66 protein-coding genes and 3 tRNA genes (2 of these 69 cut by a window edge) are annotated in these 53,049 nt (G+C 59.3%); 37 read left to right on the forward strand and 32 right to left on the reverse strand.

Annotated features, from left to right (window positions below; all coding sequences use genetic code 11):
* The 3 genes in view from larC to DXY29_RS07005 are tightly spaced (each overlapping or abutting the next) and all read right to left on the reverse strand, a layout consistent with a single transcriptional unit that may run on beyond the window.
* Positions 1 to 716 carry the 5' portion of a nickel pincer cofactor biosynthesis protein LarC gene (larC, locus tag DXY29_RS06995; protein WP_115024005.1) on the reverse strand. Its footprint begins 493 nt before the window's first position, so only the first 716 of its 1,209 coding nucleotides appear in the window; the start codon lies at positions 714 to 716; its stop codon lies off the left edge, out of view.
* Positions 713 to 1,360, reverse strand: coding sequence for a hypothetical protein (locus DXY29_RS07000; protein WP_115024007.1), 648 nt, complete (start codon positions 1,358 to 1,360; stop codon positions 713 to 715). Before DXY29_RS07000 ends, larC begins: the two co-directional genes overlap by 4 nt.
* Positions 1,360 to 1,980, reverse strand: coding sequence for a hypothetical protein (locus tag DXY29_RS07005; RefSeq protein ID WP_115024008.1), 621 nt, complete (start codon positions 1,978 to 1,980; stop codon positions 1,360 to 1,362). Before DXY29_RS07005 ends, DXY29_RS07000 begins: the two co-directional genes overlap by 1 nt.
* A gap of 93 nt (positions 1,981 to 2,073) precedes the next feature.
* Here DXY29_RS07005 and DXY29_RS07010 point away from each other — a divergent pair, with 93 nt between their 5' ends.
* Positions 2,074 to 2,886 (forward strand): tetratricopeptide repeat protein, encoded by an 813-nt coding sequence (locus DXY29_RS07010; protein WP_244279337.1) that lies wholly within the window; start codon positions 2,074 to 2,076, stop codon positions 2,884 to 2,886.
* On the opposite strand, the gene DXY29_RS07015 is transcribed toward DXY29_RS07010, so the two are convergent.
* On the reverse strand, positions 2,852 to 3,136 hold the full coding sequence (locus DXY29_RS07015) for a hypothetical protein (protein ID WP_115024011.1): 285 nt from the start codon (positions 3,134 to 3,136) through the stop codon (positions 2,852 to 2,854). The genes DXY29_RS07010 and DXY29_RS07015 overlap by 35 nt on opposite strands.
* A 55-nt stretch (positions 3,137 to 3,191) precedes the next feature.
* On the opposite strand from DXY29_RS07015, the gene xth reads away from it, so the two are divergent.
* A complete protein-coding gene (gene xth / locus DXY29_RS07020) occupies positions 3,192 to 4,022 on the forward strand; it encodes an exodeoxyribonuclease III (protein WP_170952148.1) in 831 nt (276 codons plus the stop codon).
* A gap of 6 nt (positions 4,023 to 4,028) precedes the next feature.
* Here xth and DXY29_RS07025 read toward each other — a convergent pair whose 3' ends face one another.
* Positions 4,029 to 5,480 (reverse strand): FAD-linked oxidase C-terminal domain-containing protein, encoded by a 1,452-nt coding sequence (locus DXY29_RS07025; RefSeq protein ID WP_115024346.1) that lies wholly within the window; start codon positions 5,478 to 5,480, stop codon positions 4,029 to 4,031.
* Positions 5,481 to 5,616: 136 nt separating this feature from the next.
* On the opposite strand from DXY29_RS07025, the gene hemL reads away from it, so the two are divergent.
* Genes hemL through DXY29_RS07040 form a run of 3 tightly spaced genes read left to right on the forward strand, consistent with a single transcriptional unit; the run spans position 5,617 to position 7,790 of the window.
* Positions 5,617 to 6,918: a glutamate-1-semialdehyde 2,1-aminomutase gene (gene hemL / locus DXY29_RS07030; protein ID WP_115024014.1), complete on the forward strand. Its 1,302-nt coding sequence runs from the start codon at positions 5,617 to 5,619 to the stop codon at positions 6,916 to 6,918.
* Positions 6,919 to 6,928: 10 nt separating this feature from the next.
* Positions 6,929 to 7,393 carry a hypothetical protein gene (locus tag DXY29_RS07035; protein WP_244279338.1) on the forward strand — a complete coding sequence of 155 codons (465 nt, stop codon included), beginning with the start codon at positions 6,929 to 6,931 and terminating at the stop codon, positions 7,391 to 7,393.
* Positions 7,368 to 7,790 carry a cytidine deaminase gene (locus DXY29_RS07040; protein WP_115024016.1) on the forward strand — a complete coding sequence of 141 codons (423 nt, stop codon included), beginning with the start codon at positions 7,368 to 7,370 and terminating at the stop codon, positions 7,788 to 7,790. Before DXY29_RS07035 ends, DXY29_RS07040 begins: the two co-directional genes overlap by 26 nt.
* A gap of 237 nt (positions 7,791 to 8,027) precedes the next feature.
* Here the strand turns inward: DXY29_RS07040 and DXY29_RS07045 are convergent, their stop codons facing one another.
* Together DXY29_RS07045 and DXY29_RS07050 are read right to left on the reverse strand one after the other, a co-directional pair.
* Complete coding sequence (locus tag DXY29_RS07045) at positions 8,028 to 8,495, reverse strand: nucleoside 2-deoxyribosyltransferase (protein ID WP_115024017.1); 468 nt, start codon at positions 8,493 to 8,495, stop codon at positions 8,028 to 8,030.
* Entirely contained in the window at positions 8,495 to 8,752 is a 258-nt protein-coding gene (locus DXY29_RS07050; RefSeq protein WP_370631257.1) for a hypothetical protein, read from the reverse strand. Before DXY29_RS07050 ends, DXY29_RS07045 begins: the two co-directional genes overlap by 1 nt.
* Positions 8,753 to 8,922: 170 nt before the next feature.
* On the opposite strand from DXY29_RS07050, the gene DXY29_RS07055 reads away from it, so the two are divergent.
* Entirely contained in the window at positions 8,923 to 9,183 is a 261-nt protein-coding gene (locus DXY29_RS07055) for a hypothetical protein (RefSeq protein ID WP_115024021.1), read from the forward strand.
* Positions 9,184 to 9,256: 73 nt separating this feature from the next.
* Here DXY29_RS07055 and DXY29_RS07060 read toward each other — a convergent pair whose 3' ends face one another.
* Positions 9,257 to 10,252, reverse strand: coding sequence for a glycosyltransferase family 2 protein (locus tag DXY29_RS07060; RefSeq protein WP_115024022.1), 996 nt, complete (start codon positions 10,250 to 10,252; stop codon positions 9,257 to 9,259).
* 257 nt (positions 10,253 to 10,509) lie between these two features.
* Positions 10,510 to 11,007, reverse strand: coding sequence for a YajQ family cyclic di-GMP-binding protein (locus tag DXY29_RS07065; RefSeq protein WP_115024024.1), 498 nt, complete (start codon positions 11,005 to 11,007; stop codon positions 10,510 to 10,512).
* A 99-nt stretch (positions 11,008 to 11,106) separates the two neighbouring features.
* Here DXY29_RS07065 and DXY29_RS07070 point away from each other — a divergent pair, with 99 nt between their 5' ends.
* Positions 11,107 to 11,523: an MAPEG family protein gene (locus DXY29_RS07070; protein WP_115024025.1), complete on the forward strand. Its 417-nt coding sequence runs from the start codon at positions 11,107 to 11,109 to the stop codon at positions 11,521 to 11,523.
* Here DXY29_RS07070 and DXY29_RS07075 read toward each other — a convergent pair whose 3' ends face one another.
* The 3 genes from DXY29_RS07075 to ebsA are packed head-to-tail and all read right to left on the reverse strand — an operon-like array spanning position 11,524 to position 13,569.
* Complete coding sequence (locus tag DXY29_RS07075; protein WP_038556374.1) at positions 11,524 to 12,060, reverse strand: DNA recombination-mediator protein A; 537 nt, start codon at positions 12,058 to 12,060, stop codon at positions 11,524 to 11,526.
* Positions 12,061 to 12,076: 16 nt separating this feature from the next.
* A complete protein-coding gene (locus DXY29_RS07080; RefSeq protein WP_115024027.1) occupies positions 12,077 to 13,174 on the reverse strand; it encodes a phosphotransacetylase family protein in 1,098 nt (365 codons plus the stop codon).
* A 26-nt stretch (positions 13,175 to 13,200) separates the two neighbouring features.
* Positions 13,201 to 13,569 (reverse strand): type IV pilus biogenesis protein EbsA, encoded by a 369-nt coding sequence (gene ebsA, locus DXY29_RS07085; RefSeq protein WP_115024028.1) that lies wholly within the window; start codon positions 13,567 to 13,569, stop codon positions 13,201 to 13,203.
* A 36-nt stretch (positions 13,570 to 13,605) separates the two neighbouring features.
* On the opposite strand from ebsA, the gene DXY29_RS07090 reads away from it, so the two are divergent.
* Complete coding sequence (locus tag DXY29_RS07090) at positions 13,606 to 14,343, forward strand: SDR family oxidoreductase (RefSeq protein WP_115024030.1); 738 nt, start codon at positions 13,606 to 13,608, stop codon at positions 14,341 to 14,343.
* Here DXY29_RS07090 and map read toward each other — a convergent pair.
* The gene (gene map, locus DXY29_RS07095) at positions 14,324 to 15,169 is read right to left on the reverse strand and encodes a type I methionyl aminopeptidase (RefSeq protein WP_115024032.1); all 846 of its coding nucleotides are present in this window, start codon (positions 15,167 to 15,169) and stop codon (positions 14,324 to 14,326) included. The two genes, DXY29_RS07090 and map, sit on opposite strands and share 20 nt — an antisense overlap.
* Positions 15,170 to 15,222: 53 nt before the next feature.
* Here map and DXY29_RS07100 point away from each other — a divergent pair, with 53 nt between their 5' ends.
* From DXY29_RS07100 to gltX, 6 genes are all read left to right on the forward strand, one after another.
* Positions 15,223 to 15,510: a PepSY domain-containing protein gene (locus tag DXY29_RS07100; RefSeq protein WP_115024033.1), complete on the forward strand. Its 288-nt coding sequence runs from the start codon at positions 15,223 to 15,225 to the stop codon at positions 15,508 to 15,510.
* Between the two features lie 25 nt (positions 15,511 to 15,535).
* Entirely contained in the window at positions 15,536 to 16,012 is a 477-nt protein-coding gene (rplS, locus tag DXY29_RS07105) for a 50S ribosomal protein L19 (RefSeq protein ID WP_115024349.1), read from the forward strand.
* Between the two features lie 57 nt (positions 16,013 to 16,069).
* Positions 16,070 to 16,142 (forward strand) — tRNA-Trp (locus DXY29_RS07110).
* A 37-nt stretch (positions 16,143 to 16,179) separates the two neighbouring features.
* Positions 16,180 to 16,368 carry a hyperconserved protein Hcp gene (locus DXY29_RS07115; RefSeq protein WP_006043540.1) on the forward strand — a complete coding sequence of 63 codons (189 nt, stop codon included), beginning with the start codon at positions 16,180 to 16,182 and terminating at the stop codon, positions 16,366 to 16,368.
* Positions 16,369 to 16,585: 217 nt separating this feature from the next.
* Positions 16,586 to 16,659: transfer RNA gene (locus DXY29_RS07120), tRNA-Asp, on the forward strand.
* Between the two features lie 21 nt (positions 16,660 to 16,680).
* Positions 16,681 to 18,114: a glutamate--tRNA ligase gene (gene gltX / locus DXY29_RS07125; RefSeq protein ID WP_115024035.1), complete on the forward strand. Its 1,434-nt coding sequence runs from the start codon at positions 16,681 to 16,683 to the stop codon at positions 18,112 to 18,114.
* On the opposite strand, the gene DXY29_RS07130 is transcribed toward gltX, so the two are convergent.
* From DXY29_RS07130 to wecB, 4 genes are read right to left on the reverse strand one after another with little or no spacing between them, the layout of a single operon-like run.
* The gene (locus DXY29_RS07130; protein WP_115024036.1) at positions 18,058 to 19,323 is read right to left on the reverse strand and encodes a sodium:proton antiporter; all 1,266 of its coding nucleotides are present in this window, start codon (positions 19,321 to 19,323) and stop codon (positions 18,058 to 18,060) included. The genes gltX and DXY29_RS07130 overlap by 57 nt on opposite strands.
* The gene (locus tag DXY29_RS07135; protein WP_115024038.1) at positions 19,313 to 19,558 is read right to left on the reverse strand and encodes a hypothetical protein; all 246 of its coding nucleotides are present in this window, start codon (positions 19,556 to 19,558) and stop codon (positions 19,313 to 19,315) included. Before DXY29_RS07135 ends, DXY29_RS07130 begins: the two co-directional genes overlap by 11 nt.
* Positions 19,558 to 20,160, reverse strand: coding sequence for a DUF1643 domain-containing protein (locus tag DXY29_RS07140; RefSeq protein WP_170952149.1), 603 nt, complete (start codon positions 20,158 to 20,160; stop codon positions 19,558 to 19,560). The genes DXY29_RS07135 and DXY29_RS07140 overlap by 1 nt, the downstream gene beginning before the upstream one ends.
* Positions 20,129 to 21,241 carry a non-hydrolyzing UDP-N-acetylglucosamine 2-epimerase gene (gene wecB, locus DXY29_RS07145; protein ID WP_115024041.1) on the reverse strand — a complete coding sequence of 371 codons (1,113 nt, stop codon included), beginning with the start codon at positions 21,239 to 21,241 and terminating at the stop codon, positions 20,129 to 20,131. The genes DXY29_RS07140 and wecB overlap by 32 nt, the downstream gene beginning before the upstream one ends.
* Before the next feature lie 197 nt (positions 21,242 to 21,438).
* On the opposite strand from wecB, the gene DXY29_RS07150 reads away from it, so the two are divergent.
* On the forward strand, positions 21,439 to 22,545 hold the full coding sequence (locus tag DXY29_RS07150) for a type IV pilus twitching motility protein PilT (protein WP_371411069.1): 1,107 nt from the start codon (positions 21,439 to 21,441) through the stop codon (positions 22,543 to 22,545).
* On the opposite strand, the gene DXY29_RS07155 is transcribed toward DXY29_RS07150, so the two are convergent.
* The gene (locus DXY29_RS07155; protein ID WP_115024352.1) at positions 22,546 to 22,722 is read right to left on the reverse strand and encodes a chlorophyll a/b-binding protein; all 177 of its coding nucleotides are present in this window, start codon (positions 22,720 to 22,722) and stop codon (positions 22,546 to 22,548) included.
* Positions 22,723 to 22,764: 42 nt separating this feature from the next.
* Positions 22,765 to 23,838 (reverse strand): tRNA (adenosine(37)-N6)-threonylcarbamoyltransferase complex transferase subunit TsaD, encoded by a 1,074-nt coding sequence (gene tsaD, locus DXY29_RS07160; protein WP_115024043.1) that lies wholly within the window; start codon positions 23,836 to 23,838, stop codon positions 22,765 to 22,767.
* Between the two features lie 77 nt (positions 23,839 to 23,915).
* Between tsaD and DXY29_RS07165 the strand changes: the two genes are divergently transcribed.
* Both DXY29_RS07165 and psaJ read left to right on the forward strand, forming a co-directional pair.
* Positions 23,916 to 24,392: a Photosystem I reaction center subunit III gene (locus DXY29_RS07165; protein ID WP_115024045.1), complete on the forward strand. Its 477-nt coding sequence runs from the start codon at positions 23,916 to 23,918 to the stop codon at positions 24,390 to 24,392.
* A 32-nt stretch (positions 24,393 to 24,424) separates the two neighbouring features.
* Complete coding sequence (gene psaJ / locus DXY29_RS07170) at positions 24,425 to 24,541, forward strand: photosystem I reaction center subunit IX (protein ID WP_006850741.1); 117 nt, start codon at positions 24,425 to 24,427, stop codon at positions 24,539 to 24,541.
* Between the two features lie 99 nt (positions 24,542 to 24,640).
* On the opposite strand, the gene gmk is transcribed toward psaJ, so the two are convergent.
* Positions 24,641 to 25,198 (reverse strand): guanylate kinase, encoded by a 558-nt coding sequence (gene gmk, locus DXY29_RS07175; protein ID WP_115024046.1) that lies wholly within the window; start codon positions 25,196 to 25,198, stop codon positions 24,641 to 24,643.
* A gap of 86 nt (positions 25,199 to 25,284) precedes the next feature.
* Here gmk and DXY29_RS07180 point away from each other — a divergent pair, with 86 nt between their 5' ends.
* Positions 25,285 to 26,964, forward strand: a complete 1,680-nt coding sequence (locus tag DXY29_RS07180; protein WP_115024354.1) for an NFACT family protein — start codon at positions 25,285 to 25,287, stop codon at positions 26,962 to 26,964.
* Between the two features lie 125 nt (positions 26,965 to 27,089).
* The gene (tatC, locus tag DXY29_RS07185) at positions 27,090 to 27,794 is read left to right on the forward strand and encodes a twin-arginine translocase subunit TatC (protein ID WP_226398342.1); all 705 of its coding nucleotides are present in this window, start codon (positions 27,090 to 27,092) and stop codon (positions 27,792 to 27,794) included.
* Here the strand turns inward: tatC and DXY29_RS07190 are convergent.
* Positions 27,775 to 28,191 (reverse strand): DUF3067 family protein, encoded by a 417-nt coding sequence (locus DXY29_RS07190; protein ID WP_115024048.1) that lies wholly within the window; start codon positions 28,189 to 28,191, stop codon positions 27,775 to 27,777. The genes tatC and DXY29_RS07190 overlap by 20 nt on opposite strands.
* 47 nt (positions 28,192 to 28,238) lie before the next feature.
* Between DXY29_RS07190 and petC the strand changes: the two genes are divergently transcribed.
* The 6 genes from petC to DXY29_RS07220 all read left to right on the forward strand — a co-directional run bounded on the left by petC (position 28,239) and on the right by DXY29_RS07220 (position 32,380).
* Entirely contained in the window at positions 28,239 to 28,775 is a 537-nt protein-coding gene (gene petC, locus DXY29_RS07195; RefSeq protein WP_115024049.1) for a cytochrome b6-f complex iron-sulfur subunit, read from the forward strand.
* 38 nt (positions 28,776 to 28,813) lie between these two features.
* Positions 28,814 to 29,749 carry a cytochrome f gene (gene petA, locus DXY29_RS07200; protein ID WP_115024051.1) on the forward strand — a complete coding sequence of 312 codons (936 nt, stop codon included), beginning with the start codon at positions 28,814 to 28,816 and terminating at the stop codon, positions 29,747 to 29,749.
* 5 nt (positions 29,750 to 29,754) lie between these two features.
* A complete protein-coding gene (gene lgt / locus DXY29_RS07205; RefSeq protein ID WP_115024052.1) occupies positions 29,755 to 30,633 on the forward strand; it encodes a prolipoprotein diacylglyceryl transferase in 879 nt (292 codons plus the stop codon).
* Positions 30,630 to 31,391: a precorrin-4 C(11)-methyltransferase gene (cobM, locus tag DXY29_RS07210; RefSeq protein WP_115024054.1), complete on the forward strand. Its 762-nt coding sequence runs from the start codon at positions 30,630 to 30,632 to the stop codon at positions 31,389 to 31,391. Before lgt ends, cobM begins: the two co-directional genes overlap by 4 nt.
* Positions 31,392 to 31,416: 25 nt before the next feature.
* Positions 31,417 to 31,488, forward strand: a tRNA-Val gene (locus tag DXY29_RS07215).
* 100 nt (positions 31,489 to 31,588) lie between these two features.
* Complete coding sequence (locus DXY29_RS07220) at positions 31,589 to 32,380, forward strand: RodZ family helix-turn-helix domain-containing protein (protein WP_115024056.1); 792 nt, start codon at positions 31,589 to 31,591, stop codon at positions 32,378 to 32,380.
* Here the strand turns inward: DXY29_RS07220 and DXY29_RS07225 are convergent.
* The gene (locus tag DXY29_RS07225; RefSeq protein ID WP_244279340.1) at positions 32,364 to 34,052 is read right to left on the reverse strand and encodes a Ppx/GppA phosphatase family protein; all 1,689 of its coding nucleotides are present in this window, start codon (positions 34,050 to 34,052) and stop codon (positions 32,364 to 32,366) included. The genes DXY29_RS07220 and DXY29_RS07225 overlap by 17 nt on opposite strands.
* A gap of 36 nt (positions 34,053 to 34,088) precedes the next feature.
* On the opposite strand from DXY29_RS07225, the gene DXY29_RS07230 reads away from it, so the two are divergent.
* Entirely contained in the window at positions 34,089 to 34,982 is an 894-nt protein-coding gene (locus DXY29_RS07230) for a 4-hydroxybenzoate polyprenyltransferase (protein WP_115024362.1), read from the forward strand.
* Positions 34,982 to 35,866, forward strand: a complete 885-nt coding sequence (locus DXY29_RS07235) for an LD-carboxypeptidase (protein WP_115024364.1) — start codon at positions 34,982 to 34,984, stop codon at positions 35,864 to 35,866. Before DXY29_RS07230 ends, DXY29_RS07235 begins: the two co-directional genes overlap by 1 nt.
* Here the strand turns inward: DXY29_RS07235 and ispD are convergent.
* Entirely contained in the window at positions 35,850 to 36,530 is a 681-nt protein-coding gene (ispD, locus tag DXY29_RS07240; RefSeq protein ID WP_115024360.1) for a 2-C-methyl-D-erythritol 4-phosphate cytidylyltransferase, read from the reverse strand. The two genes, DXY29_RS07235 and ispD, sit on opposite strands and share 17 nt — an antisense overlap.
* Positions 36,531 to 36,602: 72 nt before the next feature.
* Between ispD and DXY29_RS07245 the strand changes: the two genes are divergently transcribed.
* From DXY29_RS07245 to fabG, 3 genes are read left to right on the forward strand one after another with little or no spacing between them, the layout of a single operon-like run.
* Positions 36,603 to 37,436: a glycosyltransferase family 9 protein gene (locus tag DXY29_RS07245; protein ID WP_115024058.1), complete on the forward strand. Its 834-nt coding sequence runs from the start codon at positions 36,603 to 36,605 to the stop codon at positions 37,434 to 37,436.
* Between the two features lie 10 nt (positions 37,437 to 37,446).
* Positions 37,447 to 38,502 carry a TrkA family potassium uptake protein gene (locus tag DXY29_RS07250; RefSeq protein WP_115024059.1) on the forward strand — a complete coding sequence of 352 codons (1,056 nt, stop codon included), beginning with the start codon at positions 37,447 to 37,449 and terminating at the stop codon, positions 38,500 to 38,502.
* A gap of 47 nt (positions 38,503 to 38,549) precedes the next feature.
* Positions 38,550 to 39,302 carry a 3-oxoacyl-[acyl-carrier-protein] reductase gene (fabG, locus tag DXY29_RS07255; RefSeq protein ID WP_115024366.1) on the forward strand — a complete coding sequence of 251 codons (753 nt, stop codon included), beginning with the start codon at positions 38,550 to 38,552 and terminating at the stop codon, positions 39,300 to 39,302.
* Positions 39,303 to 39,311: 9 nt separating this feature from the next.
* On the opposite strand, the gene DXY29_RS13485 is transcribed toward fabG, so the two are convergent.
* Entirely contained in the window at positions 39,312 to 39,488 is a 177-nt protein-coding gene (locus tag DXY29_RS13485) for a hypothetical protein (protein ID WP_166017435.1), read from the reverse strand.
* Between the two features lie 131 nt (positions 39,489 to 39,619).
* On the opposite strand from DXY29_RS13485, the gene groL reads away from it, so the two are divergent.
* The gene (gene groL, locus DXY29_RS07260) at positions 39,620 to 41,308 is read left to right on the forward strand and encodes a chaperonin GroEL (RefSeq protein ID WP_115024061.1); all 1,689 of its coding nucleotides are present in this window, start codon (positions 39,620 to 39,622) and stop codon (positions 41,306 to 41,308) included.
* Here groL and DXY29_RS07265 read toward each other — a convergent pair whose 3' ends face one another.
* The 6 genes from DXY29_RS07265 to DXY29_RS07290 are packed head-to-tail and all read right to left on the reverse strand — an operon-like array spanning position 41,309 to position 46,546.
* The gene (locus tag DXY29_RS07265; RefSeq protein ID WP_115024063.1) at positions 41,309 to 41,998 is read right to left on the reverse strand and encodes an N-acetylmannosamine-6-phosphate 2-epimerase; all 690 of its coding nucleotides are present in this window, start codon (positions 41,996 to 41,998) and stop codon (positions 41,309 to 41,311) included. It lies immediately after the preceding gene.
* A 5-nt stretch (positions 41,999 to 42,003) separates the two neighbouring features.
* Complete coding sequence (locus tag DXY29_RS07270) at positions 42,004 to 42,708, reverse strand: hypothetical protein (protein ID WP_115024064.1); 705 nt, start codon at positions 42,706 to 42,708, stop codon at positions 42,004 to 42,006.
* A gap of 4 nt (positions 42,709 to 42,712) precedes the next feature.
* Entirely contained in the window at positions 42,713 to 43,567 is an 855-nt protein-coding gene (locus DXY29_RS07275; RefSeq protein WP_115024066.1) for an ABC transporter permease, read from the reverse strand.
* 9 nt (positions 43,568 to 43,576) lie between these two features.
* Positions 43,577 to 44,590: an ABC transporter ATP-binding protein gene (locus DXY29_RS07280; protein ID WP_115024068.1), complete on the reverse strand. Its 1,014-nt coding sequence runs from the start codon at positions 44,588 to 44,590 to the stop codon at positions 43,577 to 43,579.
* A 50-nt stretch (positions 44,591 to 44,640) separates the two neighbouring features.
* Complete coding sequence (locus DXY29_RS07285) at positions 44,641 to 45,624, reverse strand: heme o synthase (protein ID WP_115024069.1); 984 nt, start codon at positions 45,622 to 45,624, stop codon at positions 44,641 to 44,643.
* The gene (locus DXY29_RS07290; RefSeq protein ID WP_115024071.1) at positions 45,617 to 46,546 is read right to left on the reverse strand and encodes a COX15/CtaA family protein; all 930 of its coding nucleotides are present in this window, start codon (positions 46,544 to 46,546) and stop codon (positions 45,617 to 45,619) included. Before DXY29_RS07290 ends, DXY29_RS07285 begins: the two co-directional genes overlap by 8 nt.
* A gap of 202 nt (positions 46,547 to 46,748) precedes the next feature.
* Between DXY29_RS07290 and DXY29_RS07295 the strand changes: the two genes are divergently transcribed.
* From DXY29_RS07295 to DXY29_RS07310, 4 genes are read left to right on the forward strand one after another with little or no spacing between them, the layout of a single operon-like run.
* Positions 46,749 to 47,579 carry a cytochrome c oxidase subunit II gene (locus DXY29_RS07295; RefSeq protein ID WP_115024072.1) on the forward strand — a complete coding sequence of 277 codons (831 nt, stop codon included), beginning with the start codon at positions 46,749 to 46,751 and terminating at the stop codon, positions 47,577 to 47,579.
* A gap of 1 nt (position 47,580) precedes the next feature.
* Positions 47,581 to 49,248, forward strand: a complete 1,668-nt coding sequence (gene ctaD / locus DXY29_RS07300) for a cytochrome c oxidase subunit I (RefSeq protein WP_115024074.1) — start codon at positions 47,581 to 47,583, stop codon at positions 49,246 to 49,248.
* Positions 49,245 to 49,844, forward strand: coding sequence for a cytochrome c oxidase subunit 3 (locus DXY29_RS07305; protein WP_115024076.1), 600 nt, complete (start codon positions 49,245 to 49,247; stop codon positions 49,842 to 49,844). The genes ctaD and DXY29_RS07305 overlap by 4 nt, the downstream gene beginning before the upstream one ends.
* A 54-nt stretch (positions 49,845 to 49,898) precedes the next feature.
* Positions 49,899 to 50,270 carry an AbrB-like transcriptional regulator gene (locus tag DXY29_RS07310; RefSeq protein WP_011363609.1) on the forward strand — a complete coding sequence of 124 codons (372 nt, stop codon included), beginning with the start codon at positions 49,899 to 49,901 and terminating at the stop codon, positions 50,268 to 50,270.
* Here the strand turns inward: DXY29_RS07310 and DXY29_RS07315 are convergent.
* Entirely contained in the window at positions 50,255 to 50,908 is a 654-nt protein-coding gene (locus tag DXY29_RS07315) for a riboflavin synthase (RefSeq protein WP_115024077.1), read from the reverse strand. The two genes, DXY29_RS07310 and DXY29_RS07315, sit on opposite strands and share 16 nt — an antisense overlap.
* Positions 50,909 to 50,957: 49 nt before the next feature.
* On the opposite strand from DXY29_RS07315, the gene DXY29_RS07320 reads away from it, so the two are divergent.
* Together DXY29_RS07320 and DXY29_RS07325 are read left to right on the forward strand one after the other, a co-directional pair.
* Positions 50,958 to 51,506 carry a bifunctional nuclease family protein gene (locus tag DXY29_RS07320; protein WP_115024079.1) on the forward strand — a complete coding sequence of 183 codons (549 nt, stop codon included), beginning with the start codon at positions 50,958 to 50,960 and terminating at the stop codon, positions 51,504 to 51,506.
* The gene (locus DXY29_RS07325) at positions 51,503 to 52,624 is read left to right on the forward strand and encodes an aldo/keto reductase (protein WP_115024080.1); all 1,122 of its coding nucleotides are present in this window, start codon (positions 51,503 to 51,505) and stop codon (positions 52,622 to 52,624) included. The genes DXY29_RS07320 and DXY29_RS07325 overlap by 4 nt, the downstream gene beginning before the upstream one ends.
* Here the strand turns inward: DXY29_RS07325 and DXY29_RS07330 are convergent.
* Positions 52,613 to 53,049 carry the 3' end of an ABC transporter substrate-binding protein gene (locus DXY29_RS07330; RefSeq protein ID WP_115024082.1) on the reverse strand. It continues 574 nt past the right edge of the window, so the window shows 437 of its 1,011 coding nt (coding positions 575-1,011); its start codon lies beyond the right edge, outside the window; the stop codon is at positions 52,613 to 52,615. The genes DXY29_RS07325 and DXY29_RS07330 overlap by 12 nt on opposite strands.

Consider the following 53,049-nt stretch of genomic DNA (forward strand, 5'->3'; position numbering starts at 1 on the left):
ACCAAGCGCACCAGGTTGGGGCGATCCAGCTGGCGATGGCCGAGGCCAACGCCGATTTTTTCGGCCACCAGAACATCAGGGGCCACAAAGCGATCCGCCAGCACCGACACCAAGGCCAGACCCGTGGGCGTCACCAATTCCCCCGTGGGCAGGTCACCACCCTGTAGAAGCGGAATGCGGTGACGACGCGCCAGTTCAAGCACTGCAGGAACGGGGACGGGCAACAGGCCATGGGCTGTTGACACCGTCCCGCTCCCGGCAGGCAACGGGGAACAGACCACCTCTGCCGGGTTGAGATCTTGCATCGCGGCACAGACCCCCACCACATCCACAAGGGCATCGATGGCCCCCACTTCATGGAAGTGAATGGCCTCCGCCGAGGTCCCATGCACCGTGGCTTCGGCTTCCGCCAGGCGGGTGAATACGGCAAGAACGGTTTGCTTCAGCGATGGAGCCAAGGCAGCTGCATGGATCTGATCGCGGATCTCCGACCACTGGCGGTGGGGAGGCTGATCCTCGAGCCCCTGCACATCAACGCGGATCCCCCGCAGTCCGCCGCTGCGCGCCTCGTGCTGGGTGAGGCGGTAGCGCCCTGCCAAACCGAGGGCCGCCAGGGGTGACTCCACAACGGCCTGATCCACACCGAGATCCAACAGGGCGGCAAGGAGCATGTCCCCCGCCAAACCCGTTGGCGCATCAATCCAGAGCGCGCTCATCGCCCCAGACGCGGGGCCGCCTCCAACAGCGCAACCGCCTCACGGTCAAGCGCCTGACGCTGCTGACGCAGTTGCTGCTCGATCTCCCGACGGGCCCGACGCTGCTCCCGCTGAGCGGTGGCAACGTCATGGCCGGACAGTCCCCAGAGCCGTCCCAGCAAAGCGCGGTCATCTGCACCACCACGGGCCTGACCGAAGACCACGGTCTCCGCCGCGATGCCGGCCTGGAGCACCCGGCTCCAACGCCGCAGATCCTCGAGAGGCATCCGAACACTATCCGGCACGGTGAACTCAGTGGCACCACTGCTGCGCAGCCCAGCACGCACACAGGCAAGGGTTCCAACCAGCACCTGCTGCACCGGAAGTTGCTCCTCTTCCGCAATCAGGACATGGCCCGCCTCATGCACCGCAATCCGACGCAGACGCTCCTGACCACCGGGCAAGGCTTCCGCCAGGATGTGGCCACCCATGCCCTGCCAGGTGGCGGCATCAACACTGAGGGTGACCAGAGCACCCCCGACAGCCACCACAATCCAAGCGGAGGACAGACCCAAGGCAGGGCCAAAGGCTCCGAGAACGGTGATGCCGACAACAGCGACACCAGCGCGCAATACCCCCGTGGAGCCCTGCCCCTCCTCCGCCATCAGCTCCGAACGCGGGAGGTGGCACGACCGCGACCTCCCTTGGATTTGCCACCACGCGTCGGCATTGGTGCAATCACCTCGTGCTGTTCCAGATGAAGTTCCTGTCCCTGCCGGCGCAGGTCGAGGCTGACGAAGTGGCGCAGGTTTTCCAGGGGAAGCTCGCCCTTGATCTGGAGCTTGAAGGGGAGCGGCCGGTGGCCGTCAGCCCGGGCCTGCTGCCGCACCTTCACCACCATTTCGCCGGTCTCGGGCTTGGTGAAGATCAACTCCCCTCTGATGGAGAAGTAGTCGTCTCCCTCGGGCAAGGTATCTGAGGCATCCGCTTGCTCCGGCGAAAGAGTGCTGGGTTCCCAGACACCAGCAATCTGAAGATGGAGATGATCACTTTCGCGGCTTCTGGGGTACACCACCCAGAGGTGCGGTTGATCCAAGGGCAGATGCCGCCGGATCAGGGTGAGCACTCGACCGAGCACAACGGTTTCCAGGGGGACCCCCTGGGCATCGGTCAACGTGCCGCGGGTGAGTTGGTCGGGATCGGTAGGGGCGTAGGTGCCCCGAACGAGACCGATGGCCCGGTACTGCAACGGCTCTGTGACCGGGGGAATCGGATGGGCGCGCATTGATCCAGATCCGGGCGGAGTCAAAAGCCCTTGTCAAGACTGTAGCCAGCCCACCGCAATCCCCTCAGACTGAAATAGCTGATTCGTGATCGGATGCAGAGCCCGCGCCGGATCCTGTTGCTGCTGGTGTCCATGGTTGGGGCTGCACTGGTCGGTTGGATCACTGCTGCCTCCATGGCCCCTGAAACCAGCGCCAGCGGAAGTCGTCTGGCTGAAGATCCTCAGGTCGAATCGCTGATGCAGCAACTCCAGCTCCAGGAGGAGCTCAGCGAGGCAGAACGTGTTCTCCTTCTGGAACGTTTGATTGCTCTGGAACGCCTTCAGGAAGCCGAAGTGGCGCTGCAACCGTGGATCACGGCTCGTTCCACCCCCCGCGAACTCAGCTTGTTCAAAGCGGAGCTGCAACGCCTCAATGGCCAGCCCGAGGCAGCCCGACGCAGCCTCAATCAATTGATGCGCTTGCATCCGAATGATCCGCAGGTTTTGCAATTGCTGGTGCTGCTGGATCAGCAGCGGGGACGCCAAATTCAGGCCACGACTGAACTCACCACCCGTTTCAAGGGCCTGGAACCGGGACAACGTCTGGAGATCGGTCTGCTTCTTGCCGATCTCTTACGTCAAAGCGGATCCCACCAGGAAGCGGTCAACCTGTATCGCCAACTGGCTTCAGAGGAGCCGAGCAACACAAGGCCCTTGCTGGCCCTTGCGCTGTTGCAGCAGGACCAAGGCCACACAAAGGATGTTGAAGCTCTGCTGAAGCAGGCCCGCCAACGGCGGGATTCAAACGGACAGATCGATCCATCGATCGATGTTCTGGCAGGACGGCTCGGATTGAGCGCTGCACGCAATGCCGCCTCGGAACAACCTGGTCCTACGGCGATTCGGGCTGATTCTGGAAGGCCTTGAGGGCCTCATCAATGGCATCGGAAGGTGGCGTGGCGTCATCCATGGCCGTCGACCTCCGGATCCTGTTCATCAGATCCATGGGGTTAGCGGCGTCGAGAACGGAGCCGTTGTCATTGGTGTTTCCGTAAATCTCTCGTTCTTCGCGGTTCTGATAAGGCGCATCCACCTGGGCGTTTGCGCCAACAGGGATGGTCGCTGCGATCAGGCAGGGCAGAACAAGTTGTGCGACAGCCGCAAGACGGGAGGACATCAGCGGATTTCGGGGTGGGCTGATGCTAAGGGTCTTTTTCACCACCGGATCAACCGTGCAGATCGCCACCTGGAACGTGAATTCCGTTCGCACGCGACTAGATCAGGTGCTCAGTTGGCTGGAGAACGAGCAACCGGATCTTCTTTGTCTGCAGGAAACCAAGGTTGATGACCCGCTGTTTCCTTTGCAGGACTTCAAATCTGCTGGCTGGCACGTGCACATCCATGGCCAGAAGGCTTACAACGGCGTCGCCCTGATCAGCCGCGACCCCTTGGAGGATGTGCGCTGCGGATTCGTTGGGGAGCTCCCTGACGAGGCTGAAGCTGCGGATCTCGGCGAACAGAAACGCGTGATCAGCGCACTGCTGAATGGCGTCCGCGTGCTCAACCTCTATGTGCCGAATGGATCAAGCCTGAAATCAGAGAAATATCCCTACAAACTGACCTGGCTTGGTTGCCTCAAGCGTTACCTCGAGGCCCAGCAGGAGCGCGGCGAACCGCTGTGCATGGTCGGTGACTTCAACATCGGGCTTGAAGCACGCGACCTTCCCGACCCCGACCGACAAACCGGCGGCATCATGGCCAGCGATGCTGAACGCAGTGCTCTTCGTGCCGCCCTTGGTGAGCGTCTTCAGGACGTGTTCAGGGTCTTCGAGCCAGATTCCGGCCACTGGAGCTGGTGGGATTACCGCAGCGGCGCCTGGGACCGGGACCGCGGCTGGCGCATTGATCACATTTATCTCTGCGAGGAACTGCTGGGGCTCGCCCGGAGCTGCATCATTCACAAAGGCATGCGCGGCAACGTGCAACCCAGTGACCACGCACCGGTCAGCGTTGACCTCGATTGGCCTCCATCCGATGACGACAACGATGACCTGCTGTTCTGATGGCCGTCAGTAGAGCTCCACGCCTGCTGGCAGCGTGACCATGCGTTTGGCCGATTCCCCACAGGTGCGCGGCGTGGGCAGCACCTTGCCGGGATTGGCGCGGTTGTCGGGGTCGAAGGCAGAGCGCAACAGACCCATCGTCTCCAGATCATCCGGGCCGAACATCCAGTCGAGATAACAACGCTTGTCGGCCCCGACACCATGCTCACCGCTGATGCTGCCCCCGGCGTCGAGACACACCCGCAGGATGGCGGCACCGAGTTCCTTCACGCTCCGCTCCACATCGGGCTGATCCAGGGAATACAGGATCAATGGATGAAGGTTGCCATCACCCGCATGGAAAACATTGGCCACGGGCAGGCCGTGCTCCTGGCTGAGCCGTTCAATCGCGGCAAGCACCGACGGAAGGCTGCTGCGAGGCACCACACCGTCTTGCACGTAGTAGGTGGGCGTGATTTTGCCGACCGCTGAAAAGGCAGATTTACGCCCTTTCCAGAGCACAGCGCACTCCGTGGGGTCCTGGGCCCGACGCAGGCCACGGGCCCCCGCTGCCCGACACAGCTCATCGGCACGTTCTGCTGATGCCTGAACCTCAGCGTCCTGGCCATCCAGCTCAATCAACAGCACCGCTGCAGCGTCACGGGGGTACTCGTCGTAACCGAAAAAATCGTTCACGGCGTTGATGGTGACGTTATCCATGATTTCCATCCCGGCCGGCAGCAAACCGCTCGCGGTCACAGATCGCACCGCTTCCCCCGCAGCTTCCATCGTGGCGAAATCCGCCAACAGCACGTTCACGCACTCCGGCGCCCGGAGCAGGCGCAGGGTGATGGCCGTCGCGATGCCCAGCGTCCCTTCACTGCCGATGAAGGCACCACGTAGATCCAACTCGCAGGATTCCGCCAGCCCGTTTCCCAGCTGGGTGGTTGTTCCGTCGGGCAACACCACCTCAAGCCCCAGCACGTGGTTGCTGGTCACGCCGTACTTGAGGCAGTGCACCCCTCCTGAATTTTCTGCCACGTTGCCGCCAATGCTGCAGACCACCTGACTGGACGGATCCGGGGCGTAATAGAACCCGTCACCCGCCACAGCCCGCGTCACCCAGCTGTTGATGACCCCAGGCTGAACCTTGACCCGTTGATTGGCTAAATCAAGCTCGAGCACCCGACGCATCCGACTGGTAACCACCAAGAGCGCTTGCTGATCCACCAGCGCTCCCCCCGAAAGGCCGGTACCGCTGCCGCGAGCCACGAATGGGACACCGTGTTGATGGCAGCACCGCAGGACGGCGGAGACCTGATCGGTGGTTTCTGGCAGCACCGCAAGGGGTGGGCAATGACGCTCAAGCGTCAGTCCGTCACAGTCGTAACTCAGCAGTTCCTGACGCTTCGCCACGATGGCCCGAGGGGGCAGACAGCGGCGCAGATCCCTCTCCAGAACTGACCAGTCGTGGCTCACAGCGATCTCGATCTGACCCAAGACTACGCATCAAAAAGCTTGCGAAGTGGGCAATTAAGAAACACAGCAAACAGAACTGGACGTTCCTGAGTCAGGATGTTGCACGGTTTGCATCAGCCCTTTGGCGTCGGTTCCAGTGACAGCTCCCGCGTTGAACACCAGCCAGTCCGAAGCCATCTTCGGAGCAGCACAGGCCCTGATGCCCGGAGGCGTCAGCTCCCCTGTGCGGGCGTTCAAGTCGGTCGGCGGTCAGCCGATCGTCTTCGATCGGGTCAAGGGTCCCTACGCCTGGGACGTGGATGGGAATAAATACATCGACTACATCGGCAGCTGGGGGCCTGCTATCTGCGGCCACGCCCACCCCGAGGTGATCGCAGCACTGCAGGAGGCGGTCGAGAAGGGCACCAGCTTCGGAGCTCCTTGTGCCCTGGAGAACACCCTGGCCGAGATGGTGATCGACGCTGTTCCCAGCGTTGAGATGGTGCGGTTTGTCAACAGCGGTACGGAAGCCTGCATGGCTGTGCTGCGACTGATGCGCGCCTACACCGGCCGCGACAAGGTGATCAAGTTCGAGGGCTGCTACCACGGCCATGCGGACATGTTCCTGGTAAAGGCTGGTTCCGGAGTGGCAACCCTTGGGCTGCCCGATTCTCCAGGTGTGCCCCGCAGCACCACCGCCAACACCCTGACGGCTCCATACAACGATCTAGAGGCCGTTAAAGCTCTGTTTGCCGAGAACCCCGACGCCATCTCTGGCGTCATTCTCGAGCCGATCGTCGGCAACGCTGGTTTCATTCAGCCGGAACCGGGCTTCCTCGAGGGGCTACGCGAACTCACCAAGGAGAACGGAGCTCTGCTCGTGTTCGACGAAGTGATGACGGGATTCCGGATCAGCTACGGCGGCGCCCAAGCCCATTTCGGTGTCACCCCAGACCTCACAACCATGGGCAAGGTGATTGGTGGTGGTCTGCCCGTTGGCGCCTATGGCGGCCGCGCCGACATCATGGGAATGGTGGCGCCTGCAGGCCCGATGTATCAGGCCGGAACCCTCAGCGGTAATCCCTTGGCGATGACTGCAGGTATCAAGACCCTTGAATTGCTCAAGCAGCCCGGTACCTACGACAAGCTGACCGCCACCACCCAGAAGCTCGTGGCGGGCATCAAGGAAGCAGCACAGGCCGCCGGCGTGCCGATTACAACCGCCAGCGTCAGCGCCATGTTCGGCTTCTTCCTCTGCGAAGGCCCTGTGCGTAACTTCGAGGAAGCCAAGGCCACGGATTCGGAACGGTTCGGCAGGCTGCACCGCGCCATGCTCGAGCGGGGCGTCTATCTCGCACCTTCCGCCTTCGAAGCCGGCTTCACCTCCCTGGCGCACTCCGACGCCGACATCGAAGCCACGATCAATGCCTTCCGCGAAAGCTTCGCGGCTGTGGCCTGATCCCGCCGTGATGGCCTCAGCACCTCCTCCCCCTCCACTGGTCTGCACCATCCAGACCGTGGAGAGCCGGTGGTCAGGCCAACCCATTCCTGGCATTCGTCAGCTTGAACAACAGCAATTCCAGATTGATCGGGGTGGTGGCAAACCCAGCATCGATCCGGCCACGGTGATCGAGAGCAGGCTCACACCTCTGGTGGAACGATTCAGCAGTTCCGGTGTTGAGCAGATTGAACGCTCAGGGATGACCTATCACTGGTCCTACGAAGCACCCTTGGGTCCTCTCCAATTCAGCAATGGCGGGGGATCAACAAGCCCAGCCCGCGACAGTCGTGTCGCCGTGAGCGGCGATCTGATTATCGACGTGCAAAACGGTTTCAAACTCAGTCAGCAATCCCGCCTAACCCAATCCGGTGGGACACAAACCCTGAGCAGCCTTCTTGAAACAGCCCATGGCTCCTGCCACGAACAACGCTGAGGCGCTTCTGGTGCAGGCTCGGCAAGCCGCCAAGCGTGCCCATTGCCCTTATTCGAACTTCCATGTGGGTGCCGCCGTGCGGTGCGAAGACGGGAGCGTGATCGACGGCTGCAACGTTGAAAACGCCAGCTATGGACTGAGCATCTGCGCGGAGCGCGTTGCGCTGTTTACTGCCATCAGCCTGGGCAAACGACCAATTGCACTGGCCGTGAGCTGTATCGATGCCCAGACCGATGCCTTGCCTAACTCACGCATGCCATGCGGCGCTTGCCGCCAGGTGATGCAAGAACTCCTTCCGAGCGATGCCTATGTCAGCATCGACGGGGTTGGCACCATGCAGCTTGACCAACTTCTCCCAGCACCATTTCAGCTTGGCGCGCCAAACAGCAATCGATAATTACAAAAATAAATTCGAATCAATTGATCAACAGGGCAACATTTTGATCAAGATCATTACCTATACAACTAAGCCTCGCACAGTCGAATCAAAAGACACATGAAAACACCTCAAACAAAATTTCATCGCTCCCGCCAGCACCACAATAAGCTCCTAGAAAAACAATATTTCTATTAATTTTTACCATCCAGCCCAAAAAGAAAACACAGAACTACGCTGTTGATTCGCAGACAAAAATCAAGAGTGAGCCCAGCGTGCCAAAGCTTTCTGAGGATCACTAATTTCAGACAAGTCGCTATAAACGTACTGCGGCCATTCAACCTCTGGAAGGCCTGCAAATAACATCAAATTGAGTGGATATTCTTCCGAATCCGTACAGCGACGGAAGTCATCCCGAAACAGGAATGTTGGCTTACCAAGAGCAATCGCGGCACCAAGTTCCACCATCACCCCTTCATCAGGTGGCGTTCCATTCACGATCGCGAATAGGGCATCAGCATCACGCACATCCTGCAAGTCCCGCTGTGCAACGCGATAGGCCCAACCGGGTTCCGCCAAATTCACCTGACCATTTCGCGCAAAGGGCTCCCACACCTCTAACCTCAGGGCCTCCAACGCCCCGATGAACTCTGGCAACAACAGCCGCTTCCACTGGGCGGAAAAGCCGTAAGGAGACGCCAAATAAATCGTACGCAAGGACGTCATCACAGCCCACGCGAGGAGCGATAGGCCTGCTCATCCGCACGAGCCTTTTCGAGGTTTTCCCAGGGGAACACCACCCATTCCGACGACTCTGCAACCACGGCTGCCGTCCACCAGTTAGGACAGCTCTTGCTAACCCACACGGCAAAGGATGCCTGAGGCACCTGAGTCTTCAACACCTTCAACGTGCGCCCGGTTTCATAGACATCATCCACAATCAACGCCGATTGTTCTGGTGATGACAGCATGGGGCGATCCATGGCATGGCTCAGTGCAACCGCGAGGCAAAGCCCCCCTCTAGGGACCCCGTAAACCCCGGTCACCGCTGAATTTGCAAACCGTGAAGCCAACAGCTGCACAGCCTGATCAAACTGGGCCCAGCTAAGGATCTGCATAGCCGGAGAATGGCACATCAACGCTGTAATGCACTTTGAGCCGAGACGTCCCCCCCCAGGAGCAAACCCGCAAATGGTTTCGCAGCCATCTGCTGAACCGGGAGCTGGAATTGCAGGAGCTCTATGACCTGCCGCAAGGAGAACTTGATCTTCTGATGGCCGAAACCGCAGAGATCCGCTCGGACACAGAAAACCGATCCCGCAGTCACGGCCGCTGGTGCACAGCGGGCTATGTGCTGGAACTCGCCCGGATCATTGACGGGCGACGGGCCCGAGATCATGACACTTTCAGGTAAATCATTCGATCATGCCGTGAACGATGACTCTGACCACCAAGTTGAGATGCAGGACTACAACCACCATTCAGGCTTACGAGCCATCTCTAAACATCAACAACGAATCCCGAGCATTTTCAATAAATCCAAGCCATGACCGACGAAATTTAAAATCACCACGAAGCAATTTCAGCACTCTTTTCTGATAGCTGACCTTATGTGGGTCAGAAGCAAGCAGTTGCTGCGTCGCCCTAATCTCTCGATCAATCGTGCGATGCCGATACACCTTTTGGATCTTCACAACGCTTTCGCGAAGCTCTTGTTTGGCCGCCTCTGGGTCACCATCAACATTGTCCCGAAGATGATTCAACATGGACCGATCCAACGACATGCAGTAGGGGTCGATCTGCTCGGGCATGGAATCGAGAACATTTAATAGGAATGCCACACGAGCATGACGGCTTGGGAAATCCATCGAATCATTATCCGCATTTAGATTCACCTGCTTACGCCCTGAACTCTGTGCAAGAGTTCGCTTAACCACACCGCCTTCTTTCAACAGGAGATCATCCAGACCTCGGAGGTAGTAGTGCTGAACAGGAAATTGTTGACCCTGGCCAACACCAAGGCAACGACCGGATCCATGGGTGTTAGATGCATGAAGACGAAGCCGCTTGAGTGCAGATGTTTTGACGATTGATTTCACCTGGGGGAAAACAAAAAATCTCTTTTGAGCAGACTCAAAGAAATCATCATCCATGGATGCTGTCAGTCTCCATGGCATCAGGAGAGATTCAATATTTTCCTCTTCAAGGAATCGGAACAAACCTGGATGCAAGTATTCATCAGCATCAATAACAGCAACATAATCCTCTCGGATCAGATCCTGAACACTGGAAATCTTTTGCCCTTCAGACTCATGGAATTGAATCTCATTTTTTGCGAATATCTCTCTGCACAATGGCGCCGCTCCTGGAGCAATCACAGGATAAAAAGCGTCAACACCAAGGCGACGATGATGATCAATAAAAGACTGCAAGTAGGGAGCCTCGCCATCAAAGACACGAACCGCGATGGCGTAACTACCCACTAAAACAAAGAAATTTAATTCAAATTACCACAACATGTCCCTTGAAAACATGTTGCCCTCAAGGGCTTGCGTCATGGAATCCAAGCCTGCCTGCATCAAGAGACACTCCTGGGGATCCCCGCAGCCATGCAACCAATCTCCACGAGTGGGGCCGTGAATCAACATGCTTTTGTTAGTGCAGGCATGATCGTTGCAATACATCCCAAGCCATTCGTCGGCTTTGGATCAACTCAACATCAGGCCCTGCATCCTTCTGATCAGCGATAGTTCTCAAACTGTAGAGGTACATCAAGTTCATCTTCTTTGCTCTTTACAAGTTGAATAGCAGCCTGAAGATCGTCCTTATTCTTACCCGTGATCCGCACACTTTCACCCTGGATTGCAGCCGTCACCTTCTTCAGTTCGTCACGCACCATCTTGCTTAGTTTTTTAGCAATCTCCTGACTAAGGCCCTTACGCAGCTTCACCACCTGCTTCACCCGATTTCCCCCCGCCGTTTCAGGAGTTTGAAAATCAAATATTTTGAGTGAAAGGTTGCGTTTGGTCGCTTTGGTTCGAAGCACATCCTCCACAGCTTGAAGCGTCATATCACTGGCTGTGGTGATCACCAGCTCTGTCTCTTCCAGATCAATCTCAGTGTTGGAATCCTTGAGGTCATAACGGTTGCCCACATCGCGACGCACCTGATCGAGGGTGTTCACCAGCTCCTGACGGTCAAAGTCAGAGACCACGTCGAAGGAATACGTACTGGCCATGTCGCGAGCGTGTCGATCCTCCAGCTTAGAAAGCCACCGCCCCCTTCAAGGTTGCAGTCATCCAAGGCCCGTTATGGTCGCCAGACCTGATCGAAATCGATGACTCCTGCGTTTGCCTGGGCCCTCTGTCTGATGGGAGGAGTCGTGATGGTGAGCATCGTGCTTACCGGCGCCGGAAGGGCCAAAGCAGACTTCACCATGGCTGATCTGCAGGCACCACGGGCGATGTTTGAGCGGCTGCCCGCTTTCGGTCAGCGCGCGGTCTGGGCACAGGAGAACAGCTGGGAAGCACTAACTCTGGGGGCCCCTGCGATGCTGTTGTGTCTGATCAGTGGTGTCAGCAGCACCAGTGCGATCGCTGCAGCGTGGATCTGGCCAGGCATCCGTTTCGTCTATCTGTTCGCCTACGTCGGCAATGTGCCTCCCCTTAGGGGACTGTGTTGGGCGACTGGAGTGACGGCCGTCGGCGTCTGCTACGTCGAGGGGCTACGGGCCGTGATCAGCGCCGCTGGCTGATCAGTCGAAATACAGAAGGCTCACCACCTTGCCCATATCTTCTGCGGTTCGAGCACTGGCCAGCAGCGTTTCACTGTCGTGAAAGGCCAGGCAGATCAATTGATCACAGCGGTTGATGATCTCCTGATTGCACAAACTGCTGGCCATCGGCAAAGGCAGATCGTCCTGCTCGGGCTTATCAACAAGGTGCAGCACACGATCCAGGAGATCTCTGATTTCAGGCACCTGCCTATCGAGGCTCTGGGGCAACAGCACGGTGAGCTTGGAAGGATCAACTTCAAGACACCCTCGAATCACGGCAGCATTCACACCCTGTGATCCTGATGTCACCAAGGAATGGCCTTCCTGAACGAGAGAGCGTGCCACCAACTCGATCAGATGAACCGCAACAACGGGGACATGGCGGCTACCAAGGATGGCGATCCTTCGCTGACTTTTGTCCTGCAACAGTGCAAGTTCCTGCGCCAGGGTGTCAACCCGATCGAGAGCTGGCAGATCCAGTGACTGACCCAAGGAAAACCCGCCGCCTGATTTCATCGGAAGCTAGCAACCATCAGGCGTGTTGAACCGTCAGATTCAATGCACTGAAGAGCTGATCCAGCTTGCAGTGCTCTTCCACAAGACGGAAGGCATAGGTCGCCTTCACAGCTTCATGCAGCCGCACATGTCCGAAGGCCTGCTCAATCACTTCCACCGTGGCGAGCGTGTCGTGCTCCACCTTGAGGAGGGGCACATCCAGCTCTTCAGCGCGGTTGATCAATTGAGGGAGAGGTTCCCCCGCTCCAGTCAGGATCAGGCACTGGGTTGAAGCCTCCAGAGCAGCCAGCTGGATATCAGTGCGATCCGCACCCGTGACGACAGCCATGTTGCGTCGTTTGCGGAAGAACTCCATGGCTGAATTCACATTCATCGCGCCAATACTCAGGGTTTCCACCAGCAGTTCTTGCCGTTCTGGGCAGCAAATCACCCGCGCATTCAGCCGTCTTACCAACTCACCGACGGTGACGCTGCGCAGCAATGGGGAACGCGGCATGACCCCGAACACCTGCAAGCCCAGGCCCTGCAAGGCAGGAACCACCTGACGCTCCAAGCTCTCGACCTCCTCGGGGGTGACAGCATTCAGGACGACACCGACCAGGCGATCTCCAAGGGTCTGCTTGGCCGCCAGAAGAGCATCCACGCTGCGACTGTCCTGCCACAGGTGCACCAGCACGACCTTGGCATCAAGACCTGTCGCCAATTGCGGCAGGCTGAGGCCATACAGCAGCCCCTCCTGCAGGCTTCCCGCGCACTCCAAAAGGGTGAGTCCTTCGCCGGCCTCTATTTGCTGCCGGAGTTCATCGAAACCTTCGCCTGCATCCAGCTCGCCCAGGCCAAGGCGCTGGGCAGCTGTTGTCGGAGACAGCAGATGCATCGATGGAATCAGACGCTCCGACGGCAGATTCAGCGTTTCACCAACAAAGCGAACGTCATCGTCGATGAGGGGTTCCGGCAACGGCCCCTGGTTTGGATCCCAATCCAGGCTGGTGGCCAAGGGCTTTCCAAAGCGGATCTGCTGTCCGGCTCGCGCAAGCTGCTGGGCAATTCCCAGAACTAGGGCCGACTTCCCACTGAACGGCTCGCACGATCCGATCAACAGTGTCGTTCCCATAGAGGTGATGCCTGTCATCAATGAATCTAGGCCTGCTCAGGAGCATCACTGCGCTCAATCAACAGCCACTGCCAGAACCCATCGGGGAGGTCCGGCTCCGATCGCTGCGGATGAGAGCGATCCATCAGCCAGGCCACCAGTTGATGAGTCACCAGAGAGAAATCAACATCCCCCTCTGTATGACCAGGAAAACGGAGTTCGCATTCCAGCCTCTCCAGGGGCGCAGCGACCCCGTTCCAGCGGAGTTCATAGGGGTATCCATCCATTCCGGCAACGGGACGCCGCCCCTCCAATTCACCGCGACGCAGGATCTGCAGGGCTGCGGCGAGATCCTGCTCACGACTGACACCACCGCAATAGGGAGCAAACAGAACCAGTTGGGCAGCATCTGACACAGCTGGTGTTGGGTTCCTGGTTCAGTCGATTCAAGGATGCCCCAAGCTGGCCCCATGGCCCAGTCCCCCTTCCACGGCCGAACCATCGGCATCACAGGCGCGCGCGGAGCTCTGGGCGTAGCCCTCTCCCGTTGCTTTCGTGGCGCAGGCGCCCACGTGATCGGTTTCACGCACGGTGCGACACCTCCAGAGCAAACGGATGGCCCCCACCGCTGGGTGAGCTGGAGCTGCGGCAACGAAGCCAGCCTGGACGCCGATCTGGCGGACATCGATGTTCTAGTTCTCAACCATGGAATCAATCCTCAGGGCGACCAAAGCCCTGACGTGATCAATCAAGCCCTGGAGATCAACACCCTGAGCAGCTGGCGGCTGATGCAGCGTTTTGAGGCCATCAGCAGAACCTCAACCCGGGGTTGTCCAAAAGAAGTGTGGGTCAACACCTCAGAAGCGGAAATTCAGCCTGCCGTCAGTCCGGTGTACGAACTCACCAAACGAATGTTGGGTCAGCTGGTGAGCATCCGTGGTGCTGTGCTCGATCCATCAGGGCGCGAAGCCCTGATCCTGCGCAAGCTTGTGCTCGGCCCCTTCCGCTCATCGCTCAATCCCATTGGGGTCATGGGAGCCGATTTCGTTGCTGAACAGGTGCTGCGCCAAGCCGGCTGGGGGTTTCGCCTCGTGATCGTGACCCCAAACCCACTGACCTATGTCTTGATGCCCCTGACCGAGCTCGGACGGAGGATCTACAGCCAGATCCTCAGTCGCCCCGATCAGTGAGGATCTCGCACCCGTCGCTGGTGACCAGAACAGTGTGTTCCCACTGCGCGGAAAGCGATCCGTCGCGGGTGACGACAGTCCACTGATCTCGGAGTGTGCGGCATGCCTTACTGCCAGCATTGAGGATTGGCTCAATGGCCAGGGTCATGCCGGGACGCAGGGTGACGTTAGGAAGCTCATCGGTGCGGAAGTTGAACACGGAGGGTTCTTCGTGCAGGTTCCGGCCCACACCGTGGCCGGTGTAATCCTCCACGACACTGAAACCGTTGGCCTTGACGTGGTCTTCAACCGCTCCAGCGATATCCAGCAGGGTGTTACCGGCTTTGACTTGGCTGAGACCAGCCATCAAGGACTCCTTGGCAACACGGCTCAACGTCTGAGCTTCCTCGGGGGCATCACCCACGCAGATCGTGATGCAGCTGTCGCCGTGGTAGCCCTCGAAGTACGCGCCGGTGTCAACTTTCAGCAGATCGCCCTGCCGGATCACCCGCTTCGCACTGGGAATGCCATGCACCACCTCGTTGTTGATGCTGGCGCAGATGCTCGCTGGAAACCCGTGATATCCCTTAAAGCTCGGGGTCGCGCCCATTTCCCGAATGCGTTTTTCGGCGTAGGCATCGATATCCCCAGTGGTTTGACCAGGCTCCACCATTCCCATCACTTCGCGGAGCACGGTTGCAACGATGTGACTGGCTTGGCGCATGATCTTCACCTCGCGCGCCGATTTGATCTCAACACCTCGTCGCTTCTGGATCCGCGGCCCGGTTGCTGTCACCTGCCCCTGCGCAGCCTGGGTGGATGCCAGAAGATCAGCAAAGAGATTCATGGCTCAACCGAATATCCGTCACGCTATCAACAGCAACCGAATTGATGCCGGTCATGACGCTGCTTGTGCGCTTGCGCGAACTGCACCGAAGCGTTGCACCATTCGTTCTGGCGCCACTGCTGGTGACGGTGTTCTCCGGCGTCAGTTATCGCTTGGCCCGTGATTGGTTCGGAGCGAGCCGCGAGCAGGTGCACTGGTTAATGGTGGTGCATGAAGGGGAATGGCTTGGATCCACACTGGAACCGGTTGTCGTGCTTCTCAACGCCGTCGGCCTGTTATGGATGCTGATCACAGGCGCGGTGCTCCTGATCGAACGATGGCGCCGGAAGGTACACTCATAGTTTGGCGATTCAACGCGGAGCTGGGATGGCAGCCGATTCGAAGGACACAGTGGTGACCGACGAGAACACCGAAGCGGCTGTGGATACAGCACCTGAGGCCTCAGAGGCGAAGCCCAACAAGGCTGCTAGCGCTCCAACAAAAAAGCTGAGCGCCGAGGCTCTTATTCGCGGCTTTGAGACGGCTCAGCAGAAGGATGATCTTCCTGAGATCTACGTGGGTGACACGGTTCGTGTTGGCGTGCGGATCAGTGAGGGCAACAAAGAACGCGTGCAGCCCTACGAGGGCGTGGTGATCTCCAAACGCCATGGAGGCCTCAATCAGACCATCACGGTGCGGCGGATTTTCCAAGGCATCGGTGTCGAGCGGGTGTTCATGGTTCATAGCCCCCAGGTGGCTTCCATCAAGGTGGAGCGGCGCGGTAAAGTGCGCAGGGCGAAGCTTTTCTATCTGCGGGAACGGGTGGGCAAGGCCACCCGCGTGAAGCAGCGCTTCGATCGCTGAGGTTTCGACCTCGTTCAATCAGTTGCCAACAACGTTGGCTTAGGGGTTCATCGCCTTGCGCCGTTAGTTCAGTTGGTAGAACGCAGGTCTCCAAAACCTGATGTCGGGGGTTCGAGTCCTCCACGGCGCGTCCGATGTTCCCCTCGTGCAGTTTCCCGGTTCTGAGCATGGAGTTGGATCTTCAACCTGGTGATGTTGTGAAGGTGTTGGAGTCAGCCGCCCTTGGCTGGGTCCGAGCCCGAGTGATACGCGTCAAATCTGGCGGCCGTGTGGTCGTTCAAAGTGATCAAGGTCGTGAGTTCACCGCTCGTGGCAATCAGGTTCGGCTGATTGAACCAGCTGGATTCCGCCCCTGAACTTTGTTCTGTCGGTTTTCAACCGATGTGAGCTGCTTGTCCCGACGACACAGTCGTCGGGATTTTTTTAATGGCATCGATCTGATGACAAATAAAGCTTCTTCCTCACTTCATGTTGTTGACGGAGGGCAGGGCGACGGTTGATACTGATCAGGTCGCCAAGGCGACTCAGGTCAAGCTGTTCTGAGGAACACTCCTAAAAAGCTTGCTTTGATCTGGGACCGTAGTTCAACCGGTTAGAGCACCGCCCTGTCACGGCGGAAGTTGCGGGTTCGAATCCCGTCGGTCCCGTTCTCACCACCAAGAGCATCGATGGTGCGCGTTCGATTGGCCCCTAGCCCAACGGGCACGCTTCATATTGGAACGGCGCGAACAGCTGTTTTCAACTGGCTTTACGCCAAGCATGAGCAGGGAACATTCGTGCTCCGCATCGAAGACACCGATAAAGAGCGGTCAAAACCGGAGTTCACCCAGAACATCCTTGAGGGCTTGCAATGGCTCGGGCTCAACTGGGATGAAGAGCCCGTCATCCAGAGCGAACGGGTCTCCCAGCATCGTGAGGCGATTCAGTCCCTGCTCGATCAAGGATTGGCCTACCGCTGCTACGCCAGCGAATCGGAACTCACGGCCATGCGCGATGCGCAAAAAGCCTCCAACCAGGCTCCGCGCTACGACAACCGTCACAGGAATCTGACACCGGATCAGGAGCAAGCCTTTCAGGCGGAGGGGCGTGAATCAGTGATTCGCTTTCGGATTGATGACGCCGCCGAGATCCGCTGGAACGACCTGGTGCGTGGCGCCATGAGCTGGCGCGGCTCAGACCTCGGCGGAGACATGGTCATTGCCCGTCGGGCACCATCCGACGTGATCGGAGACCCTCTTTACAACCTTGTGGTGGTGGTGGATGACGCCGCCATGGAGATCACCCACGTGATCCGCGGTGAAGACCACATTGCCAACACGGCCAAGCAACTGCTCCTTTACGAGGCCCTAGGTCTGCCGTTACCCACCTTTGCCCACGCCCCTCTCATCCTCAATTCTGAGGGACGCAAACTCTCCAAACGAGATGGCGTGACGTCCATCAATGACTTCCGCGCCATGGGATACACCCCTGACGCCATTGCCAACTACATGACCCTTTTGGGTTGGTCCGTTCCGGAGGGCATGGAGGAACGATTCAGCTTGAGCGAGGCCGCTGCCGTCTTCAGCTTCGAGCGTGTCAACAAAGCAGGTGCCCGCTTCGACTGGGACAAGCTCAACTGGCTCAACGCCCAGGTTTTGCATGGCTGGACATCGGAGCATCTCCTGAAAGAGCTGACACCACTTTGGGCTGGGCGCGGTTGGGAGCAACCCAACAGCAACAGTTGGAGCCTCGACCTCTGTGCCTTGCTGGGCCCGTCGCTCACCCTGCTGAACGACGGCGTCGATCAGGCGGCACCGTTCTTTGAATGCCCGGAACTCCAGGAGGATGCTCTTGAGCAACTGGCGGTCGACGGAGCGAAAGCGGCCGTCACCAACCTGATTGAGCGCCTTGAGAGCAAACCATGGGATGGCATGGATACTGATCAAGCCAAGGCCTGGTTGGGGGATGCCGCCAAAGCCGCCGGTGTGAAAAAAGGAGTGGTGATGAAATCCCTGCGCGCCGCATTGCTTGGGCGTCTTCAAGGACCGGATTTGATCACAACATGGTCACTGCTGGCCCGAATCGGTGAGGACCTGCCGCGTCTGCGGCGCTGCCTCAGCTGACGTTGGTTCAACGTCATCGCCTTTGACCAGACCGAGAGCCCGAGCTAACGGTTGAGCAGTAAGGCCCTGCAGACCAACGGTCATCAGGATTGTCAGAAACACCAGCCCCTGAAGACGTCCAGCCCCCAAAATGCCGGCCTGTTCGAGACGTATGGCGAACAGTGAGGCCACTGATGCAGTAACGATTCCTCGAGGAGCGAGCCAACCCAGAAACAGGCGTTGCTCAAGGTTGTACGGAAGGCCAATTGTGGCCACCCCTACGCCGATCGGGCGCACCACCAGCATCAACGACAGCACACACAGAATCCCGCCCCAACCGAGCGGACTGAGTTCAGCCCAAGACACGTCAGCCGCCAGCAGCGGAAAGAGCATGGTGATCGCCAACTGCGCCAGTTCCTGAATCAGACCATCCAGTTCGGCGGTGTGCGGTCCTGGACGGCGACCGACGACGATGCCTGCTGCCACCGAAGCGGGAAGGGCTGATTCAGGCAGCAGCCACTCACTGACGCCGTACATCAGAAACAGCAAACCCAGGCTGAGCTGAAGCGGTAACCCCTTCAACTGATCGGGATTGAGTCGTCTCAGGACCTCTGACAAGAGCCAGCCGACGCTCCCGCCGATCAGCACACCGCCACCCAATCGATACAACAGGCCGAGCATGACCTCACGCCAGCCATGCAGATTGCCAATGGCAAGCTCCAACAGCAACAGGGCTAAAACAGCGCCGATGGGCTCAAGGACCAGTCCTTCAGCCTCAAGAACTTCACCCAGAGGCGGTGCGAGCCGAATCTGACGCACCAACGGGGTGACCACCGTTGGCCCCGTGGCCAGCACGATGGCGCTGAAAACGGCGGCAAGCGACCAGCTGAGGCCAGCAAGCCAATGGGCCGCCAACAGACCACCTCCAAGGGAGATCAACAGGCGTAGGGCTGCGATGCGCTGCACCGTGGCCTTGATCGTGTCACCGGGCAGGCGGAGATTGAGTCCGCCGTCGAACAGCACCAGGCTGACCAGCAGACCCACCACAGTCCCAAGCCCGGAGCCAAGGTCGAGGGGTTCCACCCAACCCAAACCCGAGCGACCGATCAGCAGCCCAGACAGGAGCAGCAGAACAACTCCAGGCAATCCAGACGTGGCCGCCAGAAGGCGCGCCGAAGCACCCGAGAACACAGTGACGCCCCAGAGGAGGCCCAGACGCTCAGGCGTCATCGACGGAGGAGAACTGAGGTTCCACGCGCACGCCAATCACAGCCTGGGGCCGAACGACCAGATATTCACCCTCCAGATCGCTGATGGGAACGTTGACGAAGCCGCCCTGCGTCTCGGCATTGACCAAACCTTGGTACCACTCCTGAAAGGTCTCGAGTTTCGGGAAGAACACGCGCTCGGTCTGCCCTCCCACAAGGTGGAGATGAACGGCATAACGGCGAGGCGTACGGGACATCAGTGCGGAAGGACATCCGTCATGCTTTTCACAGGATGACGGATCGGTTCAGGGTCTGCCCATAGAAAAGGGTGAAGACCTGCCCGTCGCGGGGCATAAAGCGGATGGCGTGGCTGTCCCGAGGCCGTCAACCCCAACATCAAAGGGTGAGGAGAATCGGGAACAGATCGTTTGCGCTCAGCAAGCAACTTTTGAATCCCGTCAAGAACGGCCTGAGCCCGATCCAGTCGCGCCCCATTCACCCCCCAACCGCACCAGAGATCGACCCCAGGCATCAGGGACCAGTGGTTGAGCCATCGCATCAGGAAGTAGTCGTTCCGAACACCAATTGGATCCTTCACCCTGAGCAGCGCCGCAGGCGATGGCGAGATGCGAGCAAACAAATTGAGAACGACCAATTCCCGATATCCCCATTCCCTTGTGAAGCCAATCAATCGACGCAGGGTCGGGTCATCGCGCTGTCCATCAGCCCTTGAGGGGTTCAGTCCGATAAAAAGCAGGCAACCCTCCCCAGCGCCCAGGCAACGCCGCAGCCACCAGCGATAGCAGCCATCGCTGCTCAGCAGCGCCTCAGACTCCGAGGTGGCGGCAAGACCGCTCAAGAATGCGTTCGCTGGCGTGACCATCGCCGAAGGGATTAACGGCGCGGGACATCTCTTCATAGGCCGTGGGATCCCCAAGCAGGCGCGAGGTCTCTTCCACAATCACATCGGGATCGGTGCCCACCAGCCGAGCCGTTCCCGCATCAACGGCCTCCGGCCGCTCCGTGGTTCGCCGCAAGACCAGAACAGGTTTGCCGAGCGCAGGAGCTTCCTCCTGGAGACCACCGGAATCGGTCAGCAGCAGGCAGCAGCCTTTCATCGCCGCAACAAGCCGGTCGTAATCCAAAGGTTCGGTCAGAACGACACGGGGATGACTCCCCAGAAGAGCTTGCAATGGCTCACGCACCGTTGGATTGCGATGCATGGGCAGCAGGAGGGCCGTGTCGGGGTATCGATCCAGCACCTGCAGCATGCCTGCAGCGATGTCATGGAGACGATCACCCCAATTCTCCCGCCGATGCACGGTGGCCAGGATCACCCTCTGTTGGGCCCAGTCGAGTCCATCGAACTGGATATCCGGCGCCGATTCCGCCATCAGCAACAACGCATCGATCACTGTGTTTCCAGTCACGGAGATCTCCCCGACAACACCGGATGCTTTCAAATTGGTTTCCGCCTTAGCCGTTGGCGCGAAGTGAAGTGACGCAATCTGAGAGAGCAGTCGACGATTGGCTTCTTCAGGGAAGGGGTCCAGAAGATTGTCGGTCCGCAGACCAGCCTCCACATGCCCAACCGGAATCTGCTCGTAAAACGCTGCCAGGCCAGCGGCAAAGGCCGTGGTGGTATCCCCTTGAACCAGGACCAACTGCGGGGGATAGGCCTGAAAGTCTTCACGCAGCCCTTGAAGCGCTGCACAGGTGACGTGCGTCAGGGTTTGGCGGGGCGCCATCAGGTTGAGATCCTGATCAGCTTGGAGATGAAATAGATCCATCACCTGGGCCACCATTTCACGGTGCTGACCAGTCAGGACGACCCGAGTCTTCAGCGCATTACAGGCCTGGAACATCCGGATCACCGGAGCCAGCTTGATCGCCTCCGGACGCGTTCCCAGAACGATCGTGACGCGGGGCTGTTCAGCCATTCCATCCAGACGGACCGCTGGAGTTTACGGGCGTCAACCCGGAGAGAACAGTGAGAAAACCTTGCCAGCCTCAGCATCGGGACGATCCTGAAGGGAAATCTCTCGCCATCACCGTGGCTCAGCCGGTTTTCCCCCCCAGCTTCCCGCCGCGCCCGACGTCAGACCGGACCTCTAAGACGTCAGTACGGAGCCCTGCAGTGACTCCGGTCATCCAGAGCCCAGGGCCGAAAGCGGCGAAGGATGGTTCTCCAAGCCTGGAAGAGATCGTTCGCATCGCCCATGAAGCCGGCCATTCCGATGTGCACCTGGGGGTTGGAGAAGTCCCGCGCTACCGAGCCCGAGGGGACATCCAGGGCACGGAATGGCCCGTGACCGATGCCGATGTTTTTCAGGGATGGCTCCAGGAAATCCTGACGCCTCAGCAAATCGATGCCTTCATCAGCGACAAGGAATTTGACGGCTCCCATGCTTTCGCCTTCGTGCGCGTGCGCATCAACCTGATGGATTCGCTGCGGGGGCCGGCAATGGTGCTGCGCCTGATTCCGCAGACAATCCTCAGCATGGAGCAGCTGAATCTCCCAAGCGTGCTGGAAGGTCTCGCGGCCCGTCCGAAGGGACTGATCCTGGTGACTGGACCGACAGGGTCTGGCAAGAGCACAACGCTGGCGGCCATGATCGATTGGATCAACCGCAACGAAGCTCGACACATCCTCACGATCGAGGACCCCGTGGAATTCGTGCACGAAAGTCGTAAGTCCCTCATCCGTCATCGCGAAGTGGGGTTGCACACGCTGAAGTTCCACAACGCATTACGGGCTGCCTTGCGGGAAGACCCGGATGTGATCTTGGTGGGCGAAATTAGGGATCAAGAAACGCTATCCACGGCGCTCGAAGCCGCGCAGACCGGCCATCTGGTCTTCGGAACGCTTCACACCAATTCAGCGGTCAAGACCGTGGAACGGGTCCTTGGCATGTATCCCCCTGAAGAGCAAGAGAGCGTGCGCCGGTCGTTGTCAGAGGCACTGATCGGAGTGATTGCCCAGGGACTGATCAAGACCACCGATGGGAAGCGGGCGGCTTATCACGACATCCTGATCAACACAGACGCCTGCAAGGACTACATCCAGCGGGGGGCCCTCGATGAGGTGGAGGAAATCATGGAACGCAGCGGCTTCGACGGGATGGTGACGACCAATCAATCCCTTCTTGCCCTGGTGGAGGCGGATCGCATCGAGGGAGATCAGGCTGTTGCCGTGAGCCTCAAACCCAATGAGCTAGCTCAAGCCCTACGGGGCCGGAGCTGATCAGCCTCCGCTGAACACGCGAACCAGCAGAACGACAGCGATCCCGGCAGACAGGCCGATCATCGCCAGGCGACCGTTCCAGATCTCAGCCTGAGGAGTGAAGCCCCGCTTCCAAGCATTCAGTTCTTCAGCCTCCACTGGCGCCGGGGAATCTGATCTGGATTCGGGTTGGTCCACGACGCTGGTGCCGAAGAGTGGGCACAAGCCTAAAAGGCTTTCTTAAAAGGGTGGATCTGTTGCATAAAGAGCATTGGCCTGGTCCAAGGGCCAGCGAGGGGCGACCCCGGATTCAAGAGACGTCGAGCCTGTGTTCTGGCTCAGGCGCATCAAGGCCGCTGCACCGATCATCGCGGCGTTGTCTGTGCAGTACGCGAGAGGAGCGATTGAGACAGCAATTCCCCGCTCCTGCCCGCGTTCAAGCATGCACTGGCGCAGGCGGCGGTTCGCCGCGACACCGCCCACCATCACCAGTTGGCCAACACCATGGTCTTCAGCACAGCGGAGGCTGCGCTGCACAAGAACATCGGCCACCACCTGTTCGAAGCTGGCGGCCAGGTCTGCAAGAGGCAGTGGATCCGCTGTCTGTCGGAGTGTTTCGACCGTGCGGAGCATGGCGGTCTTGAGCCCACTAAACGAAAAGTCGTAGGGATGGAACCCCCCGCCGGGCAATGAAATCCGACCCTTAGGCAACTTGAAACATGTTGGATCACCCGTTTCAGCAACGGCCTGAATAGCTGGGCCTCCGGGGTAACCAAGATCCAGTAAGCGAGCCACCTTGTCGAAGGCTTCGCCAGCGGCATCGTCATGACTTCGACCAAGACGCTTCATGCCCCCGTCAACGGCCACAAAAATCAGTTCGGTGTGACCTCCACTGACCAGCAGCACCAGATAGGGAGCCTGAGGAGGGTCCTCTCCAAGCATCACCGAGGCCAGATGGCCCTCCAGATGGTGGATGCCAAGAAAGGGACGCCGGTGCAATGCCGCCAGAGTGCGGCCGGTCACCGACGCCACCATCAGAGCCCCGGCCAACCCCGGCGTGATCGTGGCTGCAATGGCATCCAGCTGACCCAAGGCCAGACCAGCCTCATCAACAACCGCCGCAATCAACCCAGGCAGGGCCTCAACATGGCGACGGGAGGCGATTTCTGGCACAACGCCACCCCAGCGAGCGTGCTCCTCCACCTGGGATGCAATCCGTGAGGCCAGCACTTCAATCCGACCGTCGTCATCACGACGAAGAACCGCAGCAGCGGACTCGTCACAACTTGTTTCGAGGGCAAGCACCGCATGCATCGAAGTGATGCCCCTCCCCTACTCTCCGACTTGTGACATCTTGCCCTTTCGGGGCACCGTTCAGAGGAATCGTTCCGATGCGTCGTCTCTTCGCCGTCGTGCTTTCAGCACTCCTGGTGTTCGGCTTCGCCCCCGTCGCGAAGGCGGATGTGGCTGGCCTCACACCTTGCTCAGAAAGTGCTCGCTTCCAGCAGCGTGCAGCTGCTGCCACAACGCCTCAGGCCAAAGCTCGCTTCGAGATGTACAGCAAAGCATCTTGTGGAGCAGATGGACTTCCCCATCTGATCGTTGATGGTCGCTGGAGCCATGCCGGGGATTTTGTCTATCCCGGGATCATGTTCCTGTACATCACCGGATGCATTGGTTGGGCTGGTCGTGAGTACCTGAAAGCCACCCGCGGCAAAAATGCCGCCAACTACGAAATTTTCATCGATCGCAGCATCGCCATCAAGAGCCTTTTGGCAGCAGCCACTTGGCCGCTGGCTGCTTTTGGTGAATTCACCAGCGGCAAGCTGCTCGAAGACGACAGCAAGGTGACTGTTTCACCTCGCTGATTAATACGACTTCAAACATTGCCTTCTCAGAAATGAACAAATTTCTTACAGCCGCACCTGTCGTTGCAGCCATCTGGTTCACAGCCACTGCTGGAATCCTGATCGAGTGGAATCGCTTCTTCCCCGATCTTCTGTTTCACCCAATGTGATTCACCTGGTGAACTTTCACCTACGTAGGGAACCTTCGGGTTCCCTTTTTTATGTCTTGAACGTTCCAAGCAGCAACGTTCAAGACAGCAACGTCGGGATCAGCTCAACTCCATCAGCGTCTCCACCTGCTGCAAAGCTGATTCAAGATCATCGTTGGTCACGACAGCATCGAATTCATGTTGAGCTTTGAGCTCCTCTTGAGCCCTGATCAAGCGGCGCTCAATGGCCTGCTCAGAGTCGGTTCCTCGCCCACGAATCCGTCGCTCCAATTCCTCAAAGCTGGGGGGAGCCAGAAAAATCTGGAAGCCGTCCGGGAAACTGCGACGCACCTGGCGAGCTCCCTCCAACTCAATCTCCAAGAGCACGGGGCGCCCCCCAGCCATCTGTTCCTCAACAGGATGGCGAGGTGTGCCATAGCAATTCCCCGCGAATTCCGCCCACTCCAAAAAACCCCCTTCAGCCACCAAGGCCTCAAAAGCAGCACGGCTGTGGAAGAAGTAGTTGATGCCGTCCTGCTCGCCCTGACGCGGGGAACGGGTGGTTGCCGAGACAGACAACCAGATCTTGGGATGGCGTTCCAGAAGCTGGTTCACCAGCGTTCCCTTGCCGACACCGCTCGGCCCCGTGATCAAGGTGAGCTTTCCACTGGTGGACATCGCGGCGTCTGCGTGGGTCAGCAGAGTAGGAAGCACCACTGCCGCACCCGGTGCTCCCGGTGATCGCCTCCACCAGCCTTCAGCCCATGGATCTCACCACGCTTCGCGCGGTGCTCTGGGATCTGCGTCCAAGGCTGGTGCCCAGCCGTTTCGAAAAGGCCCAACAACCTGACCCGGGAACGATTCAACTGGGCTGTCGCAGCCTGAAAGGGATGGTATGGCTGGAACTCAGCTGGCAAGCCGAGGCACCTCGGCTGGTCGAGGTCAACCCTCCACCGCGCAGCGGCAGCGGCAGCACCTTCGCGCAACAGTTGCAGCACAGCCTCCGTCAGCTGGCTCTCGTCGAACTCCACCAAAGCGGATTTGAGCGAGTCGTGGAATTCCGTTTCGCCCAGCGTCCGGGTGAACCGATTCACAGGATCCTCGTGCTTGAGCTGATGGGACGGCACAGCAACCTGCTGCTCCTCGATGAGCAACGCCGCATCATTGCTCTGGGAAGACAGGTTCGTGAGCATCAATCCCGCGTGCGCCCTCTCTCAACCGGCGATTCCTACAGCCCACCACCAACCCTTCAGGGCTTGGCACCCGATCGAACGGAAAGCTTTGAACGCTGGCAGGCTCGACTCTCTCTCGTCCCGATCCCACTGCGCAAGGCCTTTCAGCAGACCTACCAGGGCATTAGTCCAGCCCTGGCAGCACAGCTCGCCGGTGACAACCTGAACAAACCCGTGGACACCCTGGAGACCAACCAGTGGCGAGACCTCTATGAACGCTGGTGTCTGTGGTTGGACCAACTCCACCTTGAACAGTTCGCCCTCGTGGTTGAAAACGACGGGCGCTACAGGGTGTGGGGATCTCCCGATGCTGGTGTCAACCCACAACCCTCGTTAGCTCTCAAGCTGGGTTCTCTTCACCAGCAGTGCCTGGAACATCGCGCCTTGGCCAGGGTCAGCCATGAGCTACGACAACGCTTGGAGCGATGGCGAAGCAAAGAACAAACTGCCCACGATGACCAACGCCATCGCCTCGAGGCCACCGACGGACACGGGGTCCTTCAGAGCCAGGCGGATGCTCTCCTCTGCCTTGGCAACCCAAGCCGAGACCAGGTGGATGAAGCCCAATCGCTGTATCGCCGTGCCAAAAAACTGCGACGATCACGCCCGATCCTCGAGCAACGGCTTGAGCACCATCAGCAACGTCTTCAACTGATCAGTGAGAGCGAAACGTTTATCGAGGATCAACTGAGCGCGGAATGGCAGGACTACAAGGCACGACTCTCCGCCCTGAATGATCTGCGGGAGGAGCTCGAACAACTGTTGACGCCCAAGGAGCGCCGTCGCGATGCTCGACTGCAGCGTCGACAAGATCAGCCCAGTCCTCTGGAACTGATCACCCCAGGACGGCTCACGGTTCAGGTGGGGCGAAACCATCGCCAGAACGACTGGATTTCTCTTCGCCAGGCCCGAAGCGGTGACCTCTGGTTCCATGCCCAGGAATGTCCAGGAAGTCATGTGGTGCTGAAAAGCTCCAACGGACTTGCCGACGAAGCAGATCTGGCCATGGCGACGGATCTGGCCGCCTATTTCAGTCGAGCTCGTGGCAACAAGCAGGTGGCGGTGGTGATGGTTCCAACCGATCAACTGCAACGGATTCCCGGTGCCGCCCCAGGCACAGTGCGCCATGGTCAAGCCGAAATCCGCTGGGGTGAACCCCAGCGAGCGGAACAACGGCTGCTTGCCCCTAGCCTGAGCCCACAATCGGGCTGACCTGTTGCGCCGCCCGACCCGCGTCCGTGTCTGAGCGCCCCGACGGTCCCCCAGCCTTGCAGCCACCACCACCCATTCGCATTGGGAGGGCTCCTGGTGATGCTGATCTGCCGAATGAGGTGGAGATGCCCCTGGTGGACCACCTGGAAGAACTGCGTCAACGCGTGCTGCGCAGCCTGTTGGCCGTAGTGATCGGTGCACTGGTCTGCCTACTGGGCGTCAAGCCGCTGGTGCGGCTGCTCGAGGCGCCAGCCAGCGGCATTCATTTCCTCCAGCTCGCCCCAGGCGAGTTTCTGTTCGTCTCGCTCAAGGTGGCCGGTTATGCCGGACTCACCTTGGCCCTTCCCTATGTGCTGTTCCAAATCCTGGCTTTTGTTCTGCCAGGCCTGACAGTCCGCGAACGGCGCCTGATCGCCCCCGCCGTTGCTGGGTCAGCTGTTCTCTTCATGGCGGGCTTGGCTTTCGCCTGGTGGGCCCTCGTGCCGGCCGCACTGCGTTTTCTAGTGAGCTACGGCGCCGATGTCGTTGAGCCGCTTTGGTCGATCGAGCGCTACTTGGACTTTGTTCTTCTGCTGATGCTGGCGACCGGGCTGGCGTTTCAGCTGCCGGTGCTGCAGCTGCTCCTGGGTGCCCTGAGGCTGGTGCGCTGGCGGCCGATGCTTGGTGCCTGGCGCTGGGTTGTGCTGGGATCCGCCCTTGCTGGAGCCGTGCTGACGCCGTCCACGGATCCCATCACGATGTTGCTTCTCGCTGGAGCCATCACGGCGCTGTTTCTGATCGGAGTTGGCCTGGTGGCTCTGACCGAATCGCTCAGACCAGAAACTCCTTGATCAGCGTTTCCGCCTCTGGTCCTGACGCCTGCAGCGGAAGACTCAGCGCCTTCCCCAGACGCGGTTTATCACGGGTGGAAGCGAGCCAATCCCGCACCTCACCCGCCAAACCAAGACGATTCACAACATCCAACACTTCACCGAGATGCTGCCGATAGGCCTCGAGGTCCATTTGAAACGACTGTTGCTCCAGATAGGCCCACATCACCTGGAGGTACAAACGGCGGCGTCGAACCACCAGTTGAAGGTCGTAGGTAGCCCGCCAGCGCTGGCGTAGACAGCCAATCACCTCATCGACGCTGATTGGCGGCTGGGGCACGGCGTTGGTGATTTCAAGCACAGAAGCTGATGCGGCAGGTACAGGAAGACACCAGTCGTTGCAAAGCTTGACAGGCACTTAAGCATCCATAATGGTCGGCAATCCGAGCTGGATGAACGTCCGCCATGACCCAACTCTCCTCGAGCGATGTGCCCGGAATGGGTCGTCGGCAGTTCATGAATCTGCTGACGTTTGGCTCCGTGACCGGTGTGGCCCTTGGAGCCCTTTATCCGGTGGCGAACTACTTCATCCCCCCCAAGGCCGCTGGCAGCGGTGGTGGCACCAGCGCCAAGGATGAGCTGGGCAATGCAATCACAGCCAGTGGCTGGCTTGCCAGCCACCCCGAAGGTGATCGCAGCCTTGTTCAGGGACTGAAAGGCGATCCGACCTACCTAATTGTCGAAGGTGAAGACGCCATCGGCAGCTACGGCATCAATGCCATCTGCACCCACCTCGGCTGTGTCGTTCCTTGGAACAGCGGTGCAAATAAGTTCATGTGTCCATGCCATGGCAGCCAATACGACGCCACCGGCAAGGTGGTCCGTGGCCCTGCCCCTCTCTCCTTGGCCCTGGCCAACGTCAGCGTTGAGAACGACAACGTGTTCATGAGCCAGTGGACCGAAACCGATTTCCGAACTGGTGATAAGCCCTGGTGGGCCTGATCTTTCCCTCCCCTACGCCTGCATCCCCTCACCGTCCCATGCGTCGTCACCTCTCGCTTCTCCTTGGATCGCTGGTCATCGGACTGGCGCTGCTAATTGCCCCGTCTGCCAGCTGGGCATATCCCTTCTGGGCTCAACAAAACTACGAAAGCCCCCGGGAAGCCACCGGCAAAATTGTTTGCGCCAACTGCCACCTGGCCAAAAAGCTGACCCAGGCCGAAGTTCCCCAATCAGTTCTGCCTGACAGCGTCTTCACCGCCAGCGTCAAGATTCCCTATGAGCAGGGTCTTCAGGAAATCGGAGCCGATGGAAGCGACGTAGGCCTCCAGGTCGGCGCCGTTGTGATGCTTCCCGATGGCTTCACCCTCGCTCCTCAGGACCGCTGGACCGATGAGATCAAGGAGGAAACGGAAGGGGTCTACTTCACTCAATACAGCGACGACCAGCCGAACATCCTGCTGGTGGGCCCGATTCCAGGTGACCAGCACCAGGAAGTTGTCTTCCCTGTTCTCTCCCCTGATCCAGCCACCGACAGCAACATCCACTTCGGTAAGTACCAGATCCACGTCGGTGGCAACCGCGGTCGCGGCCAGGTTTATCCCACCGGTGAAAAGAGCAACAACACCATCTTCACAGCACCAGCAACCGGCACCATCGCCTCTATCGAACCTGGTGACAACGGCGCGAGCGTGGTCAGCATCACCACGGCTGACGGTGAAAGCGTGAACGAAACCATTCCTGTCGGGCCCCAAGTTCTGGTCAAGGCTGGCGACAGCATCGAAGCCGGCGCTGCTCTCACCGATGACCCCAATGTGGGCGGCTTCGGTCAAGTGGATGCTGAAATTGTTCTCCAGAACCCCGTTCGCATCTACGGATTGCTTGCTTTCTTCGCCGCTGTGGCTCTCGCACAGATCATGTTGGTGCTGAAGAAAAGGCAGATTGAGAAAGTTCAGGCAGCTGAAGCCAACTTCTGATTTCTATGGCTGTTGAAGCCCTGTTTCCCCTGGCGACATTTCAGTCGCCAGGGGAATTTTTGCCTCAAACCGAAAACTGGTTTCTGCCGCTTCGGTGGTACGGCCTGCTCATTGCCACGGCAGTGCTGATCGGCTTGAACCTCTCCAGTCGCCTGGCAAAGCTCCGACACCTGGAAAACGGCTTAATCAGCGATCTGCTGCCTGTGCTCGTGCTGTTTTCCGTCATCGGGGCACGCATCTACTACGTGGCATTTGAGTGGCACAACTACGCATCGCACCCGCTCAAGGCCCTTGCCATTTGGGAGGGCGGCATCGCCATCCACGGCGCTCTGCTTGCAGGGACACTCACATTGATCCTGTTTTGCCGCTGGCGCCGTCAACCCTTCTGGGATGTGCTCGACGTTCTGGTGCCATCCGTGGCATTAGGACAAGCGATCGGTCGCTGGGGGAACTTCTTCAACTCTGAGGCATTTGGCGTTCCAACAGATCTGCCGTGGAAACTGTTCATACCAGCGCAGAGCCGCCCGGTTACTTACAGCACTTCGGAATTTTTCCACCCGACATTTCTCTATGAATCGGTGTGGAATCTGCTGCTCTTCGCAGTCCTGCTGCTGCTCTTCCGCCGCGGCTTGAAGTCACCCGGGATCCTCCCGGCGGGCGCTATGAGCTGCGTTTACTTGGTCGGTTACAGCCTTGGCCGCGTCTGGATTGAAGGTCTTCGCATCGATCCCCTCTGCATCGGCTCACTTCCCCCCGCATGCGAAGGGGGCATCCGCATCGCCCAACTGATGAGTTGCACGTTGGTCGCTCTCGGCGGGATCGGGCTTTGGTGGCTATATGGACGAAAGCGACCCCTGCCTGATCCATCAGGCCAACGCAGTTGAGTCACGTTGTCAGTTTCGTTGGAGCAGGCCCAGGTGCTCCAGACCTGCTTACCCTTCGCGCTGCTGAACGGCTCAAACGGGCTGAGGTTCTGGTCTGGACGGATTCCTTGGTGTGTCCTGCAATCACCGATCTAGCTCCAGCCGATTGCGAACGGATCCGCACCAGCACGACAACGCTCGAAGAGCTGATCCCTTTGCTCATCGATCGCTACCGCCAGGGCAAACGGGTGGTCCGGCTCCATGACGGCGATACGGCGCTCTACAGCGCCATCAATGAACAGATCTGTGCCTTGAGTGACGCGGACATCCCCGTGGAAGTGGTGCCTGGAATCAGTGCCTACCAAGCTGCAGCAGCTGGACTCGCTAGCGAACTCACTCTTCCAGGAGTGGTGCAGACCATCGTGCTCAGTCGGGCCGGAGGACGCACCGGCGTGCCGGAACGGGAAGAGCTCGGCAGATTGGCAACCCTGCGCGCCAGCCTTTGCATCTACCTCAGCGCCAGACATGTCGAGGAGGTGCAAACCACCCTTCTGGATCACTACCCAGACGACACTCCCGTGGCGATCGGACATCGGGTGAGCTGGCCTGATCAAATGCTCACGGTGGTCCCTTTGAGGGAGATGGCTGCAGCCAGTCGAGAACGCAATCTGATTCGAACCACGCTTTATGTGGTGAGTCCTGCACTCGCCGGTGGCCCTCAACGCTCACGTCTCTACTCCCCTGACCACGACCACCTGTTCCGTCCAAAAACCCAATAGGCGGTGGTTTAGGATCGATTTGTGCGGGCGATTAGCACAGTGGTAGCGCACTTCCTTCACACGGAAGGGGTCACTGGTTCGAATCCAGTATCGCCCATATTTTTTGGTGCCATTGACTCTTGGGGTTCACCAATGGGGCTGACTGAATGATCAATTGGGCTTAAGTTTCGCCAGGAACTAGGTCGACTTACTCATCCATGCACGAGCGGAGTCTTACGGAAGACCAGAGCAAAGATGCGGGCCTGGTCCAAGTAGGGCGACAGTTGGCTGAAGCACGGGCTGGAGCCAGCCTGACAAGGGACCAGCTGGCCAGCCAGATGCACATGGGAGTGGAGCAACTCACCGCACTGGAACGAGGCGATCAAGACGCACTGCCAGAACCTGTCTTTATTAAAGCCATGGTGCGTCGGCTCAGCTCCCATCTGGGTTTAGATGCCGACGCCATGGTGCAGGCCATCGGCCCCCTCTCCACAAGCAAGACCCAACAGCCGGCTCCTGGATCCACAACTCGGGGAATCGCCCCGCAGAAACCGGCAAGACTCAACCCGCTCCCCCTTCTCGCCCTAGCCGGTTTGACAGGCCTGGGGGTGGTTGTGTGGAGCAACGCTTCAGAACTTTCGCGCTTCGCCCAAGGGTTGAGACCTGCGAGTCGAACGCTCGTCGTGAACGAGCCGGCTTCGCCTCCTGAAGCCAAAACAGATGTCGCCTTGGAGGTTGAGATTGAGTCACTCATCGTCCCAGCGCCTCCGACAGCACAAACAGCTCTCACAATCAGCAGCAGCGAACCCAGCTGGATCGCCCTGCGTCGTGAGGGGATTGTGGAATTTGAAGGGCTTCTAAACGGTGAACGCAGGATTGAGGATCCAGAGCTGGTTGAGATCTACGCCGGTCGGCCCGATCTGGTGCAGCTGACGTCGCCAGACGCTGAAACAAGAACCCTGGGGGCTGTTGACGACATCCGCTGGATCCGACTCAATCCTGAACTCTGACGCGCAGATCGACTCCGACGGCCTCCCGTACGACCTCAGCGCAGCTCTGCAAACTCCACTTCTCAAGACTGACGTTCTGGTTCACCCGCTCGCGAACGATCTCCAGATCCAGGACTCCTCTCACTGCATGAATGCGCAGTGCTGAGATCACTGGTTCTGGCCTGCGATCCAAAGCAGCGGCCAAGCGAAGCAAAATGGCCATCTGATGAACGCAACGACGGTTTTCTCGGTTGGCCAGGAGCTGCCAGGACTCATGACGCTTCTTGGGCAAGCTGCGGCGGTGATAGCGAGCAATCGCCGCCACCATCAGATGTTCCGCTTCTGAATAGCCCAGCAGTTCCCCATGGCGAATCAAGTACCAAGAATGCTTGTGGTACGCGCTGATGTTGATGTGCTGGCCACAGGTATGCAGCATTGCTGCAGCCCAAAGCAGTTCGCGACCTTCGCCACTGTCGTCATGCATCACCCCCCGCGTGGCGTCGAACAGCTGGAGGGCATGGCTGGCGACCCGTTCTGCCCTGCTCTGATTCACCGCAAACCGCTGCACCTGATGAATCACGGTGCGTTGTCGAATGCTGCTCTGAAAGCTGAAGCGATCCTCAAGAAGACCGTGGCGAAGCATCCAATCGACGATGAGACCTTCCCTGAGAGCCCGCTCACTGAGGACTAGCTCGTCAACACCAAGCATTTGCATCGTGGTTTGCAGAATCAGCGCACCGGGAACAATGATTTCGGCCCGCCGGTCATTGATGGGAGCCAAATTCCGCCGTTGAGCGGGGGTCATCGTGATTAAGCGATCGACCACCCGGTCCAGACGCTGCCGGGTGAGTCGATACCCGTGCAGCTTGCGCGGTGGACGCTCCTCTTCACTCGCCGCAAGAGAACCAATAGCCATCGCCGTGCCGCTGGTTGCCACCAGCACAGGTGTTTCACCGGGTTTGATCCTGCGACGCACTTTGTCGACCGCAGGTTCGAGCGATCCCTGAATGAACGCCTGCAGAAACGATCGACGTTTGAGGGGCATCGGATCGTCTTTGACGAAGTCCCGTTGGAGACGCACAGCCCCGACACGGGTGCTGGTGAGGGCGCGGGCATCGCGACCATCCGCAAGGATCAGTTCAGTGGAGCCTCCTCCGATATCGAGCAAAAGATGCGGACGATCTCCAAAAGGCATTCCTGAAAGCACACCCAAATAGATCAGCCGGGCCTCTTCAGGGCCACTGACCAGATCCACCTCCATCTCGAGGTCATCCAGGATGGTTTGGAGAAAATCGCGGCCATTGGGGGCTTCTCGAACGGCACTCGTCGCCGCGGTAACGATCTGCTCAACTTGATGGCTAGCGGAGAGATCCTTGAACTGGCGCAGGGTTTCATACCCTCGTTGCATCGCCGCTGCGGTCAGTTCACCGGTCTCGGGATCACGCTCCCCCAGACGCGTGGTGACCTTTTCAGCCTGGATGATGCGGAAGGTGCGCAGCTTTGGATCAATGGCTGCGACCAGTAGATGGAAGGAATTCGTTCCGATATCGATCGCTGCAATCCGACGCAGATCTGGATTCGCCGGCTGGGGCAAACCGTTGTTCTGTTCCGTTGGCTTGGCTGGGGCCTCGGCATCCAGCATCAACGTCAGGAAGGGAGGTGGATCCACTCTGCCACTCACAGCCGGAGCCATAAGACCCTGACTAGGGTTCTTCAAATCTCGTTGATTGTGATCAGCAGCTCTGCCCGTCTTCAGCCCTGGATTGAACTGCTCCGCTGGAACAAACCCACCGGACGGCTAATCCTGTTGATCCCAGCGGGCTGGGCCCTCTGGCTGAATCCAACAGCCCCGCCCGGCCTTGGACTGATCCTGCAGATCCTTGTGGGAGGCCTGGCCGTGAGCGGTGCAGGCTGCATCGCCAATGACCTATGGGACCAGCGGTTCGACGGCAAAGTGGAACGCACGAAAAGCCGTCCTCTGGCCAGGGGTGCGCTGCAGCGAGGACCAGCCTTCGCTTTGCTGCTGACCTTGCTGGTCGTCAGCCTGGCTGTCGTGCTGAGTCTTCCGGCCGACAGTCTCAGGCTCTGTCTCGCGTTGGCCTGCACGGCCGTGCTGCCGATCCTCGGGTATCCATCAGCAAAGCGGTGGTTCGTCTTCCCCCAGGTGATCTTGGCGCTGTGCTGGGGCTTCGCGGTGCTGATCCCCTGGGCCGCCGCAACGGCCTCCTTGAGCTGGAGTCCTGCCCTGGTGTGCAGTTGGCTCGCGACCGTGGTCTGGACCTTCGGTTTCGACACGGTCTATGCCATGGCCGATCGACGTGACGATGCCAGCCTCGGCCTGCACAGCAGCGCCTTGAGCCTCGGATCCCGCGTGGTGCCTGTGGTGCGTGGCTGCTACCTCGTGACAGCCATCACCCTTGCCATTGCGGCCTGGTCGGCTCAGATCCCAGCACCGTTCTGGCCTCTCTGGTTGCTTGCCACAGTCTTCATGCAGCTCAGCTGCAACCCCTTAAACAAGCAAGATGCCTCCATGGGCACCTACGGGAAGCACTTTGCCCAGCAGGTGCAGGCGGGGATACTGCTCTGGCTCGGCCTGGTTCTAGCCAGGGGATGGGGAGTCTGATGCGCATCACCCCGGCTCCACCGCTCCAGACTGGAGACCGTGTGGCCTGCGTGGCCGCCAGCTCAGCCCTGCAGGACGACATCAAGCTCCAACAGGGCATTGCTGTTCTGCAGAGCTGGGGCCTGGATGTTCAACCCCAGGCCTTGGCCACCCGACGTTGGGGCTACTTCGCAGGGCGCGATGACGCGCGCCATGCCGATCTGCATCCAGACGAACCCTCAGCGCTGCTCGCCTGTGCCCGCGGTGGATGGGGGGCTGCTCGGCTGCTGGAGCAGCCCATCCGCTGGCAGAGCGGCTGGTTGCTGGGCTTTTCCGACGTGACAGCTCTGCTCTGGGCCCGCCAGGCAGCAGGGTTCGCTGGCGGCATCCATGGCCCTTTACTGACAACGCTTGCAGATGAGCCGCAATGGAGCCGTGACCGATTGCGCAACCTGCTCTTCGGTCAAACCGTCCCCTCACTACAAGGACGAGGTGGTGGTGGAGGGGTAGGGACAGGCCCCCTACTCGTGGCCAATCTGACCGTCGCCACCCACCTGCTGGGGAGCCGCTTCGTCCCCCCCCTCGAGGGAGCCATTTTGGTGCTGGAAGATGTCGGGGAGGCCCCCTACCGGATTGATCGGATGCTGACCCAATGGAGGCTCAATGGCAGTCTGCAAGGCTTGGCAGGTCTCGGGTTTGGCAATTTCGAAGGGTGCGGAGATGAACCGCGAGATGCCTCGGAATGCTTCAACCTCGAGCAGGTTCTTGAGGATCGAACTGCCGACCTCGGCATTCCCAGAGTGATGGACCTGCCCGTTGGTCACCGAGCAGGCAACGCTGCCCTGCCCATAGGAGAGATGGCACGCCTCGACGGTCAGACGGGCCTGCTCAGCTTGCTGACCTGAGGGCGAGCACTGCCTCTGCCACGGTCAAGTCAAACGGCGTTGTGACCTTGATGTTTGCAGGTCCAGCATCCAAGACCTGCACAGGCCAACCAAGCCGCTCGTACAACGACGCGTCGTCGGTCACCGTCCAGCCCTGAGCCACCGCCTCAGCGTGACCGCGACGCAGCTGGTCGACGGCAAAGCCCTGCGGTGTCTGCGCCGCCCAGAGCTCCGATCGGTCAGGCGTGTCTCGAATCAAACCATCGGATCCCACACGTTTGATCGTGTCACTGACCGGTGTTGCGGCAATCAGGGCCGTACCGGCCTCAACAGCAGCAGCACAACGGTCAAACAAATCCGGTTCAGCCAAACAGCGGGCTCCGTCATGAATCAAGACATGGCGGGCCTGCTCCGGCAATCCCGCCAGACCACACAAAACCGACTCCTGCCGAGTGCTGCCCCCTTGAATCCACTGCACCGGCTTGCTGGGTGCATCCAGCACGGCCAGGATGGCGTCTCGATCGACCTCTTGGCCGACGATGCCGATCCACTCAATCCGCTCAGAGCGCAAGGCCGCCTCAAGGGTCCAGGCAATGACAGGGCGTCCGGCCAACGGCAAAAGCAGCTTGTTCCGATCCGCACCCATGCGCCGACCGCTTCCTGCCGCAGCAATCAACAGATGCACAAGCGACTCCTGCCCTGGGCAGGCGTAAACGACCTCCATAAAATCAGTTCGCACCATGGATGACGGCGCTGCATGCGAGTTCTTGCCCTAAGCCCGGGTTCGCTCGAAGACCAGCTGGACCGTCTACCAGCCCTGGCCGAGATCTGCCAGAAGCTCAACGCCACATTGCAGGTGGCGTGTGATCCCCAGCAGGCAGCCCCTTGGAAACTCCTGCCATGCCTAGAAAAGCTGTTGCCATTCAGCTTCGAGGCCAACCCCACCCTTGCGGACTGGGCCAATCTGCTCGGCTGTGTGCGGGAACCTGACTTCCAGGTATGCATCAACTTTGCTGAAGGTCAGCAGGTCAACCTGATGCTGTCGATGAGTCATATCCCCAAACGGCTGGGATCTGAAGGCTTTGCCTGCACCGACAGGCTCAGCATCGACCAGGGCTGGACTGCGCAGCGTCTGGCTCCTTACCTCCAGGCCCTTGGTCTTGAACTCGAGGCCGAGCAGTTCCGCGTGCCCCTGGCGGCAGGTGTTCTCGATGAAGCCCGAGAAGCATTACCCCGCGGCGATGGTCCTCTGCTGCTGCTGTCCCCGACAGGCCAAGGTCATGACTGGCCTGCAGCCGAATGGCACAAGCTTCCTGAAACCATCAAAAGCCGCCTTCCGGCGCTGCGCAGCATGGTGCTTCCAGCAAAGCTCAGCCTGGCCAAGCGTGCAGCCCTGATTGCCTGTGCCGATGTTGTGCTCAGCAGCTGCCCGATTTCACAACGTCTGGCGACCTATTGCGGCACCCCCTTAGTTGCCCTTGGAGCAGCGGCAAAGGATCTCCCCGAGCGCGCCGAGATCCGCTGTCTCGGCCGCTCTGATGAGCTCGCCACGCTGAAGAGCAGTGAAGTTCTGACAGCCCTCGGTTTCTGAAGGACGTCCAATGAGGCGCCGCAGAGCCAGAGGACAGCTGAAGCTGATCACAGCTCCATGGCGGGGCCCCATCAGTGCCCTGAGTGCTGTGATCTTCGCCGGTGCCCTTGGATACCGAATCACTGAGGGCTGGGACTGGGGCGATTGCCTCTGGATGGTGCTGATCACGATCAGCACCATCGGCTACGGCGAGGTGGAAGTCCTGTCACCCCAAGGGCGCCTGGTCACCGTGCTGATCGTGGTTGGTGGATTGGTGGTTGTTCAACTGGCCATCCAACGCGTTCTCGGGCTGAAGGACTCGGGATATTTCCTCAGACTGCGTGAATTCCGCTTTCACCGAATGCTGGAAAGCCTGCACAACCATGTGATCCTTTGCGGCTATGGCCGAATCGGGCAGGAAATCGCGGCCCAACTCCAACGCGATGGGGTACCTCTCGTGGTGATCGAGACGGATCCCAATCGAAGGGATGTCGCTGAAATGAAGGGGATGCGTGTTCTGCAGGCGGATGCAACCTTGGACGAAACGTTGCTGGACGCAGGACTCGAACGCTGCTGCAGCCTCGTTGCAGCCCTTCCGAGCGATGCTTCCAATCTTTATGTGATCCTCAGCGCCAAGGATCTAAGGCCGGATTGCCGCTTAATTGCCCGCGCAAACAGCGATGAAGCGGCTTCAAAGCTGCGTCTGGCAGGGGCCACTGTCGTGGTCAGTCCCTATGTGGCTGGTGGCCGCGTGATGGCGGCTTCTGCTCTGCGGCCCCTGGCACTCAACTTCATGGAGCTTCTGGCTGGCTCTGATTACGAGATCGAGGAATTCCAACTGAGTCACGACCCACTGCACCTGATGGAGATCCGTGGGCGCAGCCTGTCTGAACTGGAGCTGGGCCGCCGCAGTGGAGCCATGGTGCTGGCGATCCGAGAAAAGGGAAAGCTGATCGCCAATCCAGGCGGACACACCCAGATGGCACCGGGACAACTCCTGATCGTGCTGGGGAGCAAGACCCAACTCGCGACCTTTCAAGCGTTACTGGGGGAGGCCGTCGACACGATTGAAACCATGCCGGGTTGAGGTTGATGACGGCGGCTCCGTACGATCCTGCGATCAAAGGTTCCTCCATGTCTCCCAGCGCTTCTCTTGCCGGTCAGACCGCCCTGGTGACAGGAGGAGGTCGCGGCATCGGCCGTGCCATCGCCCTAGCCCTGGGCGAAGCAGGAGCAGAAGTCGTCGTGAACTACTCCAATTCCGCCGCCGCAGCGGACGACGTGGTCGCTGCGATCACTGCAGCTGGGGGACAGGCCTACGCCCTGAAAGCCAATGTGTCTGTCGAGGCAGAGGTGGATGGCCTGATCAAACAGGTGCTTGAACGCAGCGGCCGTCTGGATGTGTTGGTGAACAACGCCGGCATCACACGGGACGGCCTGCTGATGCGAATGAAAACCGACGATTGGCAAGCGGTGATCGACCTCAACCTCAGTGGTGTGTTCCTCTGCACGAGAGCTGTGGCACGCCCGATGCTGAAGCAGAAGAGTGGCCGGATCATCAACATCACCTCTGTTGTGGGGCTGATGGGCAACGCTGGCCAGGCCAACTACGCCGCCGCCAAAGCCGGCGTCATCGGTCTGACCCGCAGCACCGCGAAGGAGCTCGCTAGCCGTGGCATCACCGTGAACGCGGTGGCTCCAGGCTTCATCGCCACGGACATGACCAAGGACCTCGATGCGGAGGCCATTCTCAAAGACATCCCGCTGGGGACCTTTGGAACCCAGGAGCAGGTGGCTGGTGCCGTGCGCTTCCTGGCCTCCGACCCAGCAGCGGCCTACATCACAGGCCAGGTGCTGCAGGTTGATGGCGGCATGGTGATGGCCTGAGAACAAGAATCAGGGATCAAGGGGTTGGGCCAATTGATCACGCAAGCGGCGGATGCGCTGGAGCAGGCGAAGGCGACGGCTGCGGGCTGTCGCTGTCAGAAAAATGCGCAAGGGGACGTAAACCAGGGCCATTGAACCGGCCAGCCCCGCCATCAGGACAAAAAAGAGCGCTCCCGATTCAGCCATGACCGGACCCTAATGAGTTCGTTAAGGGGGGGCATCCAGGCGACTCGAAACCATTCGGCTTTCCCCACCACAAGACCTCTCCACGAGTGCCACATCGCTATGGGACAGTGACCAACGGCGTCCCCGCGACTATGGCCAAACTCCTTTCTTTCTCTGACGAATCCCGCAGCGCCCTTGAGCGGGGTGTAGATGCACTCGCCGATGCAGTGCGCGTCACGATCGGCCCCCGGGGTCGCAACGTTGTGCTCGAAAACAAATTCGGCGCACCCGACATCGTCAACGACGGCGACTCGATCGCACGCGAAATCGAACTGGATGATCCGTTCGAGAACCTCGGCGCCAAGCTGATGCAGCAGGTGTCGTCAAAGACCAAAGACAAAGCCGGAGACGGCACCACGACCGCAACAGTCCTGGCTCAGGCCATGGTGCGGGAAGGTCTGCGCAACACAGCTGCTGGCGCAAGCCCCGTGGAACTCCGCCGTGGCATGGAGAAAGCCGCCGCACAGATTGTTGCGGGACTGGGCGAGCGGAGCCAGGCCGTCGCCGGCGATGCCATTCGTCAGGTGGCCACGGTGAGCTCCGGGGGTGACGAAGAAGTCGGTCAGATGATTGCGGAGGCGATGGACAAGGTGAGCACCGATGGGGTGATCACTGTTGAGGAATCGAAATCCCTGGCAACGGAACTCGAAATCACCGAAGGCATGGCCTTCGACCGCGGTTACAGCTCCCCTTACTTCGTCACTGATGCCGATCGTCAGGTCTGTGAATTCGAAAACCCACTGATCCTGCTAACGGACCGCAAAATCAGCACGATCACAGATCTGGTCCCCGTGCTGGAGACCGTTCAGAAAAGTGGATCACCTCTGTTGATCCTCTCGGAGGAAGTGGAAGGCGAGGCTCTGGCAACGCTTGTGATGAACAAGAGCCGTGGGGTTCTGCAGGTGGCCGCTGTTCGGGCTCCCTCATTCGGAGAACGTCGCAAGGCAGCCCTCGCCGATATCGCCATCCTCACCGGCGGAACGCTGATCAGCGAGGACAAGGCGATGACCCTCGACAAGGTGACCCTCGAGGATCTCGGTAAAGCGCGCCGCGTCACCATCAGCAAGGAGAGCACCACGATTGTCGCCACGGACGACCATCGCCAGGCCGTGAGCGAACGCGTTGGCGCGATCCGACGTGAGCTGGAGGCCACCGAATCCGACTACGACCGCGAGAAGCTCAGCGAGCGGATCGCCAAGCTGGCCGGTGGCGTTGCAGTGATCAAGGTCGGTGCCCCGACGGAAACGGAATTGAAGAACCGCAAACTGAGAATCGAGGATGCCCTGAATGCAACCCGTGCCGCTATCGAAGAGGGCATTGTTGCCGGCGGCGGCAGCACATTGCTGCAACTCGCCGACAGCCTGAACTCGCTGGCGTCAAGCCTCAACGGCGACCAACGCACCGGTGTGGAGATTGTGCAACGGGCGCTGACCGCACCGATTCATCAGATCGCTACCAATGCCGGGCAGAACGGCGATGTTGTGATCGCTGGCATGCGCAGCAGTGGCCAGGGATTCAACGCCCTCAGTGGTGCTTATGAAGACCTGATGGCGGCAGGCATCGTCGACGCCGCAAAGGTGGTGCGTCTGGCTGTGCAGGATTCGATCTCAATCGCCTCTCTTCTAATCACGACCGAGGTTGTGATCGCCGACAAACCGGAACCTCCAGCACCTGCTCCGGCAGGAGACGGCGATCCCATGGGTGGCATGGGTGGAATGGGCGGCATGGGCATGCCGGGAATGGGTGGCATGGGTGGCATGGGCATGCCCGGAATGATGTGATCAGCTGATCATTCCCTCGCGATAAGCGGTCACCTGGAGATCCACTCCGGTGATCGCCGTCCCAACGACCACGGTGTCTGCACCGGCCTGCAACGCTGAACGGGCGTCGGCCGGTGAGGAAATTCCCCCCTCACAGATCAGGCGCACAGAGCTGGGAAGGTCTGCGCGGAGCTGGGGGAGAAGATCAAGCGCAGGTGGGCGCTGCTGCGCTGTCGCCTCCGTGTAGCCGTAGAGCGTGGTCCCAACCCAGTCACAGCCAAGTTCGGCCGCACGCAGTCCATTGTCGAGCGAATCCACGTCAGCCATCAGGGGAGCACGCAGCTCATCACGGGTGCGCTGCACCAACGTGGCAAGATCCTGACCAGCAGGCCGCTTACGGGCTGTAGCGTCAATCGCGATCACATCGGCACCTGCAGACCACACAGCCTGGATCTCTTTCCATCCCGGGGTGATGTACACGGAACTATCGGGGAACGTGCACTTCCACAAGCCGATGATCAAGGCATCTGGGCAGCGACGACGCACAGCACCAATATGTTCAGGGCTTTCCAAGCGCACACCGACTGCCCCATTTCGCAGGGAGGCTTCGGCCATGGCAGCGATCACATCAGGGTGGCGCATCGGCGAGCCTTGTGGTGCCTGCACCGAAACGATCAGCCCCTGATCAAGGGATTCAGGGTTCGGAATCATGGTGTTCAGGCAGCCTTCTGGAAATCGTCATCTTCTCGGCTCGGAAGCCAACGCCGAAGCGAACGCGGAGTAGTGATGGGGGGAGCCGGCACAGGACCAGCAGTGAAGGTCTGTTGAAGAGCCGTCCCTTCAACCAACAACTCTTCCTCCGCTACAACCTCTTCCTCAACCAACAACTCTTCCTCCGCTACAACCTCTTCCTCAACCAACAACTCTTCCTCCGCTACAACCTCTTCCTCAACCAACAACTCTTCCTCCGCTACAACCTCTTCCTCAACCAACAACTCTTCCTCCGCTACAACCTCTTCCTCAACCAACAACTCTTCCTCCGCTACAACCTCTTCCTCAACCAACAACTCTTCATCCGCTACAACCTCTTCCTCGGCTACAACCTCTTCCTCCGCCAGGATCTCAGGAGCGAAGCAAGGCTCCTCAGCAACCGCAATCTGCAACGGTTCAACAGCAGGAGAAACGCTGGAGTCAGCCACTGTGGAACTGAACTCACGAGTGGAACTGAACTCACGATCCGAGACCGTCGGCTCAGGCAAGCTCAGGTCAACATCACCAGCGCTTTTAAATCCGTAGCGGTGAACCCACTGACTAATCAGGCGAGACAGCAAGGCCTCATCACTTGTGGTCCTGGCCTCCTGGATCTGAAGGGCCAGAGCGTTCTGTCGACGCGACGGCTGCTGAAACGGGGAAGAAAGCACGGATTCAGGAGAGTTTGCGGTTGAGCAGCGGGCGAATCACAAGAAACAGCCCGATGGTGAGGAGCAGCAGGATCAGCAGGCAAGTGGTGCCGGTGACATCCCCGTAGGGGGCCTCCAACAAAACTGCCGAGAGGTCAAGAGGACCTTGGTAGGCCGCTCGAATGGGTTCAATCGCGAAGGTAAGAGGATTCAAGGCCGCAAGCCACCCCAGCCAGGTCGGCATGAAGGACAAAGGAGCAAGGGCCGTGCTGGCGAAGAGCAAGGGCAAGTTGGCCACAAAAATCACGGCGATCAACTCGATGTGGCCAGGCAAAGCGAACGCCAACCCAAGGCTGAGGGCTGTCACGGCAAACACCAGGAGCAGCAGCGTCACCAGCACCAAAACAAGGCCGCTGACGCCAGGCCACCCGTAGCCGAGCACGGCCGCCGTGCCCATGATGACCAAACTCTGCAGCAGGCTGAGCGCGGTGATGTAGATCACCGACGCAAGCACGATGGAACTGCGGCTTCGCAGGGGTGCCACAAGTAAACGATTGAGGAAGCCGAATTCGCGGTCGAACATCACCGGTAGCCCGGCGTTCAGAGCACCGCTGAATGCCGTGAAGACAATGACTCCAGCACCAAGAAAACGGCCATAGCTCATCCCGCCTGGGAGCAGGCCCTCAGGGGCGTTAGCGAAGAGCGCGCCGAACAGAATCAACCAGATCAATGGTTGCAGAATCCCAGCGATCAAGGTCGAGGGACGACGCATTAACTGAAGAAACAAACGCCGGGTAAGGGCCCAAGTCTCCTGGCTGAGCTCAGCGAAGGCTCCGGATTGCTGCTGCTGGAGAGCAATTGATGCTGTGGGGGAGGTCATCATTGGCACTCAACGCATGGATTGACGCTTTTCCTTCTTGACGTCGCGCTGGCCTGCGATGGCCAGTTCAGCATCCATCAGGGTGCGTCCTGTTGCCTGAAGGTAGACATCATCGAGGCTTGGACGACTTTGGGCCAAGGCAAAGACAGGGAGGCCTGCACCATCAAGGGTTTGACGAAGTTGGTCGATCACGGGCCCACCTTCAATCACCAGGTTGAGGGAAAACCCCTGAGCTCGGTTCACCACCACCTCAAGAACCCCATTCAGCGGTTCAAGCAGCGCACGCACCTTGGCCGCCTCTTCAGCAGTGCTGAACTCTCGGACCCGGAGGGTGACGCGATCACCCCCAAGCCTTTGCTTGAGCTGGTCCGGAGTGCCTTCAGCTATCACCCGACCGTCATCGATGATCGCCATCTGATCAGCAAGTGCCTCCACCTCTTCCAGGTAGTGACTGCTCAGAAGAACAGTGGTGCCCTCCTGAACCAGCTGACGCAACAGTTGCCAGATGGCACTCCTGCTCTCGATGTCCAATCCAACGGTGGGTTCATCAAGCACGAGCAACCGGGGACGGTGCAGCAAACCGGCCGCCAGATCGAGCCGACGACGCATGCCACCGGAATAGGTACCGCAGCGGCGATCAATCCAGTCGCCCATGGCGAGGCGTTCAATCAGATCAGCAATTCGGGTTTCGCGATCCTTCCGCTGCAAGTGGTACAGATCACCTTGAAGCTGCAGCAGTTCTCGACCGCTCAGAATCTTGTCAATAGCTACCTCTTGGGCCACATAACCCATGAGTTGGCGGATGGCTCTTGGCTCCGCCAGCCCGTCCACACCGCCCACATGTACGGAACCGCCATCGGGGGCGAGCAAGGTGGCCAGAATGCGCATGGCCGTTGTTTTACCGGCACCATTCGGGCCAAGAAGCCCGTAGAGGCACCCTTCAGGAACGGTGAGATCAAGCTCACGTAGAGCCGTAACCGAGCCGTAGGACTTGGAAATCTTCCGCAGTTCAATCAACGCCATCAGGCACCGTCAGGGACATCCTCGGGCAATCCAGGGAATCTAAAGAGTGTTCATTGAATCCCCATGAGCAGGTAGAGAAGCTGCATCACCTGGTAAGCAAAGCCTGATGCAAGATCCGTTCGACTGAGAATCAGCAGCAGGCACAGACCGAACAGGTAAAGAATCGACCAACGGAACAGAGCCTTGGCATTCAGAAGGCTGTCGGGATCAAGAGAAAGTCGGTCGACGAGCTGCAGCAGCCGACCGTTGTAGGGAAGCAGCATCAGACCGTAGAAGACACCACCGGAGGGCAGGGCGAACACTCCCAAACCGCTCAGCAGGACGGTGATCCAGCCATAGGTCTTGATCGCCCGCGCTGTCACCACAGGGCCTTTGACGACCGGCAGCATCGGAATACCAACAGCGCGGTAGTCCTCGCGCAACAAAAGTGCCAACGCCCAGAAGTGGGCTGGCGTCCAGACCATCACCAGAGCGAACAGCCACCAGCCCCCGAGGCCAACATGACCGGTGGCGGCAGCAGCCCCCACAAGGGGTGGAATCGCCCCGGCAACGCCACCAATAACGATGTTCTGTGACGTCCGCGGCTTGAGCAGAGCTGTATAGAGCAGGACGTAACTGCAAAGACCGAGCAGGGACAGTCCGGCAGCGAGACAGTTCACGCCACTCACCAGCAACATCGCCGCTGCCAAAGTGCAGGCGATGGCTCCGGCGAACGCACTGGTGGGCGAAAGCCGACCGGAGGGAAGTGCCCGACCGCTGGTGCGGGCCATCCGGCCATCGAGATCCTGTTCCCACAAACAGTTCAGAACACCAGCGGCAGCTGAAGCGAGAGCTCCTCCCCCCAGGGTGCACACCAGCCGCGGCGAGGAGAGGGGCCAGCCCTCACTGAGAGCCATTCCCCCCAGAGTGGTGGCAAGCAGCAGAGGGATGAGTCGCGGTTTGGCGACTTCCAGCCAGGCTGGAAGTTTCACCCGCTTGCGGGAGGGAACCACCTCCTCACGGGTCGGACGAACGATTGATGTGAGTTCAGCCATGACAGGCCTCCAACGAGGTGTCGTCGAGAACGACGGAACGGGACGGTGAGGGGCGGCCCTCCGGAGATCGGACAAGAAGCGCCGCCATTAAGGCGATCAACAGGGCAGCCACGAGCTGGTGCGCAATGGTCACCGCGGGTTGCGACAGACCGAGGCGAAGGGTGAGGACACCAAGCGCCACCTGAGTCAGCACCAGGAGAACCACCCCAGCAAGCCAGGGCCACTGGCGGCGGGCCCAACCACCAGCCAGCAGTGCCGCTCCGGCGAAGACCAGCAGAACAACGGCCACCGGCATCGCCGTGACGCGATGGGAGAGAACCAGATGACAGGCCTCGCCCCCAGCGAGGCAACGCTGCCCTGCCCAAGAGGTGGCTAGTCGACCACCGAGAAGACATTGGGTAAAGACCGACAACAGCCCAAGCAGTGCCGAGATGCGCCACCAGAGCGGAGCCGCGACGGCAGCGGGATGAAGCAGGCGTTGCGTCAACCCACTCAGCAGTGCAACAAGCGTGAGAGCAAGAGCCAAGTGGGCAGTCACGACACCCGATGGGAGCAGGTGGGTCACCGTCAAAGCACCCAGCCCTCCCTGCATGGCCACAAGAGCCATCAGGCCAGCCGCCAGCCAGGGCAGCCATGAAGGAAGCTGACGCCGCCGAACCGTCGTCGTCACAGCCATCACCACCAGGGCGATGCCGACGACGAAAGCGTCAAGGCGATGGAACCACTCCAGAAACACCTGAACATTCATCTGGCGACCCGGCAGAAATGAGCCAAAGCACAAAGGCCAGTCGGGACAAGCCAAGCCGGCCTCCATCACGCGCGTCGCACCACCGATCACCACCAAAGCGATGACGGCGACTACCAAGTGCGCCGATAACAACCCAAGACGTCGACGAAGAGTCGACATTGAAGAAAGGATCATCGAACAAGCTCCATCCGATGCAACCCAGAAGGGATTGCTCGGACCGTAGCGATGCAGAACATGGCGTCATGCTTTATGGCCATCTGCGAAACAAACAGGGGAAAGATCATCCCCTTTCCCTGACAGAAATGAGGCCTTAACAATCACTTCATGGAGATACGCAGCCAGGCCCATACGCTGATGAAAACCTGGGATTCATCGGGTGCAGATCCCATCCGCCATTCTCACGTTAGTGATTGGGATGGTCCTTGCTTTGGGCGGTCTTTGGATCGGTCAGAACATCAACCTCCTTCCCATCGACGCGAGCGCCAACGCGCCAATTTACGACGAACTGTTTAAGGTTCTGTTCACGATTGGCAGCATTCTATTTGTTGGAATTACTGGTCTTCTCGTCTTCAGCTTGATTCGATTCCGACGGCGTAGCGGTCAACTTGGTGATGGTTTAGCCATTGAAGGCAATCTTCCCCTTGAAATTTTCTGGACAGCAGTTCCAGCTGTTGTCGTGCTTTTTGTTGGCCTATACAGCTACGACATCTACGACCGGATGGGTGGCATGGTGCCACTGGCCCATGACCACATGGGTGGGGCCCACGAGGAGCAGATATGGGGAGGCATCAGTTCCGGATCGATTGAATCAGCGGCAGCAACGAATGTCTTACCCGTTGAAGTGACGGCCATGCAATTTGCCTTTCTCTTTCATTACCCAGATGGGGATATCACTTCAGGCGAGCTTCATGTTCCATCCGATCGACCAATCACCCTTCGCATGGAAGCAAAAGATGTGATTCATGCATTTTGGGTCCCTGAATTTCGCTTGAAACAGGATGTCATCCCAGGCCAACCAACCCAGCTGAGCTTTACGCCAACCCGCACGGGACGCTATCCGATCGTTTGCGCCGAACTCTGTGGCCCTTACCACGGCGGAATGCGCTCCACCGTCGTAGTGGAAAGCCCGGAAGACTGGAACAACTGGTACAAACAAAACGCCAAAGCAGCACCGGAAGACGAGCCCATCAACATCGCGAACGCCTGACATGACCATCAGCCTGCCCCCTGAAACATCCAGTCCCCCACATCTTCAACCCAGCGGATGGTTGCGGTATTTCAGCTTCAGCGTTGATCACAAGGTGATCGGTCTGCAGTACCTCGTTTGTGGCTTTGCTTTTTATCTCATTGGCGGAGCACTGGCGGGTGCGATTCGAACGGAACTCACCAGCCCCGTTTCCGACTTCATGGCACGGGATGTCTACAACCAGGTTTTAACCCTCCACGGCACTGTGATGATCTTCCTCTGGATCGTCCCTGTGGTGAATGGTGCCTTTGGGAACTATTTAATCCCTTTTTATGTTGGAGCGCGGGACATGGCTTTCCCACGCCTTAATGCTGTTGCTTTTTGGTTGATTCCTCCAGCCGGATTAATGCTGATCACCAGCTATTTCCTAACGGGTGCTGCACAATCTGGCTGGACCGCTTATCCACCACTCAGCATCACTACGCCAGCTACAGGACAAGTCATCTGGATCCTGAGCGTGTTGCTGCTTGGCGGAAGCTCGATCTTCGGAGGCATTAATTTCATCGCCACAATTCTCAAGCTGCGTCGCCCCGGCCTGAAGTTGATGCAGCTACCCATGTATTGCTGGGCCATGTTGGGGACCAGCATTCTTGTGGTTCTCTCAACACCAGTTCTCGCCGGAACATTGGTTTTACTGAGTTTCGATATTGTTGCCCACACAGGATTTTTCAATCCAACCCTTGGCGGAAATGTTGTCGTCTACCAGCATCTGTTCTGGTTCTATTCTCACCCAGCCGTTTACATCATGGTCTTGCCAGCCTTTGGCTTGGTGAGTGAAATCTTGCCGGTTCATGCCCGCAAGCCGCTTTTCGGATACGTGACCATGGTGTACTCGATCATGGCCATTGTTGTTTTGGGCCTGATCGTGTGGGCCCACCACATGTTCACCAGCGGAACACCTCCCTGGATGCGACTGTTTTTCACCATTGCCACAGCCTTCATTGCTGTTCCAACCGGCATTAAATTCTTCAATTGGTTGGCAACACTCTGGGGCGGACGCATCAGCCTCAACAGCGCCATGCTGTTTTCTTGCGGCTTCATTGTGAACTTCGTGCTTGGAGGCATCACAGGCGTCGCCTTGGCACAGGTGCCTTTCGACATCCATGTCCACGACACCTACTTCGTCGTCGCTCATTTCCACTACATCGTCTTCGGTGGTTCGGTCTTTGTAATCTTCGCGTCGATTTACCACTGGTACCCCAAATTCACCGGCCGAATGCTGAATGAGGATCTTGGTCGGCTGCACTGTGCTCTCACCTTCATCGGTTTCAATCTGTGCTTCGGTCCGCAGCATTGGTTGGGCCTCAACGGCATGCCGCGACGTGTTGCTGAATACGACCCCCAATTCACCCTGATCAATCAGATCAGCTCCGTCGGAGCCCTGCTGATGGCCATCAGCACCCTGCCCTTCCTTTGGAATGTGATCCACAGCGCCCTGAGCGGTCCTGTCGCAGGAGACAACCCCTGGGAAGCGCTGACTCCCGAATGGCTGACCAGTTCTCCGCCACCAGTTGAAAACTGGATCGGCGAAGCCCCTCTCGTGGAAGAGCCCTACGGATATGGCGTCCCACCGGACGAGCTTGACCTCACCGCAACCAGCGGTCGTGATCTCTGGAGCAGCGGCAAATGACCACCACAGTGACCACCAAAGATCAGGATCACGGCCATACCGAGCATGCCGAGCATCCCGATCACCGCATGTTCGGCCTCGCCACTTTTCTAGTGGCGGACGCCATGACCTTCGCCGGCTTCTTTGCGGCCTACCTCACCTTTAAAGCGGTGAACCCACTCCCGGACGGGGCCATCTATGAACTCGAACTGCCCCTGCCAATCCTTAACACCATTCTTCTCTTGGTGAGCAGTGCAACGTTCCACCGTGCTGGCCAAGCGATCCGACAGGACGACCACAAGCGCTGTCGACGCTGGCTCCTGATCACCGCAGGCCTCGGACTGGCCTTTCTGGTGAGCCAGATGGTCGAATATTTCACCCTCCCCTTCGGCCTGACCGACAACCTTTTCGCCAGCACCTTTTTCGCCGCCACCGGATTTCATGGTCTCCATGTGACCCTCGGCGCCCTGATGACCCTGATTGTCTGGTGGCAGGCAAGGCAACCGGAGGGCCGTGTAACCGCAGCCGACCACTTCCCCCTGGAGGCAGCGGAGTTGTACTGGCACTTTGTGGATGGGATCTGGGTGGTTCTTTTCGTGATCCTTTATCTGCTCTGATCCCTTGCCTTGATTGGCGGGCGTGGCCAGAATTCAATTGAATTAATTCCTGAAATGCTGGTCGGCAAGGAACTGCTCGACAAGGCCAGATCGCTCAGCAATCGGCCGGAAGACGACATCGCCCGCGGCTGTGGCTACGTGGGTCCGAGTGGACGTCTGCTGAAAAAAAGTTTCTATCGCGCCCTGGTAGAGGCCAAAGCAGCGGCCCAGGGGTGGCAGTTGCCGAAAAGCAGCAGCAGTTCTTCAGGCGGAAGCCGTGGTCGGCAGGCCGAGTTCCGAACCCGTGTTCATGGCAACGGCAACCTGTTGATCGGCCATGCCTATACCCGTCGGCTCGGCCTTGAGCCCGGACAGGAATTCAAGATCGAACTCCAACGGGACTCCGGAATGATCGTTCTTCAGCAGATGGATCAGGACCAGCCGTGAGCGGCCAGCCAGTCGGATGTCAGCCCCTCCTCCGTGCTGCGGCCATCGGAAGGATCGGCATGCAGCAGACGCTCGGCATAACGAGCCAGTTGATCGGCTTCCAGATTCACGGTGTCTCCAATGGCCAGGTTCCTCAGGGTTGTTGCATCCCAGGTGTGGGGAATGACGGCGAGGGAGAAAGTCGTTCCATCCGCTGAACACTCCGCCACCGTGAGGCTGATGCCGTCCACAGCAATGCTGGCCTTCTCACAGACGTAGCGGCCAAATCGGGCTTCAGACCAGCGAATCGACAGAGCCCAGGAATGGGGGAGGGTCTCCAAGCAGGTGACTTCACCGGTGGCATCCACATGGCCACTCACCAAATGTCCCCCAAGGCGGTCGCTCAGCCGAAGCGCCGGCTCGAGGTTCACAGCTCCACCTCGGTCCGCTTTTCGTCCGAGCGTGGTGCGGCGCAGGGTTTCCTCACTCACATCGGCGCGGAAGCCATCCGCGATCAGCTCAGCCGCCGTGAGGCAGACGCCATCAACGGCGACGCTATCGCCAAGCGCCAGGGGAGCAAAGGGAGCACAGCCCCAGACCAAAACAGCCCCGGCACGACGCTCAATCCTTCCCACTGACTGCACCAGCCCCGTGAACATCGCTCGCAGCGGCTACCTAGTCATAATCGGATAGAGCCACGCCGACGACATGGTCGAAATGAGCGTCGCCGGAATTGCCCTCGATGCCGCCAGCCGCACCCCCATGGTGCTCCTGCGGGATCCAAGCGGCCGACGTCAAGTTCCGATCTGGATCGACCAGGCCCAAGCCCACAACATCATGGCCGGCCTACAGGGCGGAGCACCACCGCGGCCTCTCAGCCATGACCTGATGGCAGCTCTGCTGGTAGCTGGAGGGCTCGAGCTGGAGCGCGTGATTGTCCATGCGATCGAAGACAGCACCTTTCACGCAGTCTTGAAGCTGCGACCTGATCTGGACGAAGGGGAATTAGCCGAAGACGAAGCACTGGAACTCATTGAAGTGGATGCCCGACCCAGCGACGCCATCGCGCTGGCGATCAGAACTGGGAGCAGCATTTGGATGCTGGAGGAAGTTGTAGCTGAAGCATCGATTCCGGTGGATGCGGAGGCCGATGCAGAAGATCAAAGTGCCTTCAGCCGTTTTGTCGACGACCTCAGCCCTGCCGCGCTGGTGCGCCATCTGCGCAACCAGGACAACGAAGCCCCCTCGGAGGAGTGAAAACCCGCGCCTTTGGTAGCGGGCGCCCCGTCAGCCTGTTCAGCCTGGGAACGATGCGAGCCCTCGACTCAGGCTCCCAGATGGCGGAGGTGCTCGACGCGGCAGCGGCAGCGGGGATCAACCACCTTGAAACCGCCCCTGCCTATGGACCTGCCGAACGTTTTCTGGGAGAGGCTCTTCGACAGAACACCCGGAGAGCTTCAGACCACTGGGTGATCACCAGCAAACTGCTGCCGGGATTGACCTTCGAGGAGGGACAACGTCGCCTTGACCAGATCCTGGAGCGCCTGGGCTGCCCACACCTCGACAACCTTGCCGTCCATGGCATCAACCGGAAGGACCACCTTGACTGGGCTCTGGTGGGGCACGGTTCCAAACTTCTCGACTGGGCCCTCAACAGCGGCCGCGTCACCCAGGTGGGCTTCAGCAGCCATGGCAGCAATCCGCTGATCGATCTGGCGCTGCGCAGCCAGCGATTCACCTTCTGCAGCCTGCACTTGCATTGGCTTGACCCCAAGCGGCTGCCCTTAGCCCACTGGGCATTGAGCCATGGGATTGGCGTGATGGCGATCTCTCCCGCTGACAAAGGAGGGCGCCTGCAGGCACCGAGCCCAACGCTGGTGGAGGACTGCACCCCGTTTGCGCCCTTGCAACTGGCCTACAGATTCCTGCTGTCGCAGGGCATCAGCACCCTGACTGTTGGTGCTGCCGTTCCCGATGATCTCCAACTCGCTGTAAAGCTGGCGCAAGCAGATGGCCCGCTCAACGATGCAGAGCACCAGGCCTTATTCACGGCACAGGCGCGCCAGGAAGAACGGCTCGGCCAAGAGCAATGCAAACAGTGTCAGGCGTGCCTCCCCTGTCCAAAGCAGGTTCCGATTCCCGAACTGTTGCGTCTGCGCAACCTGGCCATCGGCCATGAGCTCAACGCTTTTGCGCAGGAGCGTTACAACCTGATCGGTCGTGCAGGCCACTGGTGGGAAGAGCACGATGCCTCTGCCTGTGAACGCTGTGGGGAGTGCCTGCCCCGATGCCCACATCAACTGCCCATCCCTGATCTGCTGGCGGACACCCACCAACGGTTGGTGGCTTCACCGCGACGACGTCTATGGAGCTGAATCACTCCAGAGGCGTTCTAACTCCTCCCGCCCTTCCGGCGGCAGCGGCGGCAGCGACCAACAGCGTGACCAGGTGTCGGCGGGAGGAAACAGCAAGGGCTGAAGACGAGCAGGCAGAGCGTTTTGATCCGCCATTGCCCCTGGCATCGAATCTGACGAGGTAATTGGGGCACGCCAGCCCAGCTGAACGAGGCGGCGGCGCAGGGGATCCCGCCAACCCTGTTCAACCCAGCCTTGGGGCACCGGCTCGCGGCTGGCTTCCGGTCGAAGCAGAACGGTCCAGTGCAAGGGTGCGCCGGATTCGGGCAGAACAGCCCGAAGACGCGGATCCCGTCTCAGCAGAGCGATGCAACGGTTGAGCGGGAGAACAACCACCCGGGCATCGCCCTTGAGGAGCCAATTGCTGGCCTGACGATCATCAAAGG

Source organism: Synechococcus sp. UW69 (assembly GCF_900474185.1).
GTDB lineage: Bacteria > Cyanobacteriota > Cyanobacteriia > PCC-6307 > Cyanobiaceae > Parasynechococcus.

Excerpts from the sequence above, each read along its gene's own strand:
- DXY29_RS07000 (WP_115024007.1), bottom strand. The coding sequence starts at position 1,360 with ATGGCGGAGGAGGGGCAGGGCTCCACGGGGGTATTGCGCGCTGGTGTC.
- DXY29_RS07005 (WP_115024008.1), bottom strand. The coding sequence starts at position 1,980 with ATGCGCGCCCATCCGATTCCCCCGGTCACAGAGCCGTTGCAGTACCGG.
- DXY29_RS07010 (WP_244279337.1), top strand. The coding sequence starts at position 2,074 with ATGCAGAGCCCGCGCCGGATCCTGTTGCTGCTGGTGTCCATGGTTGGG.
- DXY29_RS07015 (WP_115024011.1), bottom strand. The coding sequence starts at position 3,136 with ATGTCCTCCCGTCTTGCGGCTGTCGCACAACTTGTTCTGCCCTGCCTG.
- DXY29_RS07035 (WP_244279338.1), top strand. The coding sequence starts at position 6,929 with ATGGCCTCAGCACCTCCTCCCCCTCCACTGGTCTGCACCATCCAGACC.
- DXY29_RS07040 (WP_115024016.1), top strand. The coding sequence starts at position 7,368 with ATGGCTCCTGCCACGAACAACGCTGAGGCGCTTCTGGTGCAGGCTCGG.
- DXY29_RS07045 (WP_115024017.1), bottom strand. The coding sequence starts at position 8,495 with ATGACGTCCTTGCGTACGATTTATTTGGCGTCTCCTTACGGCTTTTCC.
- DXY29_RS07050 (WP_370631257.1), bottom strand. The coding sequence starts at position 8,752 with ATGGATCGCCCCATGCTGTCATCACCAGAACAATCGGCGTTGATTGTG.
- DXY29_RS07065 (WP_115024024.1), bottom strand. The coding sequence starts at position 11,007 with ATGGCCAGTACGTATTCCTTCGACGTGGTCTCTGACTTTGACCGTCAG.
- DXY29_RS07070 (WP_115024025.1), top strand. The coding sequence starts at position 11,107 with ATGACTCCTGCGTTTGCCTGGGCCCTCTGTCTGATGGGAGGAGTCGTG.
- DXY29_RS07075 (WP_038556374.1), bottom strand. The coding sequence starts at position 12,060 with ATGAAATCAGGCGGCGGGTTTTCCTTGGGTCAGTCACTGGATCTGCCA.
- DXY29_RS07080 (WP_115024027.1), bottom strand. The coding sequence starts at position 13,174 with ATGGGAACGACACTGTTGATCGGATCGTGCGAGCCGTTCAGTGGGAAG.
- DXY29_RS07090 (WP_115024030.1), top strand. The coding sequence starts at position 13,606 with ATGCCCCAAGCTGGCCCCATGGCCCAGTCCCCCTTCCACGGCCGAACC.
- map (WP_115024032.1), bottom strand. The coding sequence starts at position 15,169 with ATGAATCTCTTTGCTGATCTTCTGGCATCCACCCAGGCTGCGCAGGGG.
- DXY29_RS07100 (WP_115024033.1), top strand. The coding sequence starts at position 15,223 with ATGACGCTGCTTGTGCGCTTGCGCGAACTGCACCGAAGCGTTGCACCA.
- rplS (WP_115024349.1), top strand. The coding sequence starts at position 15,536 with ATGGCAGCCGATTCGAAGGACACAGTGGTGACCGACGAGAACACCGAA.
- DXY29_RS07115 (WP_006043540.1), top strand. The coding sequence starts at position 16,180 with ATGGAGTTGGATCTTCAACCTGGTGATGTTGTGAAGGTGTTGGAGTCA.
- gltX (WP_115024035.1), top strand. The coding sequence starts at position 16,681 with ATGGTGCGCGTTCGATTGGCCCCTAGCCCAACGGGCACGCTTCATATT.
- DXY29_RS07130 (WP_115024036.1), bottom strand. The coding sequence starts at position 19,323 with ATGACGCCTGAGCGTCTGGGCCTCCTCTGGGGCGTCACTGTGTTCTCG.
- DXY29_RS07135 (WP_115024038.1), bottom strand. The coding sequence starts at position 19,558 with ATGTCCCGTACGCCTCGCCGTTATGCCGTTCATCTCCACCTTGTGGGA.
- wecB (WP_115024041.1), bottom strand. The coding sequence starts at position 21,241 with ATGGCTGAACAGCCCCGCGTCACGATCGTTCTGGGAACGCGTCCGGAG.
- tsaD (WP_115024043.1), bottom strand. The coding sequence starts at position 23,838 with ATGCATGCGGTGCTTGCCCTCGAAACAAGTTGTGACGAGTCCGCTGCT.
- DXY29_RS07165 (WP_115024045.1), top strand. The coding sequence starts at position 23,916 with ATGCGTCGTCTCTTCGCCGTCGTGCTTTCAGCACTCCTGGTGTTCGGC.
- psaJ (WP_006850741.1), top strand. The coding sequence starts at position 24,425 with ATGAACAAATTTCTTACAGCCGCACCTGTCGTTGCAGCCATCTGGTTC.
- gmk (WP_115024046.1), bottom strand. The coding sequence starts at position 25,198 with ATGTCCACCAGTGGAAAGCTCACCTTGATCACGGGGCCGAGCGGTGTC.
- DXY29_RS07180 (WP_115024354.1), top strand. The coding sequence starts at position 25,285 with ATGGATCTCACCACGCTTCGCGCGGTGCTCTGGGATCTGCGTCCAAGG.
- tatC (WP_226398342.1), top strand. The coding sequence starts at position 27,090 with ATGCCCCTGGTGGACCACCTGGAAGAACTGCGTCAACGCGTGCTGCGC.
- petC (WP_115024049.1), top strand. The coding sequence starts at position 28,239 with ATGACCCAACTCTCCTCGAGCGATGTGCCCGGAATGGGTCGTCGGCAG.
- petA (WP_115024051.1), top strand. The coding sequence starts at position 28,814 with ATGCGTCGTCACCTCTCGCTTCTCCTTGGATCGCTGGTCATCGGACTG.
- lgt (WP_115024052.1), top strand. The coding sequence starts at position 29,755 with ATGGCTGTTGAAGCCCTGTTTCCCCTGGCGACATTTCAGTCGCCAGGG.
- DXY29_RS07220 (WP_115024056.1), top strand. The coding sequence starts at position 31,589 with ATGCACGAGCGGAGTCTTACGGAAGACCAGAGCAAAGATGCGGGCCTG.
- DXY29_RS07225 (WP_244279340.1), bottom strand. The coding sequence starts at position 34,052 with ATGGCTCCGGCTGTGAGTGGCAGAGTGGATCCACCTCCCTTCCTGACG.
- DXY29_RS07235 (WP_115024364.1), top strand. The coding sequence starts at position 34,982 with ATGCGCATCACCCCGGCTCCACCGCTCCAGACTGGAGACCGTGTGGCC.
- DXY29_RS07245 (WP_115024058.1), top strand. The coding sequence starts at position 36,603 with ATGCGAGTTCTTGCCCTAAGCCCGGGTTCGCTCGAAGACCAGCTGGAC.
- DXY29_RS07250 (WP_115024059.1), top strand. The coding sequence starts at position 37,447 with ATGAGGCGCCGCAGAGCCAGAGGACAGCTGAAGCTGATCACAGCTCCA.
- fabG (WP_115024366.1), top strand. The coding sequence starts at position 38,550 with ATGTCTCCCAGCGCTTCTCTTGCCGGTCAGACCGCCCTGGTGACAGGA.
- DXY29_RS13485 (WP_166017435.1), bottom strand. The coding sequence starts at position 39,488 with ATGGCTGAATCGGGAGCGCTCTTTTTTGTCCTGATGGCGGGGCTGGCC.
- groL (WP_115024061.1), top strand. The coding sequence starts at position 39,620 with ATGGCCAAACTCCTTTCTTTCTCTGACGAATCCCGCAGCGCCCTTGAG.
- DXY29_RS07265 (WP_115024063.1), bottom strand. The coding sequence starts at position 41,998 with ATGATTCCGAACCCTGAATCCCTTGATCAGGGGCTGATCGTTTCGGTG.
- DXY29_RS07275 (WP_115024066.1), bottom strand. The coding sequence starts at position 43,567 with ATGACCTCCCCCACAGCATCAATTGCTCTCCAGCAGCAGCAATCCGGA.
- DXY29_RS07280 (WP_115024068.1), bottom strand. The coding sequence starts at position 44,590 with ATGGCGTTGATTGAACTGCGGAAGATTTCCAAGTCCTACGGCTCGGTT.
- DXY29_RS07285 (WP_115024069.1), bottom strand. The coding sequence starts at position 45,624 with ATGGCTGAACTCACATCAATCGTTCGTCCGACCCGTGAGGAGGTGGTT.
- DXY29_RS07290 (WP_115024071.1), bottom strand. The coding sequence starts at position 46,546 with ATGATCCTTTCTTCAATGTCGACTCTTCGTCGACGTCTTGGGTTGTTA.
- ctaD (WP_115024074.1), top strand. The coding sequence starts at position 47,581 with ATGACCATCAGCCTGCCCCCTGAAACATCCAGTCCCCCACATCTTCAA.
- DXY29_RS07305 (WP_115024076.1), top strand. The coding sequence starts at position 49,245 with ATGACCACCACAGTGACCACCAAAGATCAGGATCACGGCCATACCGAG.
- DXY29_RS07310 (WP_011363609.1), top strand. The coding sequence starts at position 49,899 with ATGCTGGTCGGCAAGGAACTGCTCGACAAGGCCAGATCGCTCAGCAAT.
- DXY29_RS07315 (WP_115024077.1), bottom strand. The coding sequence starts at position 50,908 with ATGTTCACGGGGCTGGTGCAGTCAGTGGGAAGGATTGAGCGTCGTGCC.
- DXY29_RS07320 (WP_115024079.1), top strand. The coding sequence starts at position 50,958 with ATGGTCGAAATGAGCGTCGCCGGAATTGCCCTCGATGCCGCCAGCCGC.